We start from the raw sequence: 57671 nt of genomic DNA, 5'->3' as shown, positions 1-57671 counted from the left end.
TCGGGTGTTGCCACCGTAAATCGTTACTTTATTATCGCTGTTTTTGGAACCAATGGCGTGATTGCTGCATCAGCTGTATTTATGGCTCAATTCTTCGGGGCAAGAGACGAAGAACATATGAAGCAAACATTCCGGTTTTCAATTCTAACATCTATGTTGATAATGAGTACATTCGTCATCCTCGCATTACTTTTTCCAGGAAATATTATCCGGTTCTTTGTAAAGGATCCAAAAGTAATAGAGCAAGGTATGAGATATATTTACGTATGTGCGTTGGCGTTTATTCCCAACCTATTTACATTGTCCATTGCAGGTTCAATGAGAGCAACAGGAGATTCAAAAACTCCTCTTGTCGCAAGTGTTATTTCAATGATTACAAACTTCTGTTTTAATTATTGTTTGATTTATGGTAACTTCGGTGCGCCACGTCTTGGTGTACTTGGTGGTGCTATTGGTACTTTTATTGCACGATGTGTTGAGTTAACGTTTATTAGTTATTTCCTCGTTACTGGAAATTATGCGTTTAAAACACGAATTCGTGATATGTTTGATATTTCTAGAACTCTTGTGAAGCGAATTACCGCAAAAGCATTCCCACTCGCTTTAAATGAAGTGCTTTGGGCTTCAGGGATGGCATTATTACTTCGATTCTACGCAACTCGTGGTGCTGAAGTTATTTCCGGTTATTCAATTGCAACTACGGTCTCAGATATGTTCTTTACCATGAATGCTGGGATGTCCGTCGCGATTACCATTCTCGTTTCACAACCTCTCGGGGCAAACAAACTTGATGAAGCACGCGAAAATGGATATCGACTCCTTGGTTTTGGTGTAATTCTGAGTGCTGTATTTGGAACTTTACTTTTAGGATCAACCTTTATGATTCCAAAAATATATTCCGTATCTGCTGAAGCAATGTGGACCGCTCAAACATTCTTACGAATTCAAGCACCACTGTTTAGTATTTATGTAATTAATACAACCTGTTATTTCATCCTGCGTGCTGGTGGTGATACACGTTCTACTTTAATGCTGGACTCAGGATATATGTGGTGTGTTAACCTCGTAGCTGTTGGTGTTGCCACATACACAACAGACTTAAGCATTCTATGGCTCTATATTATTGGTCAATCCACAGATGTTTTAAAAATGATGCTTGCATTACGATTTGTGAATAAAGAAAAATGGATCGTTAACCTTGCTGAAGAAGAAAAACAAGAAGAAGCCTTGATATTAGAATTTGAATCTTAGTTTAGATTACACATTAACGAATACAAAAACACCATCATGTTTAATGATGGTGTTTTGTTTTAATTATTTACTTTCTCTTTCACAATTTCAAAGGATACAATCTTAGAACCGTTGGTGGTAATCATTACCTTGTCACCTTTAGTTAAGAACGCAAGTTCATCACTAAGAATTAAATTTGCTTGGTATGTGGCTTCTTCACCTTCAAGACGTATGAAATAGTGTGTATTTCCATCAATAATAACTTGCTTTACATCTGAAACAACACCTGTTTTTTCCACAATCTCTTCGGGAACGATACCCACTTGATTTCCTATAACATTGAGATAGTTCTTTTCTGAAAGTTGATAGGTATCACCAACAGCCGACTTCGTATAGTCTTGGTAATTAACCATTGAGAATCCACGAACTACACTCGAGGTATCTTTTAGAGACATCACATATGTTGGGAATCCCCCTACATTCTGAAGAATTGGGGTTGTAGGTGTATATCCCTTTTCTTGAATCGAACCCACTGAAGTCATCTCTGCTGCAGTAATGGATACACCTGGTAAATCCATTTGAAGTGTCTCTCCGGTTCGCTTATTCATAAATAAGAGACCCGTTGTAGAACTTGAATCCAGTTTAATTGGCCGAATTCCTGTAAAGATATAAATTTCATCATCAATACTTACATAGTTATATGAACCCTCTTGTTGGTCAACAGCCATCACACCTTGTTGTTGCATAAAGGAGTTAAAATACCCGCCCTTTAGTGTGAAGTGATCTTTCGCATGAGATAACATCATATCAGTTGGATAAACAGAATCTACCCACTCAGGGATCTCATTAAGCTCATATCGAGCAGTTTCTCCCGATACCGCATCCACAACAATTACAGAATCCATATCTTTAGCGCCCCAAATACCGACACGCTTTGTAATCGATTGCACAATCCAGTAAGGATGACCTGTATCGTCAATCTCGAAATTCCAATCATCGAGATAACTAAATTTATGATGCAACGCAACATGACGTCTTAAATCGTATTGTAACGGTGCTCCTGGATAATACTTAATCGGGGAAGGTAACGTTACAATCTCCGACTTCGCATTCATATTCCCATCTCCTGTTGTTACGAGAACATAATATGGAACACCACTTGAGAAGTTCGTATATTTTTTAAAGGTATCTGCATAAACGAAAGGCGCAACACGAGCCATCTTGCCTTGATAGTTAATCTGAGTAAATTCATTCGTATTAATATCAAAACGAGAGGATACCTCACTTAACTCTCCCATTTTTTTCTCTGCAGAAAGGAGTGCCGAATCTTTATCAACATAAGAAACTTCAATGTTGTGATCTTCACCATATAAGTCTTTAAATTCCACAGGTCTTACCTGACCTAAAACATTTGCATAACGTTTCGCATTAATCATTCGTGATGATGTAACACTCCCGACTAAGAAAACAACCGCAAAAACCCCAACAATAATTCCAAAGGTATTAAAGAATTTTTTATAGTTTTCTCGGTCAATAAATAAAATACCTGCAATCACTAAAATAAATGTACTGAGATATAGCATGGATCCAATATCCATATAGTGATAAGTATTTCCAAACCAGATATCCAGTATGATAAAAACAAGAATAACGATACCAATTTGTATAGATTTACGTTTATTCATAGAAGAACCTCCATCCACTTATATCTTAACGATTTCTGGTACGCAGTGCAAATAAAAAGCTAGATTAACTAGCTTTCTTAATCGATGGTACAAACACCGTCCGTACACATCATTGAATCATTTTTTTGAGCATTAAGTGTTTCCACATGTTGTATTGCAGACTTAAAGGTTTCAATCGGTTGAGCACCGGATAATGATACTTGATCATCAATCACAAAATGCGGAACACCACGTGCCCCAATCATTTGAGCCCATTGTTCATCTTGACGCACACTTAATCCATATTCGTCGGATTCAAAGGCATATTTAATACCTTCCGCATCAAGCCCTATTGAAGCACCCATTTCAATTAATGCATCCAAATCATTCAAATAGACACCTTTTGAAAAGTATGCGTCCATTAACATTTCACTGTACTCATTCCCTAAACCTTTTAACTTCGCATACTGAAATACTTTATGCGCTTTAAATGTATTCGTATATTTCATTGCATCAAAATCATAATTTAAACCAACACTTTGAGCCATTGAACCAACACGCTCATTATTCATACGTGCTTCATCAACGGATATGTTATATTTTTGAGCCAACATTTCATGAATATTTAAATCCGGATTATCAACGTAATTTTGATCTAATTCAAAACTCATGAATTCAACTTCTATATCTTTATCTAATTGCTTTATTGCTTCTTCCAAATGTCTTTTTCCCACATAGCAAAACGGGCAGACAAAATCGGACCATACTTGTACTTTCATCACATTCACCTCTTAGATTCTTATTGTATCTATTAAGCGATTGGAGCGCCAACAATATGCCCCCCATGGTATAATAACCTCAAGGAGGAATTATGAATAACACAATTAAACAACAACTCAACCATCGTACCATACGACAATTTACAGATGAGCCAATATCACAAGAAATTATTGATACCTTGGTTTCCGTCGCACAAGCGACATCCACAAGTAACTACATGCAATCTTACTCGATTATCAGTATTACAGACAAAGTGAAGAAAAAAGCAATCGCATCAATTGGTGCACAACCTTATATTGAAAATGTTGGACACTTATTTATTTTCGTTATTGATCAACATCGTAATGCAACCATTGCGAAGGAAGGAAACATTGAAGATATCGAAGTGCTTCAGACTTTTGATCGCATGATGATTGGTTATACGGATGCAATCCTTGCAGCCCAAAATACGATGGTAGCCATCGAAAGCATGGGAATGGGCGGTGTTTTTCTTGGGAGTATCCTCAATGATGCGCAGGCAATTATTAACGTGTTAGAGCTGCCAGAATACGTTTTTCCAGTTCTCGGACTCGGGTTTGGTTATCCAAATCAAGAACCACAACTCAAACCGCGCATGCCGCAACATCTCATGCATTTTGAGAATCGCTATCCCAAAGTCGACTCAATAACTAACGCAATGTGCGATTATGATGAAACCGTGACGGAATATTATGACCTCCGTGATGCAAATAAGCGCATTGACTCTTTCACAAATCAAATCAAACAAAGCATGAGTCGAAGACATCCTGGTCGCATGCAATTAAAAGAAACAATGAACAAACAAAAACTTGGTATTAAGTAAAAAAAGTCTATCACTTTAATGTGATAGGCTTTTTTATTGGTTCAAATATTCATCCAGTGTAAGACCACTGTTGTATATTTCAGTTGCAGCTTTAGTACCAACATATCGCAAATGCCATGCTTCGGGTTGATACCCAGTTATATGTTCTTTACCAGCTTGATAACGTACAATAAAACCGAAACGATGCGCATTACGATTTACCCATAAAGATTGATGGGTCTCCGAGAATGCAAACATATTCCCACCTGGTGTCACTACGTCAATAACTAAACCTGTTTGATGTTCGGAATGGCCAGGTCGTGCAGACATTAGATCTGCTTGTGCTTGCCCATGTGACGCAACATAATTCGTATACAATTCTTCTTGGAAATCATAGCCACGATAGGATGACGTAGCTAACAACCATAATCCCGTTTCCTCATAAAGTGCATCGACCATCTGTACGAATGATGATACGGTATTTGGTGTTGCTTCATAACCCTCACTAACCGCGTATTCCGCTGGAATATAACTTAAGTTTGGATAAAAATCTCGCGATAAAGAACGATGCTTATTTACTAAGACAAGTTCAGAATGTGAATCAACCACTGAAGATGTACCACTATCATAATCATTTGGTATTTCTGTTTTCTCATCCTCAGTCGCTTTTTCTGTTTCTTTCGCAATCTCAACATCTTCCTCTAGTACCTTGACCTTGATTTTTCGCTCTACTTGATTTGTTTTATCATCAGCACTATAGATTAATTCATAAGTTCCTGCTTCATCATAATCAATGGAACCTTTCACATTTACTTTCAATGACTCTGTGAGTGATCCAAATGCATAATCCTTTGCCACCGCAGTAATTTTTGATGAACCTACCTGAATCGATAATTCATCTTCTTTTACTGTATTTCCTTCATAAGAAACAATCACTTTAGGAGCAATCGTATCTTCTACTTTAAGATTCAAAAAAACGTCACGTTTGGGATTCTCTTTTAAGAAAATACGTAATTTGAGGTCTCCCTCAACTAAAATCCCTTTCGGTTTCAGATCGAGTTTCCGCTTCTGAATCACCATATCATTATGATCTTGTACAGATAATTCTCCACTATCGCTTACAACAACGACATCATAATCAGATGTTTCTGGATCTACAGCGATTTTGTCATGTAAAAGCGATAGAGACACATCACTATCTTTCTCCACCAAAATAACTTCATCATCAACTGCACGAATTGTTGCTCCTGACATCATGTAAGCCATCATCGCTAAACCTAATAAGGTGACTGCAAGTGCAACACCCATAACACCATATTTATGTTCTTGCATATATTTTATCATCCAACATCCCCTTATCACATATTGCATTTATTATCTCATGTTATTTCAACCATATCCACTTTTAACTAAACTTTGTCTTCAGGAATCCCTAAATTTTTTGTAAATTTATTTAGAAAATATCATTTTCACTTTTCAACCAAATACTTATAGAATTCAATGGAACGATTGACCAACATCAAGGGAAAATGTAGAATTCATCTGTAAGCGTATTCAAAAGGGAGGATACCATGAAACATACCAAGACAATACTTTGTACCGGGCTTGCGCTCGTACTGAGTTCTAATGCAATGTTAATTCATGCAGATGAACCGACAACAATCACTGAGAAACAACCGCTTTTTTTTAATGCCGAAAGTAAACCGGTAAACCCAAAAGACTTGGCTCTGACTATACAAAAAGGCCATCGAAAATTTATTACTTCGTACCTCAATGATCCACAGAGCCACTATCTCTATGAATCTACCGAACCAGCGATTGCAAGCATTTCTGAAAACGGTCTTATTTCTGGACTTAAAGAAGGAAAATCCACAATCATTATCAAATCGAAAGATACTTCAGAAACCGTACAAACTGTTACGATCGATATCAAAAAAGACGATAATCTTGACCCACACTTTATCACGATGGAATCCCGATGGCAAAAACGTGCAGTCGGTGACGAAGGCATCAATCTAAACGATAAACACATCCAAGATTATATTCGCGTTGTGGATGGGAAAGCAGATGAAGCTTTTAACACACTCGACAAAAATCCGAACCCAGAATTTCCATGGGGTAATGAAGACAACAAAACTGTTGCCGCTCACAACACCCGCCAGTTTACCAATCTAAAATCCATTGCAATCGCATTTGGTACCTACGGCAGTCAATACTACCAAGATGAAGCAACTTTAAACTTCATCACGACACAACTTGATTTCTTAATTAATGATCAAATGTACGGAAGTCCATTCACCGTTAAAACTCACGGAAACTGGTGGGACTGGCAAATTGGAATTCCAATGCGCCTACTCGATATCTTATCCATCGTAAACGACTATATCGAACAAGATGATATCACCCGTTACTTAAAAGGAATTGAAGTATATAACACAAACCTTACAACCTTACTCAACGGTGCACCTGCTACCGGAGCAAATAAAACGGATGTAGGCTTAATCACTTTAGGCGTAGGTATTATGAAACAAGATGCTTCCCTACTTGATTATGTAAATCAAGAAATGCCGGAAGTTGTTCAATATGTATCATCGGGTGATGGTCTTTATAAAGATGGATCACTTGTACAACATAAAGATATTGCATACCTTGGTACCTATGGAAACGACCTCGTAAAGGGCATTGGAAAAATTGCCTCAATCGTTGCGGATACACCATGGGCGATGGATCCTGCTACCATGCAAAATATTTACACACTTATTGATGAAGGATATATCCCATTAATGTATAAAGGGAAAATGATGTCCATGGTAAATGGACGTAGTGTTTCGCGAGCACCTTACATGAGTCCAACTGCACAAGAATTTGATACAGGTAAAGAAAGTATCGCAAATATTATTTTGATTGCAGATGCAGCACCAGAACCACTAAAATCTACTTACAAACAACATCTCAAAGAATGGATTATCGCATCAGATCGTTACCACGATTACTTTAGTCGTACCCGTGATTTCGAATCTTTAGTTAAAGCCAAACAAATTTTTGAAGATGAATCCATCCAAACACTTGAGTCAACTCAACATGTGAAAATATATGGATCGATGGATCGTGTTGTAAATCGTAATCACGACTATACCGCAGCACTCAGCATGTTCTCAAAACGAATTTCAAACTATGAATCCATAAACAACGAAAACATGCAAGGATGGCATACGGGAAGTGGTATGCTCTATCTGTACACATATAACGACATTGATCAATATGATGGTGCCTATTGGGCAGCAGTTGATAAATATCGCCTTCCAGGAACAACCGTTGATACACGTCCATTAGCAAATAAAGCACTCCACCGAAAACTATCCAAACAAGCATGGGTTGGTGGTTCATCAACTGGTAAAATAGGAAGTGCAGGAATGTACTACAACACAAATACGTTTAATAATGGTATGGACCTTCGTGCTCAAAAATCATGGTTCTTCTTAGATGATGCGATCGTAGCGCTGGGAACAAACATCACAGGAACATCGCCAACATCTATTGAAACAACAATCGAAAACCGTAAAGTTGATGAAACTGCACAAATTAAACATAACAATTCAGCCATCACCAATACCATACAATTAACAGTCAATACTGGTGATACCGTTACACTTGATAATGGGGAAAAAGGAACCTTTGGATACTACTTCCCTTCAAAAACCAATGTAGACATAAGTAAAACCGTACACAATGGAAAATTTGTAGATCAAAACTTAATGTTTGATGACAAAATTGAATACAGCTCTAATTTCTTTAAACTGGGTATTAACCATGGTCAATCTGTTGATAATGATGCCTATGAATACGTAATGTTACCAAACAGCAGCGAAACTCAAATTCAAGACTATGCAAAAAACAATACACTTGAAATCCTTGAGAATTCAAATTTAATTCAAGCAATCAAAACAGATACTGCCTTCGCAATGAATGTTTGGGGTGTTGATGGTGCAGATTTAGAAGGAATTGGTGTTGACCGTTCCGCATCTGTTACTGCACATACGACAAACAATCGTATTTTAACCATAGCGGTAAGTGATCCTAAACATGTGGAGGAAGAAATTCAAGTAACCATTACCCGTCCCTACAAATCTGTAATTAAAATGGATGAAAACATCACTCAAAATGGAAATCAGTTCACCATCAATACGAAAGATCTTGAAGGTGCATCAAGTGTTATTGAATTAAGACTTGATACTGAGGCACTTGAAAACGAAATAATTTCAGAAATCACGTCCCTCTTTAAAACAATCGATACCCTCGATTTAAATAAATATACTGAGGAGACAAGCAATAACCTAACCGAAACAAGAACTTGTGTACAAAAAACAATCGATGATACAGAACGTACCTTAGAAAATCTTGAAGAAGGCTTAGAACAACTTCAGACTGCCTACGATCATCTTGAACTCAAAGAAATCAAAGAAGAACCCGAGACAAAGCCTGAGACAAAACCTGAGACAAAACCAGAAACAAAACCAGATGTCGAAGTAACACCAAACATCGACCCTTCAAAACCGATTATAAAACCAGAAATCGATAATGTCGAATTGGAAACACTGCCCAAAACAGGTATCCAATCCGAGACACGATCGTTTGCGGCATTTATGATTATTGGACTTGGATTACTCTTTAAACGAAAAGATTCTTAATCACTAAACGCTCCACAATAAACAAAAACATCTCAGTTTGACATTAAGTCAAACTGAGATGTTTTTTTATGCTTTAATTCGAAGCCAAATTTCAGTTACTAAGGACTCACTATTGGGATCTTCTTGAGAATAGACTTCTAAATCCATTGAACCATCAATCTCTTCGCTACACGTTGGTAAATATAGTGAAACAATATCACGCCAGGTGTTTTGCACGGATTGCGGTAATGGCCCTACTGCATCAAACACAAGCCATCTACTTTTAGGTAATTCCACATTCACCAGTCCCTCTTGAAAATCACAAGAAGTTCCAATTAAATAGGTCATAAACCCATCGGAAGCTTGTTGACACAAACCAACGATACCCTCTATTTTATGATCATTCATTTTAAACAAATCAAGATCTTTGGCACTTTGATTAATTTCATCCCAAAACATTGGAATTTCTTTTAAATTCGCGCCGTTTTCATAACTAAATGTTTTTTGATACCCCGCTATATTTACAGATTCTTTTTCTTCAATACGCATCTTCATCTTAACCGCTCCTTTTTGATTGTGTGTGATTTTAATTGGAAACGTCGTTTGTAACGAACCTTTTCGTTTTTTAATTTCACTTGGAGTGTAATGATGTTGTTTCTTAAATGCCTTACTAAATGATTCTGCGCTTTCATAATCATAATGCACCGCTAAATCAATGACCTTAACTTTCTGACTTATAAAAAGCATCCCTGCCTCACTCAAGCGTCTTCGCCTTACATAATCCATAACCCCCATACCCGTTAAGGCAGAGAATAAATTATGAAAATGGTAAGGTGAATAATTTGAATGTATCGCAATATCTTCTAATTTCAAAGACGAATCAAGATGTGTTTCGATATAATCAATTGCATTTTGTAAGTGTTCAAGTGTGTTCATATTACGTCCTCCAACCATAGTATAGACGACAGACAAAGATGAAGCCGGTCATTTCTTGGGGTACCGAATTACTTGCTTAACTGAAGGAACATCCACTCAACCATAGTATCCAAAATTTCGGGATACATCGTCTCATTAAGAATTTCATGGTAAAGTCCCGGATAGGCAATAAAATGTTTGTTTTTAGAACTAATGTTTTCATAAAGCCATTCGCCAACTTCAATTGGAACCACTTTATCCGATTCTCCATGACATATTAAAACTGGATAACGATAACGTGATACATTCTTCGCAACAAATTCAGGAGCCTTAATTAAAAATTCACGCATAAACCCAGCGGTAGCTTTATGTAGGACATCCGGGTCATTTTTATAAGCACTCACAACTTCTGGAACAGAGCAAATATCATCTTCAACGACATTTCGAATATTAATCTTCTTAAAGGACTTACCAACAACATTTAAAACTTTACCCATATTTCCTTCCACGGGTGGAAGTGGTGCTACTGCAGGTCCGGATAAAATTTGCCCTTTTAGTTCGTAAGGATGTGCAATCCCGTACATTGTAGTAACAAGACCACCCATACTATGACCTAACATAAAAACAGGTACACCAATATTCTCATCTTTTACAAACTTAACCATCTCATTACAATCTGAGATAAATGATAAATATGAATCAATATGACCTTTCGGTGAGTCTGTACGACCATGACCTCGTAAATCATAACGATATACACTAAGTCCTGCCTTATTAAAATGCTCCGTAACGTGATCATATCGACCAATATGCTCCGCAAAACCATGGTTAATTAAAACAATTGCTTTCGGATTATCAACACAATCAGCTGCATAACGCAGCGAAACCTCATCATTAATTTTTAAATAAGATTCCATATTCTTATCTCCTATCTTTTAATTCCTGAATCACAGTGGGATTTGAAGCACACATAAATTCAAAATTCTTATCTTCAAATATAATCTTATTATCGCATGTATCGTAAGTGAATGCACCACCAACTGCCTCAAGAATGATTGTTGCGGCGGCAATATCCCACACCTTCAAACGACGTGAAAGATACACTTGATGACGTCCAGCAGCAACACCACAAATTTCCAGTGAAGCAGCACCCATATAACGTACCGACATAAACTCATCATGGGCTTTTACTGCATCACCACACATAAGGTCTAAAGTCTTCGTATCTGAATAAACAACAGAATCCATTAACGTAATTGTTTGCGATAGCATTGGCAGTTTTCGATCATTAAGATAAGCACCATCCCCGTTTACGCCTACATACATCTCATCACGACTTACGTCATAAACAATCCCAAATACAGGTTTTTGATCTTCATAATATCCAACAGATATCGCGAAATTACGTTTTTCAAATATAAAGTTTGAAGTACCATCTATAGGATCAATAATCCATAAATTATCTAGACCTGTAGATGCAACCATTTTTTCTTCTGTTATAAAATTTTGATTGGGATACTTCGCATTAATACGATCCGCTAGAAACTTTTCTGTGCCTTTATCCACATTTGTGACAAAATCATTTCGAGCTGATTTTGTATCAATATTTAATTCTTCTTTCATATGTTCACGAACATAGTCTCCTGCTTCATAAACTAACTGCTTCGCAAATACTAATTTTGATTGCATACGACTCTCCTTATAATAATGCTTTTAAGCTTTCTTTTATATTTTGATTGGATGCCGCAATAAAGACGCGCGGTTCATTATCAAAATAAAGACCATCTTCCAAATCCCCAAAATGATACGTTCCACCCACACACTGTAAGATAATAACAGCCGCAGCAAAATCCCAAACCTTTAGACTTGGAAAGACATAAGACTGCCATCTTCCTGCCGCAATATGACAAACCTCCAAAGCTCCAGACCCTAAAAATCGATGGGTAATAAATAAGGGTTTTAGCTCTTCAGGTGTTAAGCTAAATAAACCAGGACGGTATACATCACCAGAAACAATAGAATCTTTTAATAGTATCGATTGATCAAGCATGGGTAGTTTTATGTTATTTAGATATGCTCCCTCTCCAACAATACCTACAAACATTTCATCTGCCATCACATCGTAAACAATTCCAAAAACCGGTGCCCCTTTGTGGTAGTAACCAACAGAAATACTGAAATTCTGTTTTTGGTAAATAAAGTTTGTGGTTCCATCTATGGGATCAATAATCCAGAGATGATCTTGTCCCATCGTTTCTACGGTTTTTTCTTCAGTTAAGAAATTTTGATTTGAATATGCTTCTTTAATACCTGAGACTAGAAACACCTCAGTTTGTTTGTCGACATTAGTTACAAAATCAGATCTTGAAGATTTTAAACTAATATTAATGTCTTCTTTCATCATGTCTTTAATCCGTTCGCCGGCTTCGCGTACAAGATTAATCGTAAATTCTGCTTTTTTATTCATAGTAACGCCTCCATCTTATCATTATAAACCTTTCTTATGAAATATCTATATAAAAAAAGCTCCTCCATTCGTATTATTGAATGGAGGAGCTTAATTTTTGAAATGCATTGATTTTAAAGTCCTATTATCCGCGAATAATTTCGCTGATAACTGAATCTTCTTCTTCAATTGTATTTCGTGCAATACGTTCTTGGCGTTTAATTTCTGCCAATTCTTTAACCATTTCGGTTGATTCACGGTATAATTCAGAACCTGTTCCCGCTGGAATTTTCTTACCAATGATAACATTTTCTTTAAGACCCATGAGTGGATCAATCTTAGACTTGATTGCAGCATCCGTAAGAACTTTTGTAGTTTCTTGGAATGAAGCAGCAGATAAGAATGATTCAGTTTCAACAGAAGCTTTAGAAATACCAAGTAACACTGGACGATAACGTGCAGGGTTCTTACCTTCCATGAGGATATCTTCATTGATTTGAGTCATATTATCAACGTGCATTTGAACTCCAGGAGAAATTCCTGTGTCCTGTCCGTCAATTACGATAACTTTACGCATCATTTGATTAATCATAACTTCAATGTGCTTATCAGAGATTTCGATACCACCACTTTGGTAAACTTTTTTAACTTCTTTTAGAATGTATTTTTGAACATCGAGACGTCCTGCATATTCCATAAGTTTCTTAGGATCTACAGAACCTTCTGTTAGTTTCTCACCAGCTGTAACCTCAGAACCAACTTTTAACCAGCCACGAGCAGGTTGATGTGGTAATGTATGGTGTTCAACTGATGTTTTATCGTTTGCGACGGTGATGATATAACCGAAACCATCTTCAGCATTACGAATATCCGTAATACGTCCGGAAATTTCAGAAATCGCAGCACCAAGTTTTGGTGAACGTGCTTCAAAGAGTTCCTCAACACGTGGAAGACCTTGAGTGATATCTTCCCCACCAGCAACCGCAACCCCACCAGTATGGAAAGTACGCATGGTTAGCTGTGTACCCGGTTCACCGATTGATTGAGCCGCAACGATACCGACTGCTTCTCCAACCTCAACAATTTCACCTGTAGCCATGTTACGACCGTAACATTTTTTACAGATACCATGTTTTGATTCGCATGAGAATACAGAACGAATTCGAACTTGTTTAATACCTGAATTTACAATACGTTTTGCAGCAAATTCATCGATATATTCGTCTTCTTCGATAATAACTTCTTTAGTTTTTGGATCAACAATTGTTTCTTTGATGTAACGTCCAACAAGACGATCATGTAATGATTCAACAACTGTATTTGATTTACGATCTAGAATTTCCTCTACAAGGAAACCGTTGTCGCTATAGCAGTCATCTTCAACGATTGTGACATCTTGCGCAACGTCAACAAGACGACGTGTAAGATATCCTGATTCCGCTGTTTTAAGAGCAGTATCTGTTAGCCCCTTACGCACACCGTGAGTAGAAACGAAGAATTCACTAACGTTTAGACCTTCACGGAATGATGAGTAGATTGGAACTTCAATAATTGATGATTGATAGCCTGATTTTGATTTTGATTGAGTAGGTTTACCCATTAAACCACGCATACCGGATAACTGAGTAAAGTTAGAAACGTTACCACGAGCACCGGATGTCGCCATCATATTGATAGGGTTTTTACGAGCAAGTTCGTCCATTAATTCCGCACCGACGCGTCCTTTAATACCATCCCATAGAGTCATCAGTTTACCTTCCCACTCTTGAGCTGTTAATCGTCCACGTTTATATTGTTTCATTAATTTAGCAGCTTGTTCTTTACCTTCTTCAACATATTTTTCTTTGTTAGGGGCAACATTGATATCACTTAACGCAACAGTCATACCCGCAACAGTTGAATAACGGAAACCTAAGTCTTTAATGTTATCTAAGATTTCAGCTGTCTTATCGATTGAGTAACGATCAAAGATTTCTTTGATAATTTTCTCGAGATCTTTTTTCTTGAAGTCATTATTAAGTGGCATTGCACTAATAATTTCACGCACATCTTGTCCCATCGCAACAAAGAATTTATCCGGTGTTGCTTTAAAGTTATCAGGTGACACTTCGTTTAAGTATGGGAAGTCACTTGGGAACATATCGTTAAAGATTAATTTACCAAGTGTTGTGACGAGATACATTTCGTTTTGTTTTGCACTCATTGTTGATTTCTTAAGTGATGATGCACGAACACAAATACGTGTATGTAAGTGAATCAAATCATGTTCATAGGCAAGTTGTGCTTCATTAATGTCACGGAATGCTTTACCTTGGTTTTCACCAAAGCGACGCCATTTAGCGCCTTCTTCCATGTCACCACGAGCTTCACATTGTAATGCTTTTTCTTCAAATTCTTCTGGAGATTCTTCCATGTTTAGATAGAAGTTTCCAAGAACCATATCTTGTGATGGTGTAACAATAGGTTTACCATCTTTAGGTCCAAGAATATTACGTGAACCAAGCATGAGCAATTCTGCTTCTGCTTGAGCCATTTCTGATAATGGAACGTGAACCGCCATTTGGTCACCATCAAAGTCCGCGTTAAACGCAGGCGTTACAAGAGGGTGAAGACGAATTGCACGACCTTCAATCATTTTAGGTTTAAAGGCTTGAATACCAAGACGGTGAAGTGTAGGGGCACGGTTTAAGAGCACAGGGTGATCTTGAATTACTTCTTCAACAATATCCCAAACACGTGGATCTTGACGTTCAATAAGTTTTTCAGCAGCTTTAGCATTATTACTAATTCCACGAACTTTCATCTCATTAACTACAAATGGTTTAAAGAGTTGAATTGCCATTTCTTTAGGAATACCACATTCATACATCTTAAGATCCGGTCCAACAGCGATAACTGAACGACCTGAGAAGTCTACACGTTTACCAAGTAAGTTGGCACGGAAACGACCTTGTTTCCCTTTAAGACTGTGTGAAAGTGATTTTAGAGGACGTCCACCAGCACCTGTAACAGGTTTTGAACGACGACCATTATCGATTAATGCATCAACAGCTTCTTGAAGCATACGTTTTTCGTTTTGAACGATAACTTGTGGTGTACCCATTTCAAGTAAACGTTTTAGACGGTTATTACGTGTGATTACACGACGGTATAAATCGTTTGCATCTGAAGCAGCAAAACGTCCACCATCAAGTTGTAACATCGGACGTAAATCTGGTGGAATAACTGGAAGTTCAGTCAGTACCATCCATTCTGGCATGTTATCAGAATTAATAAATGCTTCAACAGTTTCAAGACGACGAATTAACTTCTTACGCTTATCCCCTTTAGCATTTTCCAATAAATCGAGAATTTCATTACGTTCTTTTTCTAAATCCATATTTTCAAGCAAGGATTTGATACCTTCTCCACCTGCTTGAGCTACGAAACCATTTGGTCCGTATTGATTGATGTATTCACGATATTCGCGGTCATCAATAATTTGTTTGTATTGTAATCCAGATTTCTTAGGATCCACAATTACCCATTTTACGAAGTATACAACTTCTTCTAAAATTTTAGGGGTAATGTTTAGTAATAAACTCATTCGTGATGGAATACCACGTAGATACCAAATATGTGCAACAGGTGCAGCTAATGTAATATGTCCCATACGTTCACGACGTACAGCTGATTTCGTTACTTCAACACCACAACGGTCACAAATAACACCACGGTAGCGTACTTTCTTGTACTTACCACAGTAACATTCCCAATCCTTTGTAGGACCAAAAATCTTTTCACAGAACAATCCGTCACGTTCAGGTTTTTGTGAACGATAGTTAATTGTTTCTGGTTTTTTAACTTCTCCATGAGACCATTCTAGAATGCGCTCAGGGGACGCTAAAGCGAGTTGTATCGAGTCAAAATTATTAATACTCATGAGATTACCGCCTCCTTCTACGCTTGCTCATCAAGGTTTAGTGATTCAACCTCATTAGTTTCTTCGATTTCCACAACAATTTCTGGTTGCGGAACATCTTGTGATGGTGCTGAAGCAACTTCTTCATCACCATCTACAAGACTTTCTTTGATTTCTTCTTTGTTTTCGTCCAAGAATTTTACATCAAGTGCAAGTGCTTGGAGTTCATGTTTAAGTACTCGGAATGATTCTGGAATTCCAGGTTCTGGAATATCCTCACCATTTTGAATAGCGGCATAAGTCTTCGTACGTCCATTAACGTCATCGGACTTAATTGTAAGGATTTCTTGAAGTGTGTTTGCAGCCCCATAAGCATAGAGTGCCCAAACTTCCATCTCTCCAAATCTTTGTCCACCATTTTGTGCTTTACCACCAAGTGGTTGTTGGGTAACAAGTGAGTAAGGCCCTGTAGCACGAGCATGAAGTTTATCATCAATCATATGTGATAACTTAAGCATGTACATAACACCTACTGAAATACGTTCATCATAACGTTCACCAGTCTGTCCATCATAAAGTACCATCTTACCATCCGGTGAAACGTTACCTTCTTTCATGATATTGAATAGTTCATCGGTTTCAATACCATCGAAAACACTTGTAGCAAATTTAATATTTAAGTTCTTAGCTGCAATACCAAGGTGTAATTCTAAGATTTGTCCAATGTTCATACGACTTGGAACCCCTAGAGGGTTAAGCATAATATCAACAGGTGTACCATCTTCCATGTATGGCATATCTTCTACAGGAAGAATCTTCGAGATAACCCCTTTATTACCGTGACGTCCAGCCATCTTGTCACCTTCATGGATTTTACGTTTTTGAACGATGTAAACCTTAACAGATTCACTTACTCCAGGTGGCAAGTCATGTCCTTCCGCGCGGCTAAAGATCTTGATATCTTGAACAATACCTGATCCACCGTGTGGAACTTTGAGTGAGTTATCACGTACTTCACGTGATTTTTCTCCAAAGATTGCAAGTAATAATTTTTCTTCCGGAGAAATTTCGCTTTGTCCTTTAGGTGTAACTTTACCCACAAGGATATCGCCTTCTTTAACTTCGGCACCAATCATAACGATTCCGCGTGCGTCAAGATGACGGCATGCGACTTCACTCACGTTTGGTATATCACGTGTAATTTCTTCAGGTCCAAGCTTTGTCTCACGAACTTCAAGTGTGTATTCTTCAATATGAATTGATGTATAAACATCTTCTTTTACAAGACGTTCACTCATGATGATCGCATCTTCATAGTTATAACCGTTCCAAGTCATAAATGCGACTGTAACGTTTTGACCAAGAGCGAGCTCACCATTTTGCATGGATGGACCATCAGCAAGGATGTCTCCATTTGAAACTTTTTCACCAAGTGCCACTAAGGGTTTTTGGTTAATACATGTTCCTTGGTTTGATCGTCTGAATTTTTGTAATAAGTATGTACGTTCTTTGCCTGATTCCCCGTTAACAATAACGCGGTTTGCATCAACATAAGAAACGATTCCGTCTTCATGACAGATAACCGCACTCCCTGAATCCTTCGCAATACGGTGTTCAATACCCGTACCAACAAATGGTGAATTCGGTTTTAAGAGCGGAACAGCTTGACGTTGCATGTTGGCACCCATGAGGGCACGAGAAGCATCATCATTTTCCAAGAATGGAATCGCTGCAGTCGCAACAGAAACGATTTGTTTAGGACTCACGTCAATAAGTTCTACAGTATCGCGGTGGGCAAGAATATTTTCACCACGGTAACGAACAACAACTTCTTCATTCACAAGTTTGTGATCTTGAACTTCGTTCGCTTGCGCAATAACATATTCAAACTCATCATCTGCAGATAAGTAGATAATATCTTCAGTAACTTTTCCATCTGGAGTAACGATTCGGTATGGTGTTTGAATAAAACCATACTTGTCAATTTTTCCATATGAAGTTAAGTTCGAAATTAACCCGATATTTGGTCCTTCAGGTGTTTCGATTGGACAAATACGACCGTAGTGTGATGTATGAACATCTCGAACTTCGAAACCGGCACGGTCACGAGTAAGTCCACCAGGTCCTAGGGCTGAAATACGACGTTTGTTTGTAAGTTCAGCAAGTGGGTTCAATTGGTCCATAAATTGTGACAATTGAGATGAAGAGAAGAACTCTTTAACCATTGCCGTTAATGGACGAACGTTTGTAAGATTTTTCGGTGTTAAGTTCGATGAATCTGAAGAGATTGACATACGTTCCTTAACAACACGTTCCATACGGCTTAAACCAATACGGAATTGATTTTGGATTAATTCTCCAACTGTACGAATACGACGGTTACCTAATTGGTCAATATCGTCTTCATTACCAACACCATCAATGAAGTTTAAGAAATATGAATATGTAGCATAAATATCTGAAGCTACAATTGTTGTTTTTTCAAGTAATGGATCGATACCAATAATCTTAACAATTTCTGTTTCGTCATCTTCTTGTGCAACAAACAATTCTTGCATTGCTGCTCCAACTAACCACATTGTTACAGGTCCATCTTCTAAAGAATCAACAATTAATTTTTCATTTGTTTTATTAATTTTTGGTACATTGTAATTTGGTGTGAAACGATCCGCAACTAAATTACCTTTTGCGGACATCATATCTGATCCAGAAGCATCAAGCATACGTCCAACAGTATATAAGCGTTGTGAGTAGTTTAGAACTGCCCATACGTTATCTTTTGTTACTACGACTTCTTTAGCCATAATACCTGTATAAATTTGAATATCTTCACCTTTTAAGGTTTCAATGTCGCTTGCAGTAAGAACGGTTCCGCGTTCAAACTCAAAATCATCACCATCAATATCTTTTGATAAAATACGTCCAACTAAATGAATCGTACCATCAACAGTAATATCTCGAACATCAGGTGCTGAGAAGATATTCTTAAGTGGGAATACGTTCATATGTCCGCCTTCGCGTAATACTTCACGTAATTTTAAGACATCGTCACGGCGTGTAATGTGTGTTCCTTTTTCAAAGACAACATTACCATTAATATCTTTAATATCACTTGTAAGAACTGTTCCGTTTACACGGTTGTAAACTTCGAGTTTTTTATGAATTTTATAACGACCCGCTTTATTAAGGTCATAACGGCGTGGATCTAAGAACTTCGCGTTCATCAAGTTGATAGCACCGTCAGTTGTAGGAATTTCATCAGCACGTTGGTTTTCATACATTACACGTAATGAATCTTCGAACGTAACAGTTTTATCTAATACTAATGAGTTAACAATCTCAGGATAGTTTCCGAAGAATGCTGTATAGAGTAACGCATATAAAGTTAAGAATTCACGTTTCTCACTATCAATTTCTTCCCATTCATCATAAACAGGTAAGTTCATAGCGTTTAAGAACGTTTTAAATGAGTGTGTATCAAATGCATCTTCACCTTCTTGTAAATCAAGACTTAAACCAAAAGACTTGAACAGAATTGTAGAAACGATTGTACGTTTACGGTCAACCTTCATGTTAATAACACGACCATTAGCCGCTTTACGATCATCACTCATAAATTCTAACCAAGTACCACGACTTGGGATTAATTCGGACATGAACGTATCACGACCCGTTTTATCATCATTTTCAGACTTAAAATACGCTCCAGGAGAACGCACAATTTGCGAAACAATAACTCGTTCCGCTCCATTAATAATAAAGGTTCCTGTTTCTGTCATTAAAGGAAGATCACCGAGGAACACCTCTTCTTCTTTTTCAATAACTTCACCAGTTTGTTTATTAATTACTTCTAGACGCATTGTTGCTCGAAGTGGCGCAGCATAGTTTGCTTCGCGTGATCGGCATTCGTCCACGTTATATTTAGGTTCACCAAATGAATAATCAATGAACTTTAGTTTTACATTTTCATTATAGCTTTGAATAGGATAGATTTCGTTAAAAACTTCAAAGAGTCCCTCGTTTTTAAACCATTCATACGCATCCGTTTGAATTTCTACCAAATTAGGCAATTCTAAGGTTCCACTAACTTGAGAATAATCACGACGGGTAGCCTTATTACCAAATTTCTTTACACTATATACTTGGTTTTTCTCCATTTATGCCATCCTTTCCTGTACTTTTTATAACAACCAAAAAAACGCGCATAAATCCACTATTATGCAATTATATATATTATCACTAATGTGGGTTACAGTCAACGCTTTGAGGCACAATAGATGTAATATCCCTTTTCTTTTTTCAATAACTCGCAATTACCAAATAAAGCTTCGCATTTCGCTTGCGCAGACTTCGCTCCATGCGACTTACGAATCACAAAGATAAACATCCCATCTTTGTTCAAAACATCGTAAGCATTATCAAATAAAGAATACATTTTTTCCTTTCCAACACGAATCGGTGGATTGCTGATTACAAAATCATACATCCCATCCAATCCATCTTGAATTTTATTAATTCCATTCACATTATATTTTTCATAGTTTATATTGGCGAGTTCAACCGAACGCGGATTAACATCTACGCCCGTCATTTCAAGATCACTAAAGAAATGCGAAAGGATAACGCCAACAACCCCAATACCACAACCAAGGTCGGCAACCTTCCCTTTTAAGGGTTGGTCGACACAAACTTTGAGAAGTGCTTCGGTACCGCGATCGAGACCATCTTTCGAGAAAACCCCATCATCCGAGATAACTGAAAAACTAATGTCTAAAAACCGGAAAGGGATATCTCTCCGGTTTTTATTCAAATTAGAATTGTCTGTAAAGTAATGACTCACAGAATATCCTTCTTAACGTGTTAATTATTTAACTTCTACAACTGCGCCAGCTTCAACAAGTTTAGCTTTGATTTCTTCTGCTTCTGCTGGTTTGATGTTTTCTTTAATTGCTGTTGGTGCTCCGTCAACTAATGCTTTAGCTTCCATCATACCTAAACCTGTGATGTCGCGTAATGCTTTGATAACTCCAACTTTTGAACCTGAGATTTCTTTCAAGATTACTGAAACTTCACTTGGTCCTTCTTCTTCGCCAGCGTCTGCTGCTGCTGCAACTGCAACTGGTGCTGCTGCTGAAACTCCGAATTCTTCTTCGATTGCTTTTACTAATTCATTTAATTCTAAGATTGTCATTTCCTTTAGGGAAGCGATTAGTTCTTCTGATGTTAATTTTGCCATCTTAATATTTCCTCCTATTTAATTAAGCTTCTGTAGCTTCTTCTTTTACTTCTTCTACAACAGGTGCTTCTTCAGCAACTGCTGCTTCTTCAACAACTTCTCCGCCTTCTGTACGTTGTTCAGCAACTTGTGATACAGCGTAAGCAAAGCTTCGGATTGGTGATTGGAGCATTCCAGCCAACATAGCAACCATGCCATCGTGGTTTGGTAATGCTGAGAGTTCTTTGATTTCTTCTTGGTCTACTAAGTTACCGTCAACGATACCAGCTTTAAGGATTAACTTTTTGTTCTTCTTAGCGAAGTTAGCTAATACTCGAGCAGGCGCAACAGCATCTTCTCCAAACGCAACACCGTTAGGTCCTGTTAATTCGGATTTTAAACCTTCAAAGTCTGTGCCTTCGACAGCGCGTTGGAACATTGAGTTTTTATAAACTTTAAATTCAACGTTTTCTGCACGAAGTTGACGACGTAGTTCAGTCATTTGATCTACGGTTAGTCCACGGTACTCAACAATAACTGTTGATCCGGCATTCATTACTTTATCTTGAATCTCTGCAACAACAGCTTTTTTATTTTCTAAAATTTCTGTACGCAAATGATTCACCTCCATTCGATCTCGGAAATCAAATTAAACCAAAAAAATAAACCTATCCAAAAGACAGGTTCAAAAGTTTTATACTTTCACCTCGGTAACATTATTAAGGTTGCCCCGTTACTGTCTTTGGTTAATTGATAACATAGTTATTCTACCAACTTTAATCGAAAAGTCAAGATTTTTATGATATTAGTGTCTATTATTTCAAACAAATAGATCTAAGTTTTATTATCTCTGAATGATTGCATTTAATTTCTTTCTGTTACATAGAATAAGCGAACGCCCTATGCATCCGCTTATTTCTTTTCATCTATAACTCAGATTGGATTAAATGTGCTTTTTTTCGTAAGAACATAACCAAGTCATTAATAAGTCTAATTTTGTTTTCCTCATCAAGATCACGAATATCAAGACCAATTTCGTGATGTGTTCCACATAAATTCAATACATGATAAAACGCTAGATGTAAACTCCACTCATCAAATTCTTGCATATGCTTTGGTTTTTGACACAAAAGACACTCAACGGAAATATTCAATTCCTCACAAATTTTTACGAGATTTGAAATGTCAGGATTTGATATCCCTACTTCCCACTTTGCGACTGCTTGTTGAGAATAATTTACACGTTTCGCGAGCTCACGCTGCGTTAATTTTCTTTTTAATCGTATTTTCTTTAGATTAGCGTCTAACATCGTGCTCACCCCTCGAATTGATTATAATCGACAAGAAATGAAAAAAATATATCATTCTATTATTATATTCTTAAGTAATCTTAATGTTTACCCTCTAATTTAGTTCTGCTACTATGGGTGGCATTTATAATTTGTTATGATGATAATACGAGGTATATTATGAAGACAATAAAATTTAAAGATAAAACACTGCATTTTGTATCCACCGCTCACGTATCTAAGCAATCTGTTCTTGATGTTCAACAGGCAATAGAAACAGTACAGCCACAGGCTGTTTGTATCGAATTGGATGATAATCGAGCTCGAAATCTCATGGAATCTGATAAATATAAAGAAATCGATATTAAACAAATAATAAAAACCAAACGAGTTGGCGCCTTTATCGCTACCTTGGTTCTTTCTTCTTATCAGAAAAAACTTGCGGATGATCTTAATACATCAGTAGGACAAGAAATGCGACAGGCAATTGTAAGTGCTCAAGATGTCGATGCTTCAGTTCATTATATTGACCGAGATGTTCAAGTGACGTTTAAGCGTATTTGGGGTAATCTTACTTTCTTTAAGAAAATTTCACTCCTTTCCACACTCCTTTTCAGTGTCTTTGAAGATGATAATGTTTCAGAGGATGATGTAGAAAATTTAAAAGAGAGTGATTTGTTGTTTGAATCAGTTCGGGAGATGGATGAAAAACTTCCGGCAATCTCAAAAAGCCTTTTACATGAACGTAATGCCTTTATGGCCGAAAAGATTAAGGCGCTTTCCGAACAAGAAATCGTTATCGTCGTTGGAGCTGCACATACCGAGGGTCTTATTGAGTCACTTAATCATGAGCATTCACTATACGAGTTGAATCAAGTTCCTGCTAAAAAACGTTTTAATATTTCAGGATGGATTGTTCCTGGCGTTATCATCGCCTTACTTTTCGCCCTCACACTTAAAAATCCACACATGGCGCTTAAAGATCTTTTCGTGTGGTTTGCGTTAAGTGGTGGCCTTGCAACCTTAGGTGCACTCTTGTGCTTAGCACACCCCCTAACAATCCTTACAACCGCCCTTACGGCTTGGATCGGAACCCTTTCACCCGTTTTAGGTGTTGGTATGTTTGCCGGTCTTATGGAAGCGTATCAAAGACCGCCCACCTTTGAAGACTTCGATTCCTTGTCCGATCACGCTACCCAACCAAAAATGTGGTATAAAAATAAAGTATTACGTATTTTACTTATTTTTGTAATCACATCTCTATTCAGTTCAATCGGTACATTTATAGCTGGTGGTAATATTATTGGCTCATTATTCAAATAAAAAAGAGTTCAGTGCGAAGGCACTGACTCTTTTTTATTCTATGAATGCTTTTATTTGTTGAATGTTTAAGTCTTTAAGGCCTAAATCTTCCATGCTTGGTCCCATTGACCAACAATCTTTCTCTAAAATCGAAGAACCTAAGGTCACTAAGCTATCCATAACGGGTGCTTCAATATTAAGATGTGATGCAAATTTTGCCCAAGTAGCCAGTCCAAAGGGAATATCTTCAGAATAATATCTTCCCTTCACATCGGCAGGTCCCTTAATCGATGCAAAACTCGGGTTTTCTGAAATAACTTTATGAAGGTCATCTGATGCATCAGGTCCCCCAACACCTTTATTGACCGTTTCCGAATTGTAACCAAACGCTTCTAGAAGACGAATCCGTTCTTGATCTAAAATTTCTGTTGTCCGCACAACACAGGAAGTGAACCCTTCGGTATAGAAATAAAATTCACCTTGTGCTTTTTCGATGCGTCCTGCATTTAGAATACATCCTGGAACATGAATGACCGGATTTAAACTATTTAATCCACAAGCAACAACACTTTCTACAGGTTGTATGCCATCATAAAGTTCAGACAATAAGTGGCATACTCGGATTGTTTCTTTTGCGGGCAATACCCCTACTTTAAGAGGATTAAAGCGGCTCATAATCATTACATGTCCTGGCTTGATGATTCGCGTTGCATACGGAAGTGTATGAGCTTCTGCAAAAGCTACATTTGCTTGATTACCAACATCCTCCATGGCTTTTTTAAAGATTAAACTTCCAAATGTTCCAGGAACAATGAATACTGTTTGACCTTCCTTCAAGCATGGTGCAAGACGATAAGCATAATCCTTGTGAGCAAAGGCTGGTACCGCAACGATTATAATCTCTGCATCTTCAATACCTTTTTGTAAATCTGTTGTGACGGATTTAAGATTCGCAATACCATCCACAACACCTGTTACGTGAATTTGAAACGTATCAAACACCGTTTGCATATGATGTTTAAATCGAGCATCTTCAATTAAGTTTACGGAAAATCCTTTAAGTGTTAAATCTGCAGCTGCTGCATGAGCACCATTTCCTCCACCAATGATCGCAATATTTTTCATATTCATTCCTCCTTTTACTTATGATTATAGAGTGCATGATTCAATGTGTTCATGAAATGTAATAAGAGGCATCGTTTGTGTAACGATGCCTCTTATTATTTCATTCTTTTTTCTGGTTTTAATAAAATGATGAATGACAGGATAAAGATAACGCCCGCAAACATAAAGGTTGATGATGGTGAGATGGTATAAATTAAACTTGTTAGTAATGCACCAAAAATTTTACCCAACATTAAAAGCGAGTTATAAAGACCTGCAAGTTGATTTCCTTCCTCAACACTGTGTTTATTTGAGATAACTGAATTTTGAAGAATAGGAATCATTACTGTATACATACCAAACCATGCAAGTGCAAAACCAACAAATGGTTTTGATGTCTGGCTAAAACTTACAATGATCGCAAGCGAACCCATCGCAATAAACACTGTTTTTAAAAGTCCAAGCTCAACCCCTTGTTTTTTACGATTACGACGACGAATTAAAATCACATTCAATACAACCGCAAACAATCCCGTAATGGCTTTAATAATCCCATTTTGACTGGGTACGAAGTTAAAAATATCTTTAATATAATAATTAAAACTTTGATCAAATAATGTTGTACCAACGGAAGACGTGAAGGTCACAATCAATAAAATTAAGACCACATCTTTCATTAAATGACGTGATGATTGAAGAACTTTTAACGGATTCGAGTTGCGAATCATGGACCATTCCATTTTTTCTTCAATGTTTTCATGACTTCCTAAAATTAAATAAAACAAAATACCTAAAACAATTTGGAATAACGCTTGAATTACAAACGTAAGACGAACAGAGACATCACCCAAATATCCCCCAATAAAGAAACCAAGCGCAGCGCCTACACTTACAATAATTGAAGATATTGTAATGTAATGAGATTGACGATCTTCGGGCGCTTCATTCACAACATAACTCATCAGCCCAACTTGGAAACCACCCGCAAAGATACCACTGAGTAATCTCGCAAAATAAATACTGTATCGATTTAATGCATAACCAAATAACAGTTGAGCAATAGCATATCCAATCGATGAAATCATTAAAATACGCGTTTTCTTCATTCCATTTGCGACATTTGACCAAACAAGCGCAAATATAAAATTCGTTAAACACATCGCCGCAAAGGATAAACCAAAAACATGCGGAGGTAAATCCAATGATTTTAAAAGGGTTGGTGTTACGGGGTGTCCTAAATTCATCCCTATCGTTAAGAGTAAATTTAACACCACAAATATACTCATCTTGTATTTTTCAATCAATAACTTCACAACAATCCTCCACTAAATCTTCTTCGGTCATTATATCATAAGGCTTCTGGAATTCTTACCAACTCGCCTTTTGCCATGTCGCTACCTAACCGACTCAAGCCTTTGTGCATGTCCGTTGACAAAGGACAAACACGAACTGCACACTATAGAAAATAAAGTAAACTATGGATGAGAGGTGATATTGATGGAATTAACACAAAGACAAAATAGTATTCTTTTGTTGATAATCAATGCACATGATGCGATTACCAGCGATGATATTGCAACTGAACTGAATATATCGAGTAAAACGGTTCAACGGGAAGTTCAAGCAATCGATAGCATTTTAAAGAAACGCAACATGGCAATCACCTCGTTACGCGGTAAAGGTTACCTTATTGATGACTCCCATAAAAACGAAATGTGGAAAACGTATTTCTATAACGATGAGTTTGACAATAACGTATTACCGAATGTAAGACAATCTCGGGTTGAATGGATTATTCGTAAAATTGCGAATGGCACTTTGAATGGTACTTATTTTACATTAGAAGCCCTTGCTGATAATTTATTTATAAGTTTATCAACACTCAAAAGAGATCTTGTCAGTGTAAGACGTATTTTAAGGGAATATCACATCTTCCTTGAAAACGATTATAAGCGTGGTTTAGTCCTAACAGGTGATGAAAACAGTATTCGTCGCCTCATTAACGATTACCTTGTGTTGGAGAAATCAACCATTGATATCAACCGTATCATTGGTCAAAACACACCACGCATGGATATTATTGAACGCATCATTGTGACATGTATTCAAAAGTATCAACTCCATCTTACGGACATTGGATTTAAGAATCTTTCGATTCACATTGAAATTGCTTTAACACGTATTGAACAAGGTAAGCTGGGTCTAAGTAACACAACCACATCAATTAATACAGATTCAAACGCTTATTTATGTGCTGAAGCTTTAGCGGTAATGTTGGAAGAGGCATTAACCCTTAAAATTCCAGAAAGTGAAATCATAAATATTTATATCCATTTAAGTTCTCAAAAAAAACTCCATACAGATGTTGATAACATAAACTCAGAGTCCCCTCACAATCTACAAATTCTCAATGAAGCTCTCGATGACATTTATAGAATTTACGGTAGTGATTTCCGTCATGATGAAATTCTTAAACAGGGATTGATGACGCATTTAGAAAGTGCATTGAAACGCATTGAACTTGGCCTTTCGATTCGCAATGAATTATTGGATGAGATCGAGAAGAATTATCCATTTGAAATACAAATTGCGAAGGTTCTAGCCTTTCATTTCCTAAAAACAAACGCTATAGCATTTAATTTAGATGAAGTTGGTTTCCTCGCACTTCATTTCTGTGGTGCTCGCGAGCGGGCTCGACAAGACGAAAAGAGTGAGACAACACGCGCAATTGTTGTATGCACTACAGGAGTCGGTACCGCAATGTTGCTTAAAGCAAAATTGGAGTCTCAATTTGGAGATGCACTTGAAATTAAAAAAGTAAGTGCACTCTATCAACTTGATAAACACGATATGGATGATGTGGATTTACTGATTTCCACCGTTCATATTGATCGTAATTTAGGCGTTCCTACAGTTGTCGTTTCCGCAATTGTAACCGATCGTGATATCGCGCATATTAAGCGTTATATTAAAGGAAATCCTTCAAATTCGCATTCTGTCGCTGATTTATTCGACGAGAAACTATTTATTGTAAATCCTGACACGCAATCGCCTCAAGAACTTCTTGAAATGATGAGCCAGAAAGCCCTCACTCTCGGCTATATCGATAAAGCGTGTCAAGAGTCAATTATAGAACGCGAAGCGCTTGGTTCTACTGAAGTCGGTAACCTCGTTTGTATCCCTCACAATATCGAAGGTTCTGTATACCGACCCTCCATCGTGGTATGTGTTCTCGATAAACCCATCCCGTGGAAATATGATCACGTTCAACTTATTCTCATGATTCTCATTGATCAAGACCATCGCACGCATTATTCCGATTTATTCGCGGAACTCTATTCAGAAATTGACCATCAATATAAAGTATCAAACATTATTAGAAATAAGAATATTGCTTATATGAAATCGCTCTTTATTGAGTAGGAAAGGTATTTTATGAAAACTATTATTGTAGCATGTGGATCAGGGATCGCAACAAGCACTGTTGCCACATCAAAACTTAAAGCAGGACTTGAAGCAAAAGGCCTCCTTGATCAAGTTAAATTTATTCAAACTTCTCTAGCTGAATTACCATCCATCGCATCCAATCAAGATGTGATTGTAACTACAGCACAAGGTGGAGAAGGTTATGGTATTCCCGTAGTGTCCGGTCTATCCCTCTTAACAGGTATGGGTGCTCAAGCAACGATTGATAACGTAATTGAAATCCTTGGCTTATAGAAAACGTGGTGATTACAGTGTTTAATGAAGATTTAGTATTTTTAGACTTAAAAGTTTCGTCTCAAGATGAATTATTTGATGTTATGAATCAACATCTCTTAGATCTTGGATATGTTAATGAAGCGTATTTAGATGCACTTAAGGAACGTGAAGCAACTTATCCTACTGGACTTGCAGCACCTGTGTGCAGCGTCGCAATTCCCCATGTAGATTCAAGTTATATTCATAAACCTGGTATTGCATTTGTACGTGTATCACAACCGATTTCATATAAAGAAATGGTTACCGATAACGACCTTGAAGTAAAACTATTCTTTTTCTTACTTGTGAAAAACAAAGAAGAACAAGTTCAAATCTTAAGCAAACTTATGGGTACATTCTCGGATGATGATTTCTTAAATCAATTATTACAAGGAAAAACGAACACAGAAATTTTAGATATTTTAACTAAAGGAGTAGCATAGTCATGTCAATTTTAAATTTTATTGTTGATCTTGGTCCTGCCGTAATGATGCCAATCATCTTTACCCTCTTTGCCTTAGCGCTTGGAGTTAAATTTAGTAAAGCATTCAAATCAGGATTAATGGTCGGTATTGGTTTTATTGGATTGAATATCGTTATTGAATTACTAACAAAAAACTTGGAACCAGCTGCAAAGCAAATGGTTGCGAATTTCGGTCTTAACTTAACAGTTCTTGATGTTGGTTGGCCGGCTGCAAGTGCTATCGCATTTGGTTCAGCTGTTGGGGTATTAATTATTCCTGTTGGAATTCTGGTTAACATTATTATGTTATCTACCAAAACAACAAAAACGGTTAACGTTGATATTTGGAACTTCTGGCATTTTGCCTTTACAGGTTCTCTTGTATTTATGATTACCAATGATTTAATTGTTAGTCTTTTAATGGCAGCATTTAATATGGTGATAATTATGGTTATTGGAGACCGTACCGCTCCGCTTGTTGAAAAACAACTTGGTTTACCTGGTATTTCAATTCCGCATGCATTTACCGCATCATTTGCACCAATCGCTTATGTTTTAAATGCAATTATCGATAAGATTCCTGGTATTAATAAAATTAAGCTTGATGAAAAAGCATTCCAGAAAAAATTTGGTATGTTTGGTGATCCAGCAATTCTTGGTACATTTGTTGGGATTTTATTAGGTCTTGTTGCTGGTTATGATTTCAAAGGCATTACAAACCTTGCAATCGTTATGGCCGCAGTTCTTGTCTTAACACCAAAAATGTCTGCAATTCTTATGGAAGGTTTAATGCCTATCAGTGAAGCAGTCCAAGCTAAAATTCAAAAGAAATATGGCGAAAACTCAAATCTTCTTATTGGACTTGATTCAGCAGTTGGTGTTGGTAACCCTGTTACCCTTACAATTTCACTTGTAATGGTTCCTATTACAATTATTCTTGCCTTTATTATTCCAGGTAATCAATTCTTACCTTTCGCAAGTCTTGCAGGTTTACCATTTATGTTTGTTTTAATTGCACCGCTTTGTGGTGGAGACTTCTTCCGTACTCTAATCGTTGGAATCTTTACCGTATCCATTGGTCTTTTAATCGGTACAAACATTGCGCCAATCTTTACTGAAGCTGCGAAAGCAGCCAACTTTGCAATCCCAGGTGGTTCTGCATTGATTTCAAGTATTGATTACGGTAGTTCATGGTTACCATTTATGATGGTAAAACTTGTTGAATATAAATGGGTCGGTGTTGCTATTGCCGGTGCTATCTCAGCGGTTCTTATGGTTTGGAACCGTAAGTTAATTCTTAAAGAACAAGCAATCAAAGATCAAGCTTAGTCTTTAAAATATATAAAAAAGGATTGAAATCGGTATTGTGCCGACTCAATCCTTTTTTATTTATGGACGCTACACTTCCAACCTTCGTAATATCCGTTATATTGATTGGTCAGGGTTACGATGTGTTGTGAGATGCCATTCATTGTGGGTAATGTCGGTACAATCGAAGCGATCATACGTGTTTGAATCATGCCATCTTCCCGTGGTTCAAGGGTAAAGCTATCCGCAAATTGTTCAAAGTGTTGACCAAATTGTTGGGCATCTTCATGACGTTCAAAAACTGTTAATACCTCTACATCACGTTCTACTTCAAAGCGTTCACCCTCGTTCTCTAGGTTTAAACAAAGATTTTGATTGTAGATGATTGCGATTTGAAATTCATTTGGGTAAAGTACACTTTTGTAGATTTCAAAATCATCGTGTTCGCGAACAATGACCCCGATGACTTCTTCGGGGAAGTGTTCTTTGAGGATAGACTCAAGCGCAATACAATCTTTAGAGACAAAGAAATAGTCACACACATCATTTCCAGTTATAGCACCGATAAACTGAACATCCATAGGACTTAAGAGATCGGTTATAGCGACCTCAAACGTTTTCAAGGCATCAAAAGCTAGTTCCGTCGGAAATCCATTGTCTCGCCCCTTATACGGCTTTCTAACGACATAGAGGTGGGGATACCCTTCCTCGAAAACAAGTGCATTAAGATCCACACGAACACTGTGTGGTTTTTCATCCATTATTAGTGGATAAAATTGAAAATTTGATTCATACATAACATTAACCTACTTTCATTAAGATATCATTATGATACGGTATTTCATTATTTTTTTCTATTACTATAAACGATTAGAAATTGCCTCATTAACTCATTCCCTGATTTAAGGTTGTTTTTTCCTAATTTAGGCATTATCACTTAGATCATTCATAGAAATAGAATATTATTTATTCGAGTAATTAATAGTTGTACCTATAACAATAGCCTGCGAACATCCTAAGTTCACATTGAGCCGATACAATTTTTATACCTTCAGTCTAAGAAAGAGGAGGAATTATATGTTTAAAAAAATAATATCAATAAGTTTGATGTTTATTTTAGTGTTTGTGGGCACAAATAAAACTATAGCTGCTCAAGAACCTGAGAAAGAGACAATTACCGTTTATTCTACAGAAACCGAAGAATGGAATAACCTTTTAAGTGGAAAAATGGGAAGGGCTGAAAATAGAATCGGAGATGTGTTAGATTACACTGGTGGATATTCGGGTCTTTCATATCTCAACTATCAACTACTTTTCACAACAGCAGATTATGACTTGATGGACTTTAAAGTTTATATCACTAGCTTTTCAGATAACAAAAAAACCCGAGAATATGAATATGATAACGGTGTAAGATGGCTTGATAAAAAAAATAATAACGAGTATTATATCGTGCCTCGTGACTATCCCCAAAACAATAAGGGAGCAATCGAAGCCATTAATTTCCCTCCTAACAATGATAATTACAAACAAATAATTGTCAAGACAGAGGAAGAGGCACAAGCATTAACAAATATTCATTATAAAGTAAATGTAGGTGACACTGTTCTAGAAATCACATTAGGGGATTTATTAAGTAACTCAGATACACATTTCCATATGGCTAGCTTTATGGGGTTAACACGGAGTGGAAGTTGGACATTTAGTGATTTTTACATGTCCACTGTATTTAGAGCAACCTACGAAAAAGAAATCGAACCTTCGAAGGGCGCAGATATTTACGTAAACTATATTGACGAAGACAACAACCATCTTCATCCGCAGAAAACACTCTCTGGTAACATTGGAGAATCCTATACAACCGAAAAAGAAGAGATCCCCGAGTACACCTTCAAACACATACATGGAGAACCGGATGGCGTCTTTAGTGACATCCAACAGGAAATCACATATGTCTATTCGAAAAACATTAAAGAGATTACAGTTTCAAACACACCTGTTAATGATGATATCGCAATCACACCTGAGGTAATCAACATTCGTCCGACTCCCGAAAGTGGAGTTACGAAACCACCTCATATTGAAAACCTTGTAAAACCTACACTTAATCCAGTTGAAACAATTGTAAATAGTGTCGAAATAGTTTTAAAAACAAACACTGAATCTGATGTGAAAAAAACACCTGTTGACACATTACCAAATGCAGGAGTCACAAAAAAACAAAAATTTTCTGGACTACTCCTTTTAAGTGCCGGTGTTATCTTATACAATACGAAGAGAATAAAACGAAATAAGAATTCTAAATAGATTTAATTTTATTGAATCTTTTCTTTATAGATATTATTTACAATGAACGTTAGATTTTTTTAACTATATGAAAAAACCTCTTGAAACGGAGTATTTATCAATACTTATCGAACAGGAGGTTTTCTATTTGTGGTTGTAGACATAGTATTCGGACAACATTATACACTCTAAAGTAATACTCCTACCTCATTGCTTTAAACACCAACACCATTAGAATAAAAAAAGCATTACCATCTGAATAATCTTCAGACGATAATGCTTCACTCTTTTTTTATTTCACTATTCACAGAAGGTGATAAATTTTAAACTAAAGCTTAATTTTACGCTTTATCCCAAAGTTTTTCTGGGTATGTACCATCTTCTTGGAACTTCGCAAACTGTGCAAGAACCATTGGTTTATCTTCTTGATATGTAACACCAAACCAGCGATCTGGAGTATCTAAGATTTTAACGGATAATTTACCGTCATTGATTAAAGATCCCACATCATTCGGTAGAAGTGCTTCTGATTTCATAGGGTTCTTCGCAACTTCTTCTTTTAAGAATGTTTCGAATTTTGATTCCATTAAATCAAAGATTGCAGGTGTAAAGCCCCAGAAGTTCATTGAAACTTGTGTTCCATCAGCAATCAAAGTTTCATCAGGTCCTCCGACAACACCTTTATCTGTACGCTTAATGCCATCTGTTTCCACAATATCTGTTAAGAAACCATCAACATTCTTACATACACCACGTGTTACTGTACCGTTGTCTGTAATTGTATTGTCCACAATGTATCCCATCATTGCAGCCTGTTGATCTGTAACATCTTCATTTAAGAAACGTGCCATTTCTACAAAAGCAGCTTTTCCGTAATAGTCATCTGCATTGATAATCATAAAAGGTCCTGAAACCTGGTTACGAGCAGCAAGCAACGCATGTGTTGTTCCCCAAGGTTTTTCACGGCCTTCAACCCCTTCAAACCATTCAGGAACATCACTTGTACTTTGGAAAGCATATTCCACATTGATAAACGGTCTAATTTTCCCAACAAGTTCTGCTTCAAAAATTGCTTCATGTTCCTCACGAATAATTAATACAAGTTTATTAAATCCTGCTTGAATTGCATCATAGATTGAAAAGTCGATGATTGCCTCGCCATTTTTTCCGAATTTGTCAATTTGTTTTAATCCACCGTAACGGCTTCCCATTCCGGCAGCTAATATTACTAAAGTTAAGTCCTTCATACTTGCCTCCTATTTTTTAACATTGTACCACAGTTATACCGCTTTCATCAGTAAAAGTTACTTCTAAAAATTAGTAAAGCATTACTAAATAATGGTTATTCTTAACTAAACAATTATTCCACCAAGATTATTTAAAATAGTATTTGATTTTTTGAATTACATTGAGTATTATAGTAATGCAATGCCGCCATAGTTCAATGGTAAAATAGAGCAATGGTAATGCTCAGTTCCGAGTTCGATTCTCGGTGGCGGCACCATTAAAATTAAAACAAAGCACGTATTGGTTATTCTTTGACCACTACGTGCTTTTTATTTTTTTATTGTGATTATGATGATGGTCGTTCAAGAATCAAGGCTGAATTAAGTTTTAGATACTCCCCGTCCTTAACATAAATCGTAACTGTATCCGTAAAATTATTATTCTCAAGAATATCGTCGACATTATGATCGGACGATGTTGTGATTTCATAATAACCACTTAATTCAGTTTTTAATTTATACGTTCCAGCATCTAAATGTTCCCCAATCTTATACATGCCATCTGCTTGAGGCTTGAGTTCTGGCGAAGCTATATAAGGATATATAAGTGCTCTTGAAACCTCAATTACTTCATTCTCATTTAAAGTGATAATTGAATTCCCTTTAAAATTGTCGTTGCTCTTAATCTGTGATGAATTTTGATTTCTTATTTCAAAATAGCCTTCTTGATCCGTAAGAAGCATATATTCTCCTGGATCTAAATCTGTTCCCACAATATAGTTTCCACTCTCATATGGAAATTCTTGAGGACTCTCACCCGCATCAAATGTAACTAAGTAATATAGACATGCGCATGCAACAATTAATACGAAAATACTAAGAATAATTCTTCTTTTAATTTTTTTAGTTTCTTTCATGGACATCTCCTCCCAAACAGTACTAAGCATACTTCTTTTATCCTTTAAATACTGCCCTTTTCTTGTCCATATTGGATAAAAACCTGAAATGATACTACGATTCGTAATACCTTTAACAGTTTCCTACTTACTGGTGCTTGCCGTTTTCTTTATTTGAGAAACAGAATCGATTCAAGCACATATTTATTAGATTATAATTCTATTATTTCATAAAAAAACAGATCTTAAAGACCTGTTTTTCGTTGATTAATGGGACCCTCTTAAGGTAAAACCATCAAGATACCATTCTGCATAGACCGTATTACGATCATTCATTTTGAAAAGTGCATAGGGTTGATGACCTACTTCGAGTAAGCGTTGTTTTGAATAGAGATATTCCGCTTCACTATCGCAGAATAAATACTCATACTCCACATTACGATCAATAATCTCAAAAATATGAGTCATTAATTGTGTTGTTGCTTCTAAATGTTCTACACTTTTTTCAGGTAGAAGATGCTCTTCCACAATATCAAATTTTACGACCAATGCATCCGTCTCATTGGTGATACTCATGCGTGTTTCCACATCTTTATTTCCAATCTTAAATTCGATATCAGCGTAAGATGTTCGGTAAGCAAGTTTTTCGATTGTTGTATAGATATTTCCATCCACAGTTTCGGTAATCCAATCGTGATAATCACCGTCTTTAGGATGTGTAATTTCCATTTTAGTTTTATAACTGTCCACAAGATCCAGGATATTTTCAATTTGTCCAATTGTTTTATCTGAGGCTTCAAGTACAATACCAAGTCCTATAATTGTATTCATCGTATCCTCCTTTAAAGTACAACAAATATACAATACCTATTCCTTTATGTAAAGACACACGCGCATTTCAATTTTCCATAAACATTCACCAAGTGCCACGCTTACACATGATAGACTGTTTTAAAGGAGGGGTAAATATGAATACAAAGAATCAACCTGCTTTTATACACTTATCAGAATCATTACATCTTGTGAAATTTGATGTATTGTCGGATGAAGCTCGATCCTGGATGGAAAATGAAGATTTGATGTTTGCTCTTCGCGGAGATCGGATGATTTTTTCTGATCAAGAAGTTGCGTCTTATTATACAAATCTCGCTGAGAATGGCGAACTTTATTATATTGAAATTCTAAACGGAGACACCTTTCATCAATGCGGAAGTGTCGCACTGATAGGAAATCAAATAAAAATTATTGTTGATCCGAAATATCAAAACCAACATATTGGAACCTTTGCTGTGGAAGGCTTGTTATTTCGAGCAACCGTATTAGGCATCCCACAAATATTTGCACAAGTAAGAGACCACAACACCTTTTCATTGAAGCTATTTCAAAACCTTGGTTTCAAGATTATTGACGAAGCCGATCAGGTCATTACGATGTGTTGTGATACTAAGCCATTTTAATGGCTTTTTTATTTGTACTTGACTTAATGACATCTGTGTCATAAAATAAATCTAGAAAAATGACACAAGTGTCATTAAGTGAGGTGTTTCAATGACTCGTGTTTCAAATGAAGCCATGCGCAAAGCAAAATATGAACTTATTCTTGAAAAAGCACGTCTTGTCTTCTGTCGCAAAGGTTATGCAGGCGTTACGATGAAAGATATTATCGAGGAATGTGAGATTAGTCGTGGAGGAATTTACCTATATTTCAGCTCAGTGGAAGAGATATTTAAAGATGTCGTCTTGTCGCGAGAGCGTCGTAAATTTGAAGGGATCCGGGATTCAGTTCATCAAAATGTTGATTTTTTGGAACTCTTGGATGCTTATTTTTTAACACAGAAAAAGCGACTGCTGAATATGAGCGAGAGTTTGTTACGAGCAATGTACGAGTACCATTTCACTCATAAATCGGAAGCAGATTTTGCTTTTAGAGAGGCTCAAGTTGATAATATTCGAAATACACTTGAAGAGATGTTATCTCTAGGTGTAAAGCAGAACTATGTTGTGAACCCTAATATTGATGCACTCCGTGATCATATGATGTTTATGATTGAGGGTTTAAGTGTCTATTCACTTTTAGGGGGACTTACTGAAGCAAATGTAGATGAGCAGTTTAAACAACTGCGCGCAATGATCTTAGCAAAGGATGTCTCTTATGAAAACAAATTATAATGTTTGTATCACATCGGGAGGAACTTCAGAACCCATTGATACAGTTCGACGCATCACCAATACTTCTACAGGTCGTTTAGGTAGTAAAATTGCAGATGCTTTTATTGAAGCCGGTGCAAATGTTTATTATGTTTATGCCAAAGGCAGTGCCCTCCCTACGTTGGCTTGTAGACAATATGAGGTCGATACGGTTGATTCCGTATCGGAAGTTCTTACTCTGCTTTTTGATTCTGTTTCCTTTGATGTCATGATTCACGCAATGGCGATCAGTGATTATGAGGTTGACACAATCTCTTCACTTGATGCCATGTCTACAAGTATTCATGCGCTACTAGCGCAAACACCTAAACCATCTCAAGAAGAAATTAAGCAAGCATTACGGGATTCAAAAGAACCAACACGTTCGAAGATTTCTTCAGCAAATAAAAATCTTGTACTTACCTTGAAGCAAACACCTAAGGTCATCAATCAGCTTAAAGCAAAGCAACCGAATGTGTTTCTAGTTGGTTTTAAATTATTATCCAATACTAATTTAGAATCACTGAAGAACGCTGCTTTTTCTCAAATTAATCAAGCGGGAAGTGATCTTGTCGTAGCGAATCGTTTAGAAGATATTCACCACAGTGAACACATTGCTTACTTTATTGATACAACAGGCTTGATTCACCAAGCGCATACCAAGGAAGAGATTGCCTCTTCACTTGTACAAATACTCTATAAAAAGAGTAAGGAGTCGATATGAAAACAATTTTATTAGGTGTCAGTGGTAGTATTTCAGCCTATAAATCTGCTGATTTAGCCAATGAACTTACAAAAAGAGGTTATACGGTTCATGTGATTATGACCCATTCTGCACAAGCATTTATTACCCCACTTACATTACAATCACTAACTAAAAATCCTGTTCATTATAATGTCTTAAATGAAGATGATCCACATAAAATCATGCACATAGATTTAGTTAAGTCAGCAGACTTGTTATTGATAGCACCCGCAACCGCAAACATCATCGCGAAAATCGCTCATGGTATTGCCGATGATATGTTATCCACCACTACATTAGCAGTCCATGGTATTCCTAGACTCATTGCTCCGGCCATGAATACTTATATGTACGAAAATGAGGCAACATCTGATAATCTAGAGCTCCTACGTAAACGCGGATGGATTGAAGTTGAACCGCGAAGTTCTTTATTAGCCTGTGGAGATTATGGTAAAGGTGCACTCGCAGAAATCGAAACCATACTCGCGTGTGTTGATGCCGCTTTAGAAGGAGTTACAGCATGATTTGTGTGATTAATATTGGTAACACCAATACTGCATTTGGTTTTGGGGATAGCGATTTGACTGATCAATTCACAATCCCTACCCATGCTTATCAAACTCAAAACGATTTTCTTAAATATTTTGAAGTTCAAAATCGACACAAACACATTGATAACTGTGTTATCGCATCGGTGAGACCTGATAAAACAGAATTAATTAAACACTCGATGGATTCATATTTCAAACTAAATGCTAAAGTTTTAGAACATGGTGATGATTTTGGAATAGACTTCTCCCTTTATCCCTACGGTAAACTCGGAATGGACCGTATTATCGCTTTGTACGCCGCAAAAGAACTTTATGGGGAGAACATTGCAGTTTTTGATTTAGGGACTGCCACAACGGTTAATGTGCTCTCTGACAATCAATTTAAAGGTGGCGCCATTATGCCTGGTGTTCGTCTTGGCTTAAGTGTCCTTGGAGAAAAAACAGGTCTTCTACCAACCATTAATCTTAATGATACACCCCATTATCTCGGATTAAATACCGAACAAAATATATTATCTGGAGCTTTATTTGGCACTGCATCCGTTTTAAAAAACTATCGTGAACTTATATCCCAAGACTATCCGAATACCACGTTTGTTGTTACGGGTGGAAATTCGAAAGCAATTTTACCCTTATGTAATGCTCCATGGAATTTTCAACCCGACTTATTACTACAAGGTCTCCTAACATGGTGGACACAAAAAGGACGTACTTATGAAAGCTAAAAAGAAAACTTTAAACTACACACTCTTTACCCTCTTTGCCGCAATTATTATCTTACTCTCAATAACGCCCCTTGGTTTTATACATCTTGGTTTTATCAAGGCTACAATTGTCCACATTCCAGTTATTATCGGATCAATTATCTTAGGACCAACAGCAGGCGCTGGATTAGGATTAATTTTTGGTATAAACTCAATCATCAATAATACCATCAGCCCATCCATACTATCCTTTGCATTCTCGCCACTGGTTCCCGTTATCGGAACGACTTCAGGAAGTCCGTTTGCATTAATAATTGCACTCCTTCCTCGAATATTGGTAGGGATCGTTCCTTACTATATTGTAGAAAGTCAATTCATTAAAAAAGACTCAATTCGCCTTGGTCTAGCTGGTTTTATCGGTTCAATGACGAATACAATTTTAGTTATGGGCCTCATCTATTTACTCTTTAAAGATGCTTATGGATCTGCACGCGGTATAGAAGGTTTAGCTGTCACTAAAGCAATTCTTAGTGTAATCATTATTAACGGGATTCCAGAAGCGATTGTATCCACTCTAATTACCATTCCCATTACAAAAGCACTCTATAAAGTACGCAGGAAATAAAAAGAATCTCGAGCTGATCGAGATTCTTTTAATTATTCGATATATAATTTTGTGTACTTTTCTAATAATGATTTTGGCAAGGTGAATCCATACATTTCTTTAATTTTATACCCTACATCTACATTATCAACATCTTTACCAATAGGAAGATATAACAAATTATAGATAACACCATAGGCTTCCCAAGTATATTCAGTGATTATAGAGTCATTTTGTTCGTAAAAACCAATACGTTTTGTGCGAGTGATGCGATCTTCTTCTGTCTCAGCCTTATCCGGTCTTTCACTCTCAATCAATAATCCATCAACATCAAGTGTTTCTCGTATCTTTTGTAAGAACAGTGTTCCAATTCCTTGACCACGTCTCGCTTGCGTCACAGCATAATAATCGAGAAGCGCAACGCGCCCATCTTCATCAGTTATAAAGTTTGCGTAAGCAAGAAGTACATCATCTTCAACCATCACTAAAACCGAATAACGACCATCTCTAAACATTCTTTTAATACTGTGTAATGATCTCAATTCATCATCTGGGAAATCGTTTATCATAAAATTGTTGTAGATGGGAATGAACGCCTCATAATTTAATTCCTTTATTTCGTAATCCACAATAACACCTTCTACTTTCATTTTGTATCTATATCATGACACATTGAGACAAATAAGCAAATGCGAAAAAAAATAACGTTTTATCCGCTATTTTATCTAAAATAAAAGATGCCCCACGCACCTTTTATTCCTTCATTTGAAAGGCATGATAGTTTTGCTACCAATAGTTATTACTCCCTTACAATACCTTAAGATATTGAAATTTAGGTTAAATATGGAACAAAACTTATAATTTTTGATATAAAATGCATAAAAAAAACGAATTGCTTCGTTTTTTTACCACTCGTTGTGGATTAATTCTTGATTTACTCGAGAAATTGGTAGACCCATTACAGAATAGAAGTCACCAACAATTTCTTTCACAAATACAGACCCAAACCCTTGTATACTGTAACTGCCAGCTTTATCTAAAGGTTCTTTGGTCGCAACATAAGCGTCGATTTCTGCTTCTGTAAGTTCAAAGAATTCAACTTCAGTTTTAACTGAGAATACACGTTTGCATTCTGATGAAACAAGACACACACCTGTAATGACGTCATGTTTTGATCCAGATAATTTCATTAAAGTATCTTTTGCGTCTTCTTCATTTTTTGGTTTCCCAAGAACTTCTCCGTTGAGCACAACTACGGTATCCGATCCTAGAACAACACAATCTTGATAATTCTCAAAAACACTCAATGCTTTTTCTTCAGATATTTTTTCTATTTGTCCTTCCACTGTAAGCGATGAATCAAGGGTCTCATCACTTGTCGGTGATACAACATTAAAAGCCACCCCAAGTTTCGTTACTAATTCTCGTCTTCTTGGTGATTGACTCGCTAAAACTAATTTCTTATGCATACAAATCCTCTTTTCACTTACATTATAAACTATTTGTTTCGGATGTACACATGTTTAACATTACTATTTGGAATCCGTCTTTCATCGATGTCGAATTGTCCTAATGCTTTGATCAGCGGTGTTAATTGATAATATCCGTAGTTTCTCGGATCAAAATCCGGTTGTTTTTTCATAATTAAATTTCCTAAATCACCCATAAATACATAACCATTGTCATCTGCGAGGTCATTAATCGAAGATGCAATGAGTTGGTGAAGCTTATTCTTTTTGTCTACCGAAAGTTTAGTTTTGGAATCAACACTTTCAGTTTCAACAAGATCGATAATCTCAATATAAATAAACTTGTCACAGGATGCGATAAAGGCACTTGGAGTCTTCTGTTCCCCAATTCCAATCACATACTTCCCTGCCTCCCTTAAACGCACAGCAAGGCGCGTAAAATCACTGTCTGAAGAGACAATACAAAAGGATTCAACATTTCCCTCATACAAAATATCCATCGCATCAATTATCATCGCAGAATCCGAAGAATTTTTCCCGGTGGTGTAAGAGTATTGTTGGATAGGAGTAATTGCATGTTCCAACAAATGACTTTTCCATCCAGAAGCTGTTTGTTTTGTCCAGTCTCCGTAGATTCTTTTTACGGTAGGTGTACCATAACGAGCAACTTCTCTTAATACGCCCCCTATATTAGCATATGGAACGTTTTCAGCATCAATTAATACTGCAATGCGTGAATCAATTTTTTGTTTCATTTAAATTCCTGCCTTTCTAATTTCAAATATAACGCCTTCATCGACGTTTGAAGCACTTACTGTATAACCATAATTTGTTGCGACTTTGTTGACGATCGAAAGTCCCAATCCAAACTGACCGCCTTCGCCTTTTTCGTATGCATTAAAGATTTGTTCTGTTCGATTTTCATTGATAGTCGAGCCATCATTATATACTGAAACGTAATTATCTTTTAGTGTGATGATAATTTTAGTCTTAGCATATCGCAAAGCATTGTCGAGAAGATTCTCAACAACAACACGCCATGGCTCCTCTGTACCAAAGAACACATTATGTTCTTCCGCATTTAAGATTAGTTCAATTTCGGGTCTTATTTGACTTGAGGAAACAATTACAGATTCAATCGTTTCTCTCAATTCTATATTACTGTTCTGATCGATTTGTTCATGAGTCATATAATCCATGCGATTCAACATCAATAGATTATATACTTTTTTCTCTAATCGATCGGCATGTTGAATGATTACATCCACTGATTTTTCAAGTGTTTCGTAAGGATACACACCGTCTTTAATTGCTTCACTATACGATTTAATCGTCGCTATCGGCGTTTTAAGATCGTGTGATATGTTTTGAATCATTTCTTCTTTAACACGTTCCTGACGCTTTAATTCCTCATTCATTTCCACAAGAACATCAGCCAACTCACCAATTTCATCATGACGTTCAATATTTAACTCCGCATCTTCGTTACGCTTAATTTTCTCAATATACGCACGTATTTGATTTAGTGGATGAATAATATAACTAACCCATACGAGAAGTAGTAGAAAAACAACACCAATTATTATCAAGATCATATTAATAACGTTATTAAGTAATAACGATTTAAATTCATTCTGATAATTTCTAGAAATTAAGGTTGCGATGCTTGCTTGCTTATCTGGAATATTAGTAATTGTATAAAGACTGCTATCTTTAAAACGATAGTTAATACTCTGTTCAAGCTCAACTGCATCCATTTGGATCTTAACTTGTTTTAATAAATCGACGTTAATGAGACTCAATCCATTTGATTTTATGCTTCCATCTTTATTTCGAATGACATGGATGATATTTGGATCATTTGCTCCATATAAATCAACATCATCTAAGCCACGTTTATAGTTGTAGATAACATTTTGTTGTGTTCGATGTATTAAGTCATACATTTGTTTATCAACAAATTTATCGATATTTAATGACAACGCTCCGAAAAAGAATACTAAAAAGAAAGCAAAAGTAAAAACAACAATTGCAATTAATTGCTGTGTTAACGATAGCTTTCTTATAAACTCACGAATATTTCTCATCATCCAAGACGATATCCGAATCCGTATATTGTTTGTATATTAAGACCAGGCATTTTTTTTCGAAGACGTCTCAAGGTATCATCTACAACGCGATCTGAACCAAAATAATTGGTTTCCCATACATGAACAAGAATTTGCTCACGTGTAAAGGCAACACCTCTATTTTTGACGAAAAGCATCAAGAGATCAAACTCTTTTGTTGTAAGTTCAAGTTCATAGCCATCTTTGCTCGCTTTACGTTGTTTCTCATCAATGACATAACCATCAACTTCCGTTTGAAGGTCTTGATTATAAGAACGTTTAATAATGTTATTAACCCGCAACACTAGCTCTTTGGGTGAAAAAGGTTTCGTAATGTAATCATCACTACCCTTTTCCAAACCAATAATTCGATCAAATTCTTTATCTCGTGCAGACATAAAAATTACCGGAGTAGCAGGCGAATGCATTTTAATGCGTTCAATCAAGTCAAAACCACTCTTATCATCAAGCATAATATCCAAAATCCATAGATGAACATCGTCATCTTGAACATGGGCATTCGCTTCATCATATGTGTAATAAGAGCGGACTTCATAACCAGCGTTTTCTAAATAACTCTTTACAAGTTCATTTAAATCTTTTTCATCTTCTACAATACTGATCACATATTTCATATTATCACCCTTACTCAATGTTATTGATTACATTAATCATATCATTGACATAGTGTTCACACAAATCATCTGTTTGCGCTTCTACCATGACGCGGACAAGCGGTTCTGTACCTGACGGTCTAAGAAGTAAGCGCCCTTCATCACCCAAAGCGCGATGAATGCGGTTCTCAGCCTCTTTTACAGAGTCGTGATTCATAACTGCTTGTTTATCATTAACAGGAACATTTTGAAGTAGTTGTGGGAATCGAATACATTCCGAACCGAGTTCTGCTAATGTCTTTCCAGCTTTTGATGCTATTTCAGCAATAACAAGTGCAGTCAGCACGCCATCACCTGTTGTTGCATAATCTTTTAGTATAATATGGCCCGATTGTTCACCACCAAGCTTGTAATCATTCTCATTCATTGATGCGTAAACATGTTTATCACCAACATCTGTTGTAATTACATTCAAACCTGATTTTTGACAGGATTTCAAGAACCCTAAATTTGCCATGACGGTTGACACAATCGTATCTTCTTTAAGCTGTTTTTCTGATTTAAAGAAGCGACCAAGAATAAATAAGATTTCATCACCATCAACCATCTCGCCTTTATGATTAACTGCGAGACATCGATCAGCGTCCCCGTCAAATGCAAATCCCATATCTGCACCCATTTCAACTACTTTTGCTTGAAGTGACTCCGGATGTGTTGATCCACACTCAGTATTAATATTGAGTCCATCCGGATTGTTATTCATAACAGTCACACAAGCGCCTAAATCTTTAAATAGACGTTCTGCGGAAGAAACAGCCGAGCCATTTGCCGTATCGAGGACGATGTTAAGACCGTCAAAACGTACATCGATTAGCGATTCAAGATATTGAATGTATGTTTCCAATCCTTCTGGAAATTCCACAACACGTCCAATTTCATTACTATGCGCAACATCGATGGATATTTCACCATCAATGTACGCTTCAATTTTTTCTTCTAAATCTGCAGATATTTTCATACCTGTCGAAGCAAAGCATTTTAAGCCATTATCGTAGTAAGGATTATGACTCGCGGAAATCATTACACCACCAGCGAAGCCTTCGTTTTTAACTGCGTATGCAAGTGCTGGAGTAGCACAAACACCAAGTAGATATACATCAGCACCCATAGAAGTTGCTCCTGCAGCAATTGCACTTGCAAACATTCCTGAAGAAAGTCGTGTGTCTTGGCCAACTACAATTTTCTCACCTTTAAACGAGTAACCTAAGTATTGTCCCACTTTAATTGCAATATCCAAACTTAGAGCTTCATTCGCTTTACCGCGAAGTCCGTCCGTTCCAAAATACTTACCCATAAATACTTACCTCTTATTTTCTAAAACTAAATACTGCTGTTTCTTTTGTTGATTTAACTGTGTAGAGCGACGATGTTGGATCGTTATATTCTACGTAGAGTTTAACCTCTTGATTATCACCTGGTTCAATATCACGCATATCAATATACACTTTAACGTTTTCAGGCTTGAATTTTTCAATGTTTTCTTTCGTTCCAAATACTTCTAATGACGTTGTTGTTGCAGTTTTTTGATCACCCGATGTTCCCGGCGAAATCTTCAACTGATTAACATTATGCACAAATAGAATTGGAATATCATCGAATTTCTTAGTTTCACCTTCACCGAGTTTGATATCAAAGTTTACTTTTGAAACTGTACCGTGACGAACTCCCGATGGAAGACTGATGTTATGAACGAGCTTCGTATCTTTTGTTAGACCACTCGCTTGAATTGGAACTTTAATTTCCTCAATGCTATCAAGAACTGATTGCTGAGCATAAATTGTCATCGCTTCATTATCCATTGATAACGATGCAATCGCCTTGCCTTCTGGAATATCTCCTTGGAAAACTGGCTTGATCGGAACAGTTTTATTAGGTGACGTTACATCTACCTTCGCTTTAACCGTCTTCGGCAATACATCAACTGTCGTTAGACGTTCACCTTGTTGGTTATAAGCTACGATTTCTGCATCAGTTGTAAACTGTTCTGTTTGTCCACTAACATCAATTAATGCTTTTACGAATGCCACTTGTGACATTGTTTCTTTCGAAGCTTTAATCGTTACATCTTGCGTTTCTAACTCTGGTGTACCCAATACATATTGGCTTCCAAGTTTATTTTGGTTAACGAATTCAGTACTTAATGTCATGCGTTTTGCTTCTTTGATTCGAATCGTTACATTAGCTGAAGCCGGTGTAATTGTTGTTCGGATGCGAGCTGAAGTAATATTCGTTTTGTAATTAACTTGATGTGTTCCTTCTGCAAGTCCACTCAAGTCTAGTTCAACTTTTAGGTCATTTTGAGGGTTTACCATTGAAATATCACTATAGTCCCCAAATACAATGACATCTACTTTTTCATCAAAATCTACAACTTCATACATCTCTGAGTTATATTTTACAACAACTGGAACGTCTGGAATTTGACGTGCTTGATTTACAGGAGATGGTGTTGATGCAGATACGTTAAATGCAAAATAGATAAGTAACGCAACTGCGAACGCCACGAGTTTAGCATGACGAGGATTAAAGAGAATTCGATCAAACCATGCACTTAGCCAACGTAATACTCGAAGGAAAGCATCACCAATTGATTCGGTTAAATTCGTAATTTTTTCAGATCGTTCTGCGATAATCTGCGCAAGCTCAAGTTTATCCTCAGAATCAAATTTTTTATTTTTCTTATCTTTCTTCGGACTCATTTGGCTCACCTCCTTCATCGTTTAATTTATCTGATGAATTCGTATCATCTGCTTTCGTCACTGATTCCTCAATATCTGATGTTTTCACATCTTCATCCTGTGAAGAATCATCTTGACTCTTTGTTAAGTCTTGCTCGTTCTCTGATGACTTATCTTTTGACTCCGTATCTTTAGGTTTTTTCTTGAAAATACCCATCAATTTTGAAAAGTCTCGTTTTTCCACATTCGTTTCTGTAGGTTCTGTCGATTTAAGGTTTAAATCTGAACTATCAACCTTTTCAATTTTAATTGGATCCACATTCAGTTTCGATAAATTAAATTTACGTTGTTTACGATGTGCACCTAAACTCTGACTTACTTCTTTTTCACTATTTTGGATAAGAAGATTGAGATACTCTCGTAAGCTCGCAGCATCCATTTCTCGAAGTTTTCCGCCTTCAGCAATCGAAATTGTTCCCGTTTCTTCGGATACAATAATCGTTACTGAGTCTGTAACTTCACTTAAACCAATCGCTGCACGATGACGTGCACCATAACGGGTTGGTAAATCTTGAGCCGTCGGTGGGAAATAAGCCGACGCACATGCAATGCGATCCCCTTGAATTATTACTGCACCATCATGAAGTGGTGTTGACGTAACAAAAATAGAACATAAAAGTTCCGAGGTAACGGATGAGTTAATTGGCGTTCCCGTTTTAATATAATCCGCTAAAGAATGACCTTGTTCAAGTGTAATAAGAGCACCTGTTTTTCGTTCTGCAAGCACTGTTGCTGCATCAACAAGCTCGTCCACAAGTTTTTCTTTCTCATTACCGGATAAAGAATGGAGTGCTGAAAAAACGGATGTTTTTCCGAGTCTTTCCAACATAGCTCGGATTTCCGGCACAAAAATAATGACTACGACTAAGAATCCATATTGAATCAATAGATCGAGTAGAGCTTTTAATGTAGTGAGGCTTAGTTTATGAGCAACAAAGCGCATCGCAATGATTAATACGATTCCTTTGAAAATCTGAACAGTTCGAGAATTATTTCTAACAATTCTTAAAATGTAATAAACCAAAACCCAAATAATTGAAAAGTCTACGATAGCCTTTAAACTATTGATGATTGATTGAAATGTTATTAAGGCAAATGGCATAAGAACCTCCTTATTCTCACTAATTATATCACGCTATCGGTGAATATTCATGACTGTCTATAAGAATATCATATTTTGTGTTTTTATTAAATATATTCATTAGATTGTCACATAACTTCACATCAGTATTGACTCATGTAAAGTTCATGATAAAAGCCTTTACGTTCAATAAGTTCCTGGTGTGTACCCTGTTCTACGAGTCTTCCAGATTTCATTACAAGAATCATATCCGAATCGGTAACCGTTGAGAGTCTATGTGCTACAAAGAACGTTGTATGTGACTTCATAATTTGAGTAAATACGTTTTGAATATGGCGCTCTGTAACTACATCAACACTACTCGTGGCTTCATCCAGAATAATTATCGGAACATCTACTAACAGAGCTCTTGCAATCGTGATGAGTTGTTTCTGCCCCAATGACATATTTTTAGAGCCTAATGTGACAAGAGAATCATATCCATCATCGAGTGAAATAATATAGTCGTGACATCCTGCTTGTTTTGCAGCACGAATAATTTCTTCTTCAGATGCCATTTCATTTCCATAGGCAATGTTGTCACGAATGGTTCCTTCAAACAACCAAGGGTCCTGTAATACGATTGACATTGTTTGACGAATGCTTGATCGAGAAACTTCGTCAACATTTAAATCATCTATTAAGATTGATCCCGAATCTACATCGTAATACCGCATCAACAGGTTTAACATCGTAGATTTACCCGCACCTGTAGGACCGACAATTGCGACCTTACTTAATGGCTTAATATCTAAATTCAAGTTTTCAATGATCTTGTTTTTTCCATCATATGAGAAATTAACATTGTCAAAAACAACAGTTTTACCTTCTAATCTTTCTTCATGTGTACAATCAATTTGGTCTTCTTCATCAAGAACTTTTTGTAAACGTTCATAACTTGCCTTCGCAGCAATTATTTGCGAAATAATCGCACTAAACTCATTAAATGGTTTAGAGAACATCATTGAATAACTTAGAAAACTTGTCATGAGACCGATTGTTATTGTATGATTCAGCACACCAAAAGCACCTGTCAGTCCTAATAATACATAGGATAAATTATTCATCAATCGTGTTGTAGGGTTTGTGAGGGCAGACATAAACTGTGCTTTTTCACCGACTTTATTGAGCTCGTCGTTGATTGTTGAAAATTCATGAATCGCCTGATCTTGATAATTACTTGTAAGAACTAATTGGTAGTTATCCACAAATTCAGATGTTCTACCACTAAGTTTACCCGAAAGTTCTTGTTGTCGCTGAAAGTATCCGAAAGATTTTCGAGAAATCATTTTTGAAGTGAAATAAACGATTGGAACCATAACAAATACAACAAGACTCATCACAACATTTATGCGAATCATATAAAACGCCGCTACCAGAACAACAAATACCCCTCCCAGAAACTGTGTCAACAAAAGATACAATCCATCAATAATGAGCTCACTGTCCATTACAAATAAATTTTGAATATCACCGTGTGCGTGCTGATCGATAAAAGAGATTGGTAGACGGGAGATTTTTTCCATGAGTTTTGATCTTAGATTCGAAACAAATCGAACAGAGAATCGATTTGCCATGCGATTGGTTGCCCAACTTAATATAAAATGAATTAGGTATGCAATCGCTGTATAACTTAACATTTCAATCGCGTATTTTAAATCAACGTTTTGATAACCCACCATGCCATCAATTGCTTTACCAAGAAAGTATGGCGTTATGACTAAAGCAATGCTTGAGACGATGCTCGCTAGAACACAAAACAAAAGAAGTTTTCTATTTTTTTTCATGTGTCCCCTCCTCTTGAAGTGCGTAGATGCGTTGATATAGATTGCATCTTTCCAACAGCGTTTCATGGCTTCCTTGCGCAATGATTGTTCCTTTATCAATTACAATAATACTATCTGCGCTCATAACTGAACTTGTTCTCTGACTGATAATGATTTTAGTACTTTGTGCATAATAACGTTCTAAATTTTTGCGAAGTCGCTTATCCGTGAGGTAATCAAGAGCGCTGAATGAATCATCAAAAATCAACAGACTCGGTTTTTTTGCAAGTGCTCGTGCAATACTCAATCGTTGCCGTTGTCCACCGGATAAATTAGTCCCTCCCTCTTGAACTTTCAAATCTAATCCTTTGTCTACTAACTCTTTACCCTCAGCATGTTCTAATGCCTTCTCAATATCGCTCTCTTGCCCCATTCGAATATTATCTTCCATCGTCACACTCAGAAATGATGCACTTTGAGATACATATCCGATACGATTTCGAAGCGATTCAACAGAATAAGATGTAATGTTTTTATCATTAATTTTAAGGGTTCCATCACTTACATCGTACAATCGAGGTAGTAATTTCACCAAACTACTTTTTCCACTCCCAGTAAGACCAATTATTCCTAAAGTCTCACTTGGATTAATTTTCAAATTGAGATTCCTCAATACTTTGCGATTTGTGTGAGGGTAAGCAAATGAAACATCTTGAAATTCAATTTTTATTGGACCCTCTGAAAGAATACTTTCACCCGATACATCCATACTTGATTCAAGTTCAAGAATCTCATCGACTCTTTTCTTCGAAGTATACCCTCTTGCAAAAATCATCACCAAGTTCATAAAAACAATTAAGGTCATAACAAGTTGCGTACAATAGTTTATAACAGCAACCATCTGTCCCTGCGTCATCATGCCTTCATTGATTTGTAATGCTCCCGAATAGACAAGGACTACCAAAACCAGATTCATCATAAACGATGTTAGGGGACTTGAAAGTGTCGAGACAAATCCTACTTTTAGCTGCTTATTTTCTAATGTATTATTATGGTTGGTAAAATTATTAATTTCACGATCATTTTGGGAAAATGCACGAACAATTCTCACACCACTTAGGTACTCTTTAACCTTATGACCAACTTGATCAAGAGATGTCTGTGCATCGAGATGATATACCATTGAAAACCGCATAAATAATCCTACAACGACTAGAAAAAGGGGAAGTGCAATCATTAACTGTTTACCTAACGTTGGACTAAGATGGTAGAGGGCATACAAGCTCCCTAACATAATCATGGGAGCTCGAACCGCCAGGCGAATTGTTTTAGCAATCATTTCCTGGATTTGATTCACGTCCGTTGTAACACGAGTTGTCAACATGGAGCTCGAATATAAATTCGTGTCTCCAAGAGACAGAGTATTAATTTTTTTAAACAACGAAAGACGAATACGTCCTCCGACTTGCTGCGAAATTTGGGATGCCAAATATTGACAGACAATTGAAGACGTATAACCCAATATTGTGAACAATAACATATATCCACTCATCTTATAAATGTATTTAAAATCATTTCCAGCGATACCGACATCGATTAATTTTACCATTAATAATGGTAAAAACAATTCAAAAACAGCTTCTATAAATTTAAAAACAACTGCAATTACCGTTTTGAATTTGTAACCTTTAAAAAAATCCATCATGACCCCCTATATTCAATACTAATATTATACCTTATATTTCAATTTCCTGAATATAAAGAAAAAAGCATCTCTTTTGAGATGCTTTTACCAGCTTCCGCCACCAGTTCCACCAAATCCACCACCGGAGAATCCGCCGCCACCGCCGCCGGACCCAAATGAGCCACCGCCCGATGAAGCGGTAGGAGCTGGGATAGAAACCATTGATGATTGTAAGGTATTCATCGAACGGCTCAATGAATGCCACATATAGTAGGATGTAAAGTTAGGTTGAGATGAAATATACCAGTCAGGTTGTTGAATGGCAATTGATTCAAATTTCTTTGACCAAACATCTGTGACCCCAAGTACATATGCATAAGGAAGAATGTCATAGAATATTTCGGGCGTCTCTTCAACTAACGCTTCAATTCTACTTTGTTCAGCGACTTCAATAAATCGCTTGAGTCCTAAAATTTGTCCGTACCACTCAGAACCAATCTGAGTTCTTCTCCCCATATTTGCAACACTCACAACACTCACTAGATAAAAAACATAAGCTAAGAGCATTGGAACGGGATTTTTAAAACCCCATCCAGTCGCAAAGGTTAAAGCAACCGTTGCGATCGCACTAATAATAAAAAATAGGACTGACATGCTTTTCGGATTACGAGTACCTGCTACACCATCAAAAGACGTAGCATAGTAACCGAAAATACCTAGAACCATAAAGAGACCGTAACCCATAATACCAAAGATATAAGCATCCTCCTCAATTCCCATACGTGCATATCCGACTGATGCTAATACGATTGCAATACCAACCGGGGCTAAAAACATTCCAATAGACTTCAAGACTGTAGATTTTTTCGAAAAAATACGCTCTTCTTTATTTTGTCTAAATCTTAAAGATAAAGATGCTGTAGCATTGCTAATTACATTACCAAATTTGGTATTTAATTCTTTTGTAGTTACTTCCTCTCTATTCTTAAAGAGCGCATTAAACACACGCAACTCTTCGCGATTTCGTACATCTGATAGCTCCGCAATCTTAGTTAACTTAATGTTAGTTCCTTTTTCATCCAATTCTTCAATAGTTAGGAAACCTTTTGAAGCCCAATAGATAATTAACGAGACTATATCTTGGGATTTTGAATAACCACGGTAAACATACCCTATCTCTGCACTGGATAAACCATATGGAGCACTGAACTCGACTGTCTCTACAACAGGATACTCACGACCATATTTGAAGAAAAGAACTGAAATAGCAAAGGCCAAAATTCCCGCAATTGTAACTGTGATGCGTGTATTATCAAAAACAGGAAATACAAAATAATTATGAGGTAAATCCAACCAAACCGTTAAAGCCTCATTATAAATAGGTTGATCAAATGATCCAGTAATCGTGGTCCCCTCTACTTTATAGTTCACAGGCAAGTTGGCACTTGTTGCGTAAAATTTGGGTGTCGCTTCAAACTCCTTCGGCATATGGATTTTGAATGATGTTTTCATCATTGGGAAATCCCAATATTTTGTAATTAAGTTCTGATATAAAAGATCGCCTCGAGATAATTCCAAGTCTCTCGTATTAACGACATATGAAAATTCATATTGTTGGGAACCTTGTAGATATTTCCCAGGTGTCCCAATTTTTAATACAGCTCCATCACTATTATGATCAATATCAACCTCACGATTCTTCACTCGGATATCTGATGTTGGGAAAACATAATCTTTTTTTCCTTCGCCAAAGTCATAATCATTATAGCGGTCGGAAATTGTTACAAAAATCCCTTGTCTTGGCTCGTGGAAATATGCATCCAAGACAATATTGATATTTATGCGACCATCTTCTTTAACATCCAAAGTAATATCAAATGATTCCCCAACTACTGGAAATCCATAATCCTTATAATGATTCTGAATATCTGAAGACGTTGGATTCGGTAAACTCGCTGCGTTGCTCTTTGTCTCATTTGCCGATAAAGGAGTTATGAAAAGTGTTAAAGCTAACACCATAATAAATAACAACTGTTTTATGCGTTTCATATAATAATCCTCCTTATAAAAAAAGGGAGTAACCTCCCTCAATTAAAACTGAACTTTAACGTTTTGACGTTCTGACTCATTATCAACTTCATAAAGAGGTTTGCGTCCAAATCCAAACATATTCGCAAAAATATTTGTAGGGAATGTTTCACGCTTTGTATTATACTGACGTGTTACACCGTTATAGTATTTACGGGATTGCGCAATTTCTGTCTCAATTGTTTTAAGTTGACCTTGTAAATCCATAAAGTTTGTATTTGCTTTAAGATCAGGGTAACTTTCGGTAAGTGCAAATAAGCGTCCCATTGTCTTGCTTAAATCACCTTCTGCAGCTAATTGTTCTTCCATGCCTTGAGCATTTACAGCCTTATTACGAGCCGCAATAACATTTTCGAGTGTATCTTTCTCATGTCCTGCATAACCCTTTACCGTTTCTACAAGGTTCGGAATTAAATCGTAACGTTTTTTCAAATATACATCCATTGTTGAGAAAGCTTCCTCAACCATATTACGAAGTTTTACTAATCCGTTGTAAGCTGAAATTGCAAACAATGCAATTACAACCACAATTGCTAAGATTATCATCCAAAGTTTCATAATCAACACCTCCATGTGTTATCTAGATAGTACAACTTAATCCTAAATAAGTCAATTATTCATACTTTTCGTTATTGCAATTATAAGTTTGTTGAAAAAGATATTTCACCTAAAAAAGAAGCATAAATGCTTCTTATCGTTTCATAGCTTTTTCGATATCTCTTTTAATACTTCGTTCCTTTTCAACTTGACGTTTGTCGAAGAGGTGCTTTCCTTTCGCAGTTGCAATTTCAAGTTTTGCACGACCACGTGATAAGTGAAGATCTAGAGGTACGATTGTATATCCTTGAAGTTGTTGCGCTTTAACAAGTTTCTCTATTTCATGCTGATGCAAAAGTAACTTGCGTTCGCGCGTTTCATCATGATTGAACCGATTTCCTTGTTCAAACTGCGCGATGTGCATTCCTTTAATAAATGCCTCACCGTTCACGATCGAAATAAAGGCATCTTTTAACTGGACTTTGCCCTGACGAACGGATTTTATTTCTGTACCCGTCAAAACAATTCCAGCCTCATAACGATCTTCAATAAAGTATTCATGAAATGCTTTACGATTTTTTGCGACGACGGTCATTAATTCTTCGCCCCTTTCGCTTATCAGTATTTCTTGACTCACTCGGACGGTCTTTTGATTTGAACCCATCCTTCCTTGAATCTGGTTTTCGACGACTCATTTTCTTCTGACCAATAATCTCAAAATTAACAACATGCTCAAGATCATCGACCGAAACAAGTTTAACTTTAAGTTTTTGACCAATCGAATACGTTCTACCCGTACGTTCGCCAATCATTTTTTGTGAAGGTCCATCAAATGTATAGAAATCATCATTTAGATTTCGTACATGAATAAGTCCTTCGACAGTATTTGGTAATTCCACAAAAATTCCAAAATTACTAATTCCACTAATAAAACCAACATATTCTTCACCAATTTTGTTAGACATAAATTGAGCTTTCTTAATTTTTTCAACTTGACGCTCAGCATCTAAAATCGAACGTTCTTTTTTAGATACATGCAATCCTGCTTCAATCGTAAATTGCTCATCTTTTTCTAATTTTGAAAAATCATGTTTCACTGCATATTGTTTAATGCGTTGGTGGAGTAATAGATCCGGGTAACGACGAATCGGTGACGTAAAGTGTGTATAGTCTTCTAATGCAAGTCCAAAATGACCGAGCGGTTCTTGACTGTACTTAGCTTTTGTCATTGATCGCAACATTAAACGGGATACAACAGGATATTCTGGCTTCCCTTCAAAGAATTTTAATGCTTTTTGAATTTCTTTTGGTCGAATTTCTTCAAGATTTCCTTTCAGTCGGTACCCTAAAATACGAAGTGTATGACTTAATTCCTGCATCTTTTCACGGTCTGGTGCTTCGTGAACTCGATAGAGTACGGGTATTGATTGGTAACGACAGTGTTGTGCCACAACCTCATTCGCAATAACCATAAAGGATTCAATCATTTCCTCAGCTTCGCCACGTTCTCTTAAGAAAATATCTAATACATTTCCTTCATGATCGATTACAAATTGACTTTCGGCACTATCAAAACCTATTTGACCTGCTTGGTTTCGCTTATACTGAAGACGTCGTGCGCAATCGAGCATCATACTGACCATTTCTTGAACTTCACCAAGATCCGGTGACGTATTTACTTCCTTATAGCTCATACGACGTTTAGAACAAATAACGGATTCATAGATGTTATAGTCAATAACTTCCCCCGCATAGCTAATATCTATTTGGCATGTCATTGTTAATCGATCTACATTTGGATGTAATGAACAAATACCGTTTGAGAGTTCTTTCGGTAGCATTGGTACCACGCGGTCAACCATATAAACTGAAGAACTTCGTTCGTATGCACTTTGATCTAAAGCGGTTTGCGGTTGAACATAATGTCCTACATCCGCAATATGAACATACAGACGGTATCCCCCATTTAAAGCTTCCATATAAATTGCGTCATCTAAATCTTTTGCATCCTCACCATCAATCGTAATAACGTACTGATCGCGGTGGTCCATACGGTGCTTTGTCTCATTTTGATCAATTTCGGTAGGTACATTTTTAATCTCGTCTAAAACTTCTTGTTTAAAATCGTTATCAATACCGTAAACAAAGAGAACACTTAAAACATCCATCCCCGGTTCATCAGCTTGCCCTAATACTGAAATAATGTCTACATGAATGCGTTCTCCAACTGAAGTTATTCGACCAATACAACGATCATTTTCTTTTAAATCAAGATTTGACGCATCATATTCAACTTTAAATGTAATCTTATTATCATAAGGAATGAAGAATAATTTCTTCCCGTCTTTCTTCATCGTTCCTAAAATAACATCGCGATTACGTTTTACTGATTTAATCACAACACCAAATCGTTTTTCATTACTCTTGATTTCAAAAAGCACATCATCCATATCGAGTGCACCGTTAAAATCGTCTTTACCAATATAAAACGAATCACTTATCGTTTCCGCAAAAGCGAACGTTTCTCGGACAACACGAAAAGAACCAATACCATACTTCACATTATCGATATAGTAAAGATCCTCCCCATCGATGACAATCTCTTTACTTAAAGACATTTCTTCAAGCACTTCATCAATTTCACCAACATTTATTTTTTTGCTTTCAACTACGCTCTCTATAAACGCACTTAATAACACTTTTTCTTTTAATGACTCTAATTGAGTCTTCACTGCTTCATAATTTTTATATTTACTCATAAAATAAAAACCGCTTTTTAGCGGTTTCTCCTATACTTGTGTTTTAAGGATAAACAAAACAAGAGCGAAGAATACAATTCCTGCACCCATCGTTAAATTAGATATAACCTTTTCTGCCCCACGTTCTTTTGTGTTCGAGAATAAGTCTAATCCTTTTCCGCCTGAAAAGGCTCCTGTAAATCCTTCTGATTTTCCACTTTGTAATAGAGATAAAACAATTATAACCGCAGATATGATTAGTAATAATACTTTTGCCATAATATCCAACCTTTTCTATCTTTTCTAGTCTAATTTTAACAAATATTCATTCAAAATACAATTTATTCTTATATATACCAAAAACAACGCATGATATGCCAACTTTTATGTCCACGAATCAAACCCTCACACAAATAATATTATCAAATAAACTAAACTATCCTTATATATAATAAAACCAAGAGATCCTTCTCTTGGTTTTAAATAAGTATCACGAATCGATAACCCCTCAACCATTCACCACTAGATATCATATACAAACTCCAAGATATCGCGTGGTTGACACTTCAACTCTGTGCAAATTGCGTTCAATGTTGAAAATCGAATCGCCTTAACACGAGAGTTTTTTAATTTCGAAAGGTTCACTTCAGATAGTCCTGTTCGTTCAGACAATTCTTTGAGCGTCATTTTACGATCTGCCATGAC

The 57671-nt window shown here is 36.6% G+C and carries 50 protein-coding genes, 1 tRNA gene and 1 other annotated feature (2 of these 52 cut by a window edge); of the genes, 16 read left to right on the top strand and 35 right to left on the bottom strand.

The genetic code is table 11. The annotated features are described in order from the left end of the window. On the top strand, positions 1 to 1251 hold the 3' portion of the coding sequence (locus EL194_RS04195; protein ID WP_003775842.1) for an MATE family efflux transporter. It extends 147 nt beyond the left edge of the window; 1251 of the gene's 1398 nt are visible here — the last part of the coding sequence; its start codon lies off the left edge, out of view; its stop codon occupies positions 1249 to 1251. 59 nt (positions 1252 to 1310) lie between these two features. On the opposite strand, the gene EL194_RS04190 is transcribed toward EL194_RS04195, so the two are convergent. Beyond that, positions 1311 to 2915, bottom strand: a complete 1605-nt coding sequence (locus EL194_RS04190) for a hypothetical protein (RefSeq protein WP_003775843.1) — start codon at positions 2913 to 2915, stop codon at positions 1311 to 1313. A 77-nt stretch (positions 2916 to 2992) separates the two neighbouring features. After that, a complete protein-coding gene (locus EL194_RS04185) occupies positions 2993 to 3673 on the bottom strand; it encodes a DsbA family oxidoreductase (protein WP_003775845.1) in 681 nt (226 codons plus the stop codon). Between the two features lie 92 nt (positions 3674 to 3765). On the opposite strand from EL194_RS04185, the gene nfsA reads away from it, so the two are divergent. Beyond that, positions 3766 to 4515 carry an oxygen-insensitive NADPH nitroreductase gene (gene nfsA, locus EL194_RS04180; RefSeq protein ID WP_003775846.1) on the top strand — a complete coding sequence of 250 codons (750 nt, stop codon included), beginning with the start codon at positions 3766 to 3768 and terminating at the stop codon, positions 4513 to 4515. Positions 4516 to 4548: 33 nt separating this feature from the next. Here nfsA and EL194_RS04175 read toward each other — a convergent pair whose 3' ends face one another. After that, the gene (locus EL194_RS04175) at positions 4549 to 5838 is read right to left on the bottom strand and encodes a D-alanyl-D-alanine carboxypeptidase family protein (RefSeq protein ID WP_034886878.1); all 1290 of its coding nucleotides are present in this window, start codon (positions 5836 to 5838) and stop codon (positions 4549 to 4551) included. A 227-nt stretch (positions 5839 to 6065) separates the two neighbouring features. Here EL194_RS04175 and EL194_RS04170 point away from each other — a divergent pair, with 227 nt between their 5' ends. Then, positions 6066 to 9182, top strand: coding sequence for a polysaccharide lyase family 8 super-sandwich domain-containing protein (locus EL194_RS04170; RefSeq protein WP_003775850.1), 3117 nt, complete (start codon positions 6066 to 6068; stop codon positions 9180 to 9182). A gap of 66 nt (positions 9183 to 9248) precedes the next feature. Here the strand turns inward: EL194_RS04170 and EL194_RS04165 are convergent, their stop codons facing one another. The 10 genes from EL194_RS04165 to EL194_RS04120 form a co-directional block, all read right to left on the bottom strand. Continuing rightward, complete coding sequence (locus EL194_RS04165; RefSeq protein WP_034886880.1) at positions 9249 to 10097, bottom strand: AraC family transcriptional regulator; 849 nt, start codon at positions 10095 to 10097, stop codon at positions 9249 to 9251. A gap of 68 nt (positions 10098 to 10165) precedes the next feature. Next, positions 10166 to 10993 (bottom strand): alpha/beta hydrolase, encoded by an 828-nt coding sequence (locus EL194_RS04160; protein WP_003775854.1) that lies wholly within the window; start codon positions 10991 to 10993, stop codon positions 10166 to 10168. Between the two features lie 4 nt (positions 10994 to 10997). After that, a complete protein-coding gene (locus EL194_RS04155; RefSeq protein WP_003775856.1) occupies positions 10998 to 11765 on the bottom strand; it encodes an inositol monophosphatase family protein in 768 nt (255 codons plus the stop codon). Positions 11766 to 11775: 10 nt separating this feature from the next. Continuing rightward, a complete protein-coding gene (locus tag EL194_RS04150; protein WP_003775858.1) occupies positions 11776 to 12543 on the bottom strand; it encodes an inositol monophosphatase family protein in 768 nt (255 codons plus the stop codon). 124 nt (positions 12544 to 12667) lie between these two features. Continuing rightward, complete coding sequence (gene rpoC / locus EL194_RS04145; RefSeq protein ID WP_003775860.1) at positions 12668 to 16444, bottom strand: DNA-directed RNA polymerase subunit beta'; 3777 nt, start codon at positions 16442 to 16444, stop codon at positions 12668 to 12670. A 17-nt stretch (positions 16445 to 16461) separates the two neighbouring features. After that, on the bottom strand, positions 16462 to 20580 hold the full coding sequence (gene rpoB / locus EL194_RS04140; protein ID WP_003775862.1) for a DNA-directed RNA polymerase subunit beta: 4119 nt from the start codon (positions 20578 to 20580) through the stop codon (positions 16462 to 16464). A gap of 98 nt (positions 20581 to 20678) precedes the next feature. Continuing rightward, on the bottom strand, positions 20679 to 21263 hold the full coding sequence (locus EL194_RS04135) for a class I SAM-dependent methyltransferase (protein ID WP_003775864.1): 585 nt from the start codon (positions 21261 to 21263) through the stop codon (positions 20679 to 20681). Between the two features lie 24 nt (positions 21264 to 21287). Then, positions 21288 to 21659 (bottom strand): 50S ribosomal protein L7/L12, encoded by a 372-nt coding sequence (rplL, locus tag EL194_RS04130; protein WP_003775867.1) that lies wholly within the window; start codon positions 21657 to 21659, stop codon positions 21288 to 21290. A gap of 22 nt (positions 21660 to 21681) precedes the next feature. Further along, a complete protein-coding gene (rplJ, locus tag EL194_RS04125) occupies positions 21682 to 22254 on the bottom strand; it encodes a 50S ribosomal protein L10 (RefSeq protein WP_013852483.1) in 573 nt (190 codons plus the stop codon). A gap of 34 nt (positions 22255 to 22288) precedes the next feature. Beyond that, positions 22289 to 22402 (bottom strand) — a sequence feature (ribosomal protein L10 leader region). Between the two features lie 162 nt (positions 22403 to 22564). Then, the gene (locus EL194_RS04120) at positions 22565 to 22948 is read right to left on the bottom strand and encodes a helix-turn-helix domain-containing protein (RefSeq protein WP_003775870.1); all 384 of its coding nucleotides are present in this window, start codon (positions 22946 to 22948) and stop codon (positions 22565 to 22567) included. 159 nt (positions 22949 to 23107) lie between these two features. Between EL194_RS04120 and EL194_RS04115 the strand changes: the two genes are divergently transcribed. Next, positions 23108 to 24250: a TraB/GumN family protein gene (locus EL194_RS04115; protein WP_003775872.1), complete on the top strand. Its 1143-nt coding sequence runs from the start codon at positions 23108 to 23110 to the stop codon at positions 24248 to 24250. 33 nt (positions 24251 to 24283) lie between these two features. On the opposite strand, the gene EL194_RS04110 is transcribed toward EL194_RS04115, so the two are convergent. Both EL194_RS04110 and EL194_RS04105 read right to left on the bottom strand, forming a co-directional pair. Further along, the gene (locus EL194_RS04110; RefSeq protein ID WP_115354619.1) at positions 24284 to 25354 is read right to left on the bottom strand and encodes an NAD/NADP octopine/nopaline dehydrogenase family protein; all 1071 of its coding nucleotides are present in this window, start codon (positions 25352 to 25354) and stop codon (positions 24284 to 24286) included. A gap of 95 nt (positions 25355 to 25449) precedes the next feature. Then, positions 25450 to 26646, bottom strand: coding sequence for an MFS transporter (locus tag EL194_RS04105; protein WP_003775876.1), 1197 nt, complete (start codon positions 26644 to 26646; stop codon positions 25450 to 25452). 184 nt (positions 26647 to 26830) lie between these two features. On the opposite strand from EL194_RS04105, the gene EL194_RS04100 reads away from it, so the two are divergent. From EL194_RS04100 to EL194_RS04085, 4 genes are read left to right on the top strand one after another with little or no spacing between them, the layout of a single operon-like run. Next, positions 26831 to 28756 carry a BglG family transcription antiterminator gene (locus EL194_RS04100; protein ID WP_003775877.1) on the top strand — a complete coding sequence of 642 codons (1926 nt, stop codon included), beginning with the start codon at positions 26831 to 26833 and terminating at the stop codon, positions 28754 to 28756. A gap of 12 nt (positions 28757 to 28768) precedes the next feature. Further along, positions 28769 to 29053, top strand: coding sequence for a PTS sugar transporter subunit IIB (locus EL194_RS04095; protein ID WP_003775879.1), 285 nt, complete (start codon positions 28769 to 28771; stop codon positions 29051 to 29053). Between the two features lie 17 nt (positions 29054 to 29070). Continuing rightward, positions 29071 to 29517, top strand: a complete 447-nt coding sequence (locus EL194_RS04090; RefSeq protein WP_003775881.1) for a PTS sugar transporter subunit IIA — start codon at positions 29071 to 29073, stop codon at positions 29515 to 29517. A gap of 2 nt (positions 29518 to 29519) precedes the next feature. Continuing rightward, positions 29520 to 30866 carry a PTS galactitol transporter subunit IIC gene (locus EL194_RS04085; protein ID WP_003775883.1) on the top strand — a complete coding sequence of 449 codons (1347 nt, stop codon included), beginning with the start codon at positions 29520 to 29522 and terminating at the stop codon, positions 30864 to 30866. A gap of 56 nt (positions 30867 to 30922) precedes the next feature. On the opposite strand, the gene EL194_RS04080 is transcribed toward EL194_RS04085, so the two are convergent. Further along, positions 30923 to 31642, bottom strand: coding sequence for a DUF695 domain-containing protein (locus EL194_RS04080; protein WP_003775885.1), 720 nt, complete (start codon positions 31640 to 31642; stop codon positions 30923 to 30925). 280 nt (positions 31643 to 31922) lie between these two features. Between EL194_RS04080 and EL194_RS04075 the strand changes: the two genes are divergently transcribed. Continuing rightward, positions 31923 to 33152 (top strand): MucBP domain-containing protein, encoded by a 1230-nt coding sequence (locus EL194_RS04075; protein WP_003775887.1) that lies wholly within the window; start codon positions 31923 to 31925, stop codon positions 33150 to 33152. Positions 33153 to 33472: 320 nt separating this feature from the next. On the opposite strand, the gene EL194_RS04070 is transcribed toward EL194_RS04075, so the two are convergent. Further along, positions 33473 to 34378: a nucleotidyltransferase family protein gene (locus tag EL194_RS04070; protein WP_003775889.1), complete on the bottom strand. Its 906-nt coding sequence runs from the start codon at positions 34376 to 34378 to the stop codon at positions 33473 to 33475. A 183-nt stretch (positions 34379 to 34561) separates the two neighbouring features. Here EL194_RS04070 and EL194_RS04065 point away from each other — a divergent pair. Further along, a tRNA-Thr gene (locus EL194_RS04065) sits at positions 34562 to 34635 on the top strand. A 69-nt stretch (positions 34636 to 34704) separates the two neighbouring features. Here EL194_RS04065 and EL194_RS04060 read toward each other — a convergent pair. Continuing rightward, positions 34705 to 35274 (bottom strand): hypothetical protein, encoded by a 570-nt coding sequence (locus EL194_RS04060; RefSeq protein WP_034886881.1) that lies wholly within the window; start codon positions 35272 to 35274, stop codon positions 34705 to 34707. A 246-nt stretch (positions 35275 to 35520) separates the two neighbouring features. Beyond that, complete coding sequence (locus EL194_RS04055; RefSeq protein ID WP_003775896.1) at positions 35521 to 36084, bottom strand: Imm64 family immunity protein; 564 nt, start codon at positions 36082 to 36084, stop codon at positions 35521 to 35523. Positions 36085 to 36221: 137 nt separating this feature from the next. Here EL194_RS04055 and EL194_RS04050 point away from each other — a divergent pair, with 137 nt between their 5' ends. The 6 genes from EL194_RS04050 (at position 36222) to EL194_RS04025 (ending at position 40065) form a co-directional block, all read left to right on the top strand. Beyond that, positions 36222 to 36710, top strand: a complete 489-nt coding sequence (locus EL194_RS04050) for a GNAT family N-acetyltransferase (protein ID WP_034886883.1) — start codon at positions 36222 to 36224, stop codon at positions 36708 to 36710. Positions 36711 to 36801: 91 nt separating this feature from the next. Further along, the gene (locus tag EL194_RS04045; protein ID WP_003775900.1) at positions 36802 to 37422 is read left to right on the top strand and encodes a TetR/AcrR family transcriptional regulator; all 621 of its coding nucleotides are present in this window, start codon (positions 36802 to 36804) and stop codon (positions 37420 to 37422) included. Next, positions 37406 to 38164 (top strand): phosphopantothenoylcysteine decarboxylase domain-containing protein, encoded by a 759-nt coding sequence (locus tag EL194_RS04040; protein WP_003775902.1) that lies wholly within the window; start codon positions 37406 to 37408, stop codon positions 38162 to 38164. The genes EL194_RS04045 and EL194_RS04040 overlap by 17 nt, the downstream gene beginning before the upstream one ends. Then, entirely contained in the window at positions 38161 to 38709 is a 549-nt protein-coding gene (locus EL194_RS04035; protein WP_003775905.1) for a flavoprotein, read from the top strand. The genes EL194_RS04040 and EL194_RS04035 overlap by 4 nt, the downstream gene beginning before the upstream one ends. Continuing rightward, on the top strand, positions 38706 to 39461 hold the full coding sequence (locus EL194_RS04030; RefSeq protein ID WP_003775908.1) for a type III pantothenate kinase: 756 nt from the start codon (positions 38706 to 38708) through the stop codon (positions 39459 to 39461). The genes EL194_RS04035 and EL194_RS04030 overlap by 4 nt, the downstream gene beginning before the upstream one ends. Beyond that, positions 39451 to 40065: an ECF transporter S component gene (locus EL194_RS04025; RefSeq protein ID WP_003775909.1), complete on the top strand. Its 615-nt coding sequence runs from the start codon at positions 39451 to 39453 to the stop codon at positions 40063 to 40065. Before EL194_RS04030 ends, EL194_RS04025 begins: the two co-directional genes overlap by 11 nt. Positions 40066 to 40097: 32 nt before the next feature. Here EL194_RS04025 and EL194_RS04020 read toward each other — a convergent pair whose 3' ends face one another. From EL194_RS04020 to EL194_RS03945, 16 genes are all read right to left on the bottom strand, one after another. Further along, positions 40098 to 40673, bottom strand: coding sequence for a GNAT family N-acetyltransferase (locus EL194_RS04020; protein WP_232013000.1), 576 nt, complete (start codon positions 40671 to 40673; stop codon positions 40098 to 40100). Positions 40674 to 40949: 276 nt separating this feature from the next. Continuing rightward, a complete protein-coding gene (locus tag EL194_RS04015) occupies positions 40950 to 41513 on the bottom strand; it encodes a Maf family protein (RefSeq protein WP_003775915.1) in 564 nt (187 codons plus the stop codon). Between the two features lie 29 nt (positions 41514 to 41542). Next, complete coding sequence (locus EL194_RS04010) at positions 41543 to 42268, bottom strand: NYN domain-containing protein (RefSeq protein WP_003775918.1); 726 nt, start codon at positions 42266 to 42268, stop codon at positions 41543 to 41545. Further along, positions 42269 to 43603 (bottom strand): sensor histidine kinase, encoded by a 1335-nt coding sequence (locus EL194_RS04005; protein ID WP_003775919.1) that lies wholly within the window; start codon positions 43601 to 43603, stop codon positions 42269 to 42271. It abuts the gene before it with no gap. Next, on the bottom strand, positions 43600 to 44256 hold the full coding sequence (locus tag EL194_RS04000; protein ID WP_003775921.1) for a response regulator transcription factor: 657 nt from the start codon (positions 44254 to 44256) through the stop codon (positions 43600 to 43602). The genes EL194_RS04005 and EL194_RS04000 overlap by 4 nt, the downstream gene beginning before the upstream one ends. 10 nt (positions 44257 to 44266) lie before the next feature. Next, on the bottom strand, positions 44267 to 45589 hold the full coding sequence (gene glmM / locus EL194_RS03995) for a phosphoglucosamine mutase (protein WP_003775923.1): 1323 nt from the start codon (positions 45587 to 45589) through the stop codon (positions 44267 to 44269). Between the two features lie 13 nt (positions 45590 to 45602). Next, positions 45603 to 46994 (bottom strand): CdaR family protein, encoded by a 1392-nt coding sequence (locus tag EL194_RS03990; protein ID WP_003775925.1) that lies wholly within the window; start codon positions 46992 to 46994, stop codon positions 45603 to 45605. Next, a complete protein-coding gene (gene cdaA, locus EL194_RS03985) occupies positions 46975 to 48135 on the bottom strand; it encodes a diadenylate cyclase CdaA (protein WP_003775927.1) in 1161 nt (386 codons plus the stop codon). Before cdaA ends, EL194_RS03990 begins: the two co-directional genes overlap by 20 nt. A gap of 122 nt (positions 48136 to 48257) precedes the next feature. Beyond that, on the bottom strand, positions 48258 to 49940 hold the full coding sequence (locus tag EL194_RS03980; protein ID WP_003775929.1) for an ABC transporter ATP-binding protein: 1683 nt from the start codon (positions 49938 to 49940) through the stop codon (positions 48258 to 48260). Then, positions 49927 to 51621: an ABC transporter ATP-binding protein gene (locus EL194_RS03975; RefSeq protein ID WP_051009471.1), complete on the bottom strand. Its 1695-nt coding sequence runs from the start codon at positions 51619 to 51621 to the stop codon at positions 49927 to 49929. Before EL194_RS03975 ends, EL194_RS03980 begins: the two co-directional genes overlap by 14 nt. 87 nt (positions 51622 to 51708) lie before the next feature. Beyond that, the gene (locus EL194_RS03970) at positions 51709 to 53652 is read right to left on the bottom strand and encodes a DUF2207 domain-containing protein (protein WP_034886886.1); all 1944 of its coding nucleotides are present in this window, start codon (positions 53650 to 53652) and stop codon (positions 51709 to 51711) included. Positions 53653 to 53694: 42 nt separating this feature from the next. Beyond that, positions 53695 to 54249 (bottom strand): LemA family protein, encoded by a 555-nt coding sequence (locus tag EL194_RS03965; protein WP_013852455.1) that lies wholly within the window; start codon positions 54247 to 54249, stop codon positions 53695 to 53697. Between the two features lie 133 nt (positions 54250 to 54382). Further along, positions 54383 to 54823, bottom strand: a complete 441-nt coding sequence (gene smpB / locus EL194_RS03960; RefSeq protein WP_003775937.1) for an SsrA-binding protein SmpB — start codon at positions 54821 to 54823, stop codon at positions 54383 to 54385. Next, entirely contained in the window at positions 54798 to 56987 is a 2190-nt protein-coding gene (rnr, locus tag EL194_RS03955) for a ribonuclease R (RefSeq protein WP_003775938.1), read from the bottom strand. Before rnr ends, smpB begins: the two co-directional genes overlap by 26 nt. A 30-nt stretch (positions 56988 to 57017) precedes the next feature. Further along, positions 57018 to 57245, bottom strand: coding sequence for a preprotein translocase subunit SecG (gene secG, locus EL194_RS03950; RefSeq protein ID WP_003775940.1), 228 nt, complete (start codon positions 57243 to 57245; stop codon positions 57018 to 57020). 243 nt (positions 57246 to 57488) lie between these two features. Beyond that, on the bottom strand, positions 57489 to 57671 hold the 3' portion of the coding sequence (locus EL194_RS03945) for a helix-turn-helix domain-containing protein (RefSeq protein ID WP_013852454.1). It continues 24 nt past the right edge of the window; only the last 183 of its 207 coding nucleotides appear in the window; its start codon lies beyond the right edge, outside the window — the gene reads right to left on this strand; it ends in the stop codon at positions 57489 to 57491.

Origin of the sequence: Erysipelothrix rhusiopathiae (genome assembly GCF_900637845.1) — a bacterium.
Classification (GTDB): Bacteria; Bacillota_I; Bacilli_A; order Erysipelotrichales; family Erysipelotrichaceae; genus Erysipelothrix; species Erysipelothrix rhusiopathiae.
Note: the sequence above shows the minus strand (reverse complement) of the source record. Positions and strands in the feature narration are given on the sequence as shown.

Coding starts and splice junctions, on each gene's coding strand:
- EL194_RS04190 (WP_003775843.1), bottom strand. CDS start 2,915: ATGAATAAACGTAAATCTATACAAATTGGTATCGTTATTCTTGTTTTT.
- EL194_RS04185 (WP_003775845.1), bottom strand. CDS start 3,673: ATGAAAGTACAAGTATGGTCCGATTTTGTCTGCCCGTTTTGCTATGTG.
- nfsA (WP_003775846.1), top strand. CDS start 3,766: ATGAATAACACAATTAAACAACAACTCAACCATCGTACCATACGACAA.
- EL194_RS04175 (WP_034886878.1), bottom strand. CDS start 5,838: ATGATAAAATATATGCAAGAACATAAATATGGTGTTATGGGTGTTGCA.
- EL194_RS04170 (WP_003775850.1), top strand. CDS start 6,066: ATGAAACATACCAAGACAATACTTTGTACCGGGCTTGCGCTCGTACTG.
- EL194_RS04165 (WP_034886880.1), bottom strand. CDS start 10,097: ATGAACACACTTGAACACTTACAAAATGCAATTGATTATATCGAAACA.
- EL194_RS04160 (WP_003775854.1), bottom strand. CDS start 10,993: ATGGAATCTTATTTAAAAATTAATGATGAGGTTTCGCTGCGTTATGCA.
- EL194_RS04155 (WP_003775856.1), bottom strand. CDS start 11,765: ATGCAATCAAAATTAGTATTTGCGAAGCAGTTAGTTTATGAAGCAGGA.
- EL194_RS04150 (WP_003775858.1), bottom strand. CDS start 12,543: ATGAATAAAAAAGCAGAATTTACGATTAATCTTGTACGCGAAGCCGGC.
- rpoC (WP_003775860.1), bottom strand. CDS start 16,444: ATGAGTATTAATAATTTTGACTCGATACAACTCGCTTTAGCGTCCCCT.
- rpoB (WP_003775862.1), bottom strand. CDS start 20,580: ATGGAGAAAAACCAAGTATATAGTGTAAAGAAATTTGGTAATAAGGCT.
- rplL (WP_003775867.1), bottom strand. CDS start 21,659: ATGGCAAAATTAACATCAGAAGAACTAATCGCTTCCCTAAAGGAAATG.
- EL194_RS04120 (WP_003775870.1), bottom strand. CDS start 22,948: ATGTTAGACGCTAATCTAAAGAAAATACGATTAAAAAGAAAATTAACG.
- EL194_RS04115 (WP_003775872.1), top strand. CDS start 23,108: ATGAAGACAATAAAATTTAAAGATAAAACACTGCATTTTGTATCCACC.
- EL194_RS04110 (WP_115354619.1), bottom strand. CDS start 25,354: ATGAAAAATATTGCGATCATTGGTGGAGGAAATGGTGCTCATGCAGCA.
- EL194_RS04100 (WP_003775877.1), top strand. CDS start 26,831: ATGGAATTAACACAAAGACAAAATAGTATTCTTTTGTTGATAATCAAT.
- EL194_RS04095 (WP_003775879.1), top strand. CDS start 28,769: ATGAAAACTATTATTGTAGCATGTGGATCAGGGATCGCAACAAGCACT.
- EL194_RS04085 (WP_003775883.1), top strand. CDS start 29,520: ATGTCAATTTTAAATTTTATTGTTGATCTTGGTCCTGCCGTAATGATG.
- EL194_RS04080 (WP_003775885.1), bottom strand. CDS start 31,642: ATGTATGAATCAAATTTTCAATTTTATCCACTAATAATGGATGAAAAA.
- EL194_RS04075 (WP_003775887.1), top strand. CDS start 31,923: ATGTTTAAAAAAATAATATCAATAAGTTTGATGTTTATTTTAGTGTTT.
- EL194_RS04070 (WP_003775889.1), bottom strand. CDS start 34,378: ATGAAGGACTTAACTTTAGTAATATTAGCTGCCGGAATGGGAAGCCGT.
- EL194_RS04060 (WP_034886881.1), bottom strand. CDS start 35,274: ATGAAAGAAACTAAAAAAATTAAAAGAAGAATTATTCTTAGTATTTTC.
- EL194_RS04055 (WP_003775896.1), bottom strand. CDS start 36,084: ATGAATACAATTATAGGACTTGGTATTGTACTTGAAGCCTCAGATAAA.
- EL194_RS04050 (WP_034886883.1), top strand. CDS start 36,222: ATGAATACAAAGAATCAACCTGCTTTTATACACTTATCAGAATCATTA.
- EL194_RS04045 (WP_003775900.1), top strand. CDS start 36,802: ATGACTCGTGTTTCAAATGAAGCCATGCGCAAAGCAAAATATGAACTT.
- EL194_RS04040 (WP_003775902.1), top strand. CDS start 37,406: ATGAAAACAAATTATAATGTTTGTATCACATCGGGAGGAACTTCAGAA.
- EL194_RS04035 (WP_003775905.1), top strand. CDS start 38,161: ATGAAAACAATTTTATTAGGTGTCAGTGGTAGTATTTCAGCCTATAAA.
- EL194_RS04030 (WP_003775908.1), top strand. CDS start 38,706: ATGATTTGTGTGATTAATATTGGTAACACCAATACTGCATTTGGTTTT.
- EL194_RS04025 (WP_003775909.1), top strand. CDS start 39,451: ATGAAAGCTAAAAAGAAAACTTTAAACTACACACTCTTTACCCTCTTT.
- EL194_RS04015 (WP_003775915.1), bottom strand. CDS start 41,513: ATGCATAAGAAATTAGTTTTAGCGAGTCAATCACCAAGAAGACGAGAA.
- EL194_RS04010 (WP_003775918.1), bottom strand. CDS start 42,268: ATGAAACAAAAAATTGATTCACGCATTGCAGTATTAATTGATGCTGAA.
- EL194_RS04005 (WP_003775919.1), bottom strand. CDS start 43,603: ATGATGAGAAATATTCGTGAGTTTATAAGAAAGCTATCGTTAACACAG.
- EL194_RS04000 (WP_003775921.1), bottom strand. CDS start 44,256: ATGAAATATGTGATCAGTATTGTAGAAGATGAAAAAGATTTAAATGAA.
- glmM (WP_003775923.1), bottom strand. CDS start 45,589: ATGGGTAAGTATTTTGGAACGGACGGACTTCGCGGTAAAGCGAATGAA.
- EL194_RS03990 (WP_003775925.1), bottom strand. CDS start 46,994: ATGAGTCCGAAGAAAGATAAGAAAAATAAAAAATTTGATTCTGAGGAT.
- cdaA (WP_003775927.1), bottom strand. CDS start 48,135: ATGCCATTTGCCTTAATAACATTTCAATCAATCATCAATAGTTTAAAG.
- EL194_RS03980 (WP_003775929.1), bottom strand. CDS start 49,940: ATGAAAAAAAATAGAAAACTTCTTTTGTTTTGTGTTCTAGCGAGCATC.
- EL194_RS03975 (WP_051009471.1), bottom strand. CDS start 51,621: ATGGATTTTTTTAAAGGTTACAAATTCAAAACGGTAATTGCAGTTGTT.
- EL194_RS03970 (WP_034886886.1), bottom strand. CDS start 53,652: ATGAAACGCATAAAACAGTTGTTATTTATTATGGTGTTAGCTTTAACA.
- EL194_RS03965 (WP_013852455.1), bottom strand. CDS start 54,249: ATGAAACTTTGGATGATAATCTTAGCAATTGTGGTTGTAATTGCATTG.
- smpB (WP_003775937.1), bottom strand. CDS start 54,823: ATGACCGTCGTCGCAAAAAATCGTAAAGCATTTCATGAATACTTTATT.
- rnr (WP_003775938.1), bottom strand. CDS start 56,987: ATGAGTAAATATAAAAATTATGAAGCAGTGAAGACTCAATTAGAGTCA.
- secG (WP_003775940.1), bottom strand. CDS start 57,245: ATGGCAAAAGTATTATTACTAATCATATCTGCGGTTATAATTGTTTTA.